The organism is uncultured Bifidobacterium sp., assembly GCF_959020155.1.
In the GTDB taxonomy this organism is placed as follows: Bacteria; Actinomycetota; Actinomycetes; order Actinomycetales; family Bifidobacteriaceae; genus Bifidobacterium.
On sequence record NZ_CAUERC010000003.1, the window covers coordinates 1 to 57671 of the forward strand.

A 57671-nucleotide genomic window follows, 5' to 3' on the forward strand; every position below is an offset into this window, starting at 1 on the left:
GCGGTGACCTTGTTGGCTTCGATGTTGATGTTCACGTCTTCCACGGCCAGGAAGTCGCCGTAGAAGATGTTCAGATGGTTGACATCAATACGTTGTCCCATTTGTTTTCCTTATTGTTCTTATGTTTTCGACTATTCGACCGCGTTCAGCGTTCCGACTTGACGGCGAAGATCTTCGCCACGAGACGGCCGATGAGGTTGAGGATCAGCACGATGAGAATCAGCACAAGGGCTGCGGCCCAGGCGCGTTCCATCGGGATGGTGGTGACGCAGGCCGCGGAAGCGTTGGCCGGGCAGTTCGCGTTGAGCTTGGAATACTCCTGGTAGACGTACACCGGAAGCGTGGTCATCTGGCCGGAGAAGAGGTTGACGTTCGTGGAGGCGATGTAGCCTGCGGTCATCAGCAACGGAGCGGTTTCACCGATCACGCGGGCGACGGCGAGAATCGCACCCGAAACGATGCCCGGCAGGGCGGTGCGCAGCACGATCTTCGTGATCGTGCGCTGCTTCGTGACGCCCAGGGCGTACGAGGCCTCGCGCAAATCGTGCGGCACGATCTTGAGCATTTCCTCGGACGACTTGACCACGGTCGGCAGCATCAGCAGGGAAAGTGCGACGGAGCCTTCGAAACCGTTGATGGTGCCGGGGCCGATCAGAATCGTGAACATCGAGAAGGCGAACAGGCCTGCGACGATGGACGGGATGCCGCTCATCACGTCGACCAGCAGGGTGATGACCTGTGCCAGCTTGCCACGGTTGGAATATTCCACCAGGTACACGGCGCACATCAGGCCGATCGGGATGGAGATGAGCATGGCGCCGAAGGTGATTTCCAGCGTGCCGATGATGGCGTGCAGGATGCCGCCGTAGCCGCCGGACGGGGTCGGGTTGCCGCCGACCACGCCGGTCATGTTGTAGCTCAGGAAGTTGAGGTTCAGCCTCTTGACGCCGTTGATGATGGTGGTGAGCAGCACCGAGAACAGCGGGATCAACGCCACGATGAACGCGCACGAGATGAGCGCCTTCATGGCGAAGTCCTTGCGCTTGCGCGCTGAGGTGAAGGAACGGGTCGGCTTGAACTTGTCGAAGTCGATGACGGGAGCGCCGTCCATCGGCGAAGCGTCGTTATTTGCGGCGGTCATCACACACTCGCTTTCTCGGTGAGCTTACGAGCGATGAAGTTCACCACGAAGGTAATCAGGAACAGGACCAGGCCGGTGCCGATCAGCACGGAAACACCCAAATCGTTGGCTTCCGGATACTGCGCGGCGATGTTCGCGGCGATGGTCTGGTTCTGCGAGGCCTGCAGCAGCTTGACGGAGTAGTTGAGGCCCGGGGACAGGATCATGAGCACGGCCATCGTCTCGCCGAGCGCACGACCGAGGCCGAGCATGGAGGCGGACACGACGCCGGACTTGCCGAACGGCAGGACCGCGAGCTTGACCATTTCCCACTTCGTGGCGCCGAGGGCCAGAGCCGCCTCTTCCTGAAGGCGAGGGGTCTGCAGGAAGATGTCGCGGGACATGGAGGTGATGATCGGCAGGATCATGACGGCCAGCACCACGGACACGGTGGCCACGGTACGGGAAGGATTGGCGGCGGGACCGGCGAAAATCGGAATCCAGCCAAGGTATTTGGCCACCCAATTCCAGAACGGATAGATGGCGGGCACCAGCACCAGACCGCCCCACAGACCGTAGATAACGGACGGGATGGCGGCGAGCAGATCGACCACATAGCTCAGGGCGGTGGCGAGCTTCTTCGGCGCATAGTGCGAGATGAACAGTGCGATGCCGACCGACACGAAGAAGGAAATCAACAGTGCCAGCGCGGAGATCAACACAGTACCGAACAGCAGCGGTCCGACATAGCCCCAGAAGCTGGAAGCCTTGCCGCCGGTGAAGTTGCTGATGGTCGCGCTGTTGGCCTGCTGATCGCCGCCGATCAACGGCCACGCGCGGAACAGCAGGAACAGCGCGACGGCGGCGAGCACGACGAGGATCAGGATGCCGCAGGCGTAGGCCACGCCCTTGAACACCTTATCCGCGTTCTTGCCGCTCACCGGCTGCTGTGCCGTTTTGCTTTGCGAACTCACGGGTTCTCCTTTTGGTTTGCTTGCGATTGCTTTCGATTTTTCTGGTTTTGCGTATCGTCCGTAGGTATCGTTTCAGGCCGCAGCCGTTTTTTACGCGGCTGCGGCCTGAAACCTACGGTCAGTCACCGATCACCGAAAGCGATCGCCCCACTGTGATGGGCTCACTTGGTTTTGATGGCGTCGATGGACTTGACGACCTTCTGACGCAGGGTGTTGGACATCGGAGCGGAGCCGGCTGCGGAAGCGGCGGTCTGCTGGCCTTCGTCGCTGGTCACGTAAGTGAGCCAGGACTTGACGAACTTGGCGGTGTTGGCGTCCTTGTATGCCGGGCAGGCGACGTCGTAGGAGACCAGCACGATCGGGTAGGCGCCCTTCTCGGTGGTGTTGTGGTCGAGCTTGACGACCACGCGGTTGTCACCCTTGGCGGAATCGTCGAGCGGGGAAGCGTCCACGACCTTGGCGGCGGCTTCAGCGGAGAACGGGACGTAATCGTCGCCGACCTTCACGGCCACGGTGCCCAGATCGCCGGCCTGGGAGGCATCGGCGTAACCGATGGTGCCGTCAGCCTGCTGCACGGTGGAGATCACGCCGGAAGTGCCCTTGGCGCCCTGGCCGACCTCGTTCGGCCAGTTCTCGCCGAGGTCGTAGCTCCATGCGTCGCCAGCGGCGTCCTTGACGTAGCTCAGGAAGTTCTTGGTGGTGCCGGACTTGTCGGAACGGTGCACCACGGTGATGTCGAGATCAGGCAGGTCGACCTTCGGGTTCTGCTGCTTGATGGCGTCATCGTTCCACTTGGTGATCTTGCCGTCGAAGATCTTGGCGATGGTCTCGGCGTCCATGTTCAGGGTCTTGCCCTTGCCGGACACGCCCTGCAGGTTGAAGACGACGGCGATCGGGGAAATGTAGACCGGGATGTCGAAGGCGGTGCCGGAAGCGCACACACTCTTGGACTGCTCGACCTCGTTATCGGCGAGGGAGGCGTCGGAGCCGGCCCATGCGGTTGCACCGGTCAGGAAGGTGGACACGCCAGCGCCGGAACCGGACGGGTTGTAAGCGACCTTGGCGTCCGGGTTGGTGCCCTGGAAGCCGGCGATCCAAGCTTCGACGGCGGCCTGCTGGGAAGAAGCGCCAGCGCCGGAGAAGTTGCCGGAAACGGTTTCGGTCTTGGTATCGGACTTGGCCGAAGAATCGGTGGAAGCGGTGGTGTTGTCACCGCAAGCCGCGACGGAAGCCAGCATCACAATGCCGGACACAGCGGCGATGGAGCGTACGAGAATGGAGTTACGCATTATTCTTTTCCCTCTGTCAACATTCAGATGGCGTATGTTTCTGATTTTTCGATTTTCTGTTGTCGCCATCGTTCTTCATGACAATCTCCAGCCTATTGGGCGTTTCACTCGCCCCAAACCAAAAACGGTGAACGGAAGATGAACAGTCTACGACACCTTCGCCGTTCGACGTTCCTTCCGTTCACCGTTCTTTGCAAGCACGATGCGAATGCGCGCTATACCAAGCCTTTCATCATCATTCGCTTGGCGTATCGATCTTGTATCCGAGGCCGCGCACGGTGGTCAGATACTTGGGATGGCCCGGGTCCTCCTCGATTTTGGCGCGCACGCGCTTGACATGCACGTCCAGCGTCTTGGTGTCGCCGACATAGTCGGAGCCCCAGATGCGGTCGATCAGCTGGTGGCGGGTCATCACGCGGCCCTTGTTCTGCATGAGGTATTCCAGCAGTTCGAATTCCTTCAGCGGGAAGAACACGTTCTCGCCGCGGACCGTCACCTCATGCTGGCCGATTCTCATGGAAATGTCACCGCATACGAGCGGAATATCGTCGTCGGCGGCTTCTCCGGATTCGGCGACCATCTGGTTGCGGCGCAGCACCGCGCGGATGCGTGCCAGCAGCTCACGGAAGGAATACGGTTTGGTGATGTAGTCGTCCGCGCCGATTTCAAGGCCGACGACCTTGTCGATTTCCGCGCTTTTCGCGGTCAGCATGATGATCGGCACACGGCTTTGCTCGCGGATCCGACGGCACAGCGCGGTGCCGTCAAGACCGGGCAGCATCAGATCGAGCAGCACCAGATCGATACCACCCTTGGTGAACAGTTCCAATCCTTCTTCACCGGTGGCCGCGGCGGACACGTCGTACCCTTCACGGGTGAGCTGGTAGACCAGCGGCTCACGGTACGACTCTTCGTCCTCGACGATCAGAATTCGCGTCATCAGTGGTTCTCCTCATTCTCTGTTGTGGTGGAGTGGCCGGACTGTTTCTTTTCACGGGTGTTATCATTCGCCGAATCCGCCGGATGGTCGGGTTCCGCAGCGCCCGAAGCCTGCGGCATCGTGATGGTGAAGGTGGATCCCTCCCCCTCACGCGACCATACGGAGATGGTGCCGCCGCAATCCTCGACGCAATGCTTGGTGATGGCCAATCCCAGGCCGGTGCCGCCGGTTTCACGGGAGCGCGCCGGATCGACGCGGTAGAATCGCTCGAAAATTCTGCTGAGCGACGCCGCGGGGATGCCGATGCCCTGGTCCACGACGCGAATCGCCACCTTGCCGGATTCGATGCCGATGCCGACGGCCACCGTGGTATGTTCCGGCGAATAGTTGATGGCGTTCTCCACCAGGTTCTTCACCGCAGTTTTGATGGTCTCATGGTCAGCGACCACGAACACGTCCAGGTTCTGTTCGGCTTCCTTGGCCAGTTCCTCGGCGTTCGCATGCACCAGCACCTGCCGGCCGTTCACGGACAGGACCAGGCTGATGCGCTTCGATTCGGCCTTGACCTGGTTTTCGGCGAGCGCCTCGCGTGCCACGGACAGCACGGACAGCCGTTTCGCGTTGAGCATCGCTGCCGCGCTTTGCGCTTTCTGCAGGTCGATCAGACGGTGGACCAGTTCCGTCAATCGTTCGGATTCCTTGGAGATTCGGCCGGAGAAGTATTTCACCGCGTCCGGATCGTCGGCCGCGTCGCCGATCGTTTCGGCGAGCAGAGAAATCGCGCCTGCCGGGGTTTTCAGTTCGTGCGAGACGTTGGTGACGAAATCGCGCCGCATGATTTCGAAACGGCGTTGCTCGCTCATGTCGGAAATGAAAATCGCAAATAGGTTGTCGGCGATCTGTCCGACGCGCACGTGCAGGTAGAGCGTGTCTTCGGGCAGCGGCTTGCCGGCTTCGACGCCTTTGCCGTTCGTGTTCACCACGCCCGTTCGCGTGCGGCCGTGCAGGGGGATGGTCAGTTCGCGTTCGCGCACCACGCTGTCTGTGGAGACCAGTTTCACGATGTCGCGGATTTCCGCGAGCGCCATCGCCTGGTCGTGGATGATGCCGAAGCGCCGCGCGGCCGGGGATGCGTATTGGACCGTGGCCAGCGAGTCTACGACCACCAAAGCTTCGGGCATGACGGCCACCAGCTGGCGTTCCGTGGACTGCACGGGAACGCGGGGGCCGAACAGGGACGTGTTCTTCGCAGCTCCGAACAGGCTCGGATCATTGGGGTCGACGCCGTCCTGCACATCCTGGAAGCCTCGTCTGCGGCCAAGCAGGAACGCCACGACGAACACGACCACGGCCACGACCACCAATGCCGCAACCACCGACGGCGTTGCCAGCATCTGCTCCAACGTCATGCGTTCACCTTCCGATAATCCTCAGTTCTTCCTTAAGACTAGCGGTTTCGGAGAGGCTTTCGCGTATGCGATTCTCTCACGCCACCGGAAGTTTTCCTGCCGTTCATCTTCCGAAACGCAGCATATCGGAATATGAGACGTCCCGTTTGCCGATATGACGATGCATGATGACGGGTCATGCGGCAAACGGGATGTGGAAACGGGATGTGGAAACGGCTTTTCGCAACGTTAGGCGTTTCGCAACGCCACATGAACGCTACATGCGTTTGGCGATGTTCACCGTCAGTTTCGCGGCGGTGTCCGCGTATTCGGAAATGTCGAACGTTTTGAAATCCTCGTAGTCGGTGTCCGCGTTGTCGCTCAGCGCGCGAATCACCAATGCGGGAACGTCGTTGCGGGCGGCGACATGCGCGACGGCGGCGCCTTCCATTTCCACCGCGTCCGCGCCGGTCTCACGGATCACCTGCTCGACCTTCTGCGGATCATCGACGAAATAGTTGCCGGTGGCGATGATGCCGACGATATGGTGAATGTTCAAGTCGTTCAGCGCCTGGTCGGCCAGTTCGAGCAGACGGTCGTCGCTATGGTATTCCTCGATGGGCCGGTCGGCGGTGCCGGGCTTGAACTGTCCCACCAATCGCATGTCGGTGTCGAGATAGCGCAGGGTGCCGCCGAGCACCACGTCGTTGATGTGCAGATTCGTGTTGAGATTGCCCGCGATGCCGGAGAAGATCACGGCGTCCGGCTGGTCAGCGTCGATCAGATGCTGCGTGGTGGCGGCGATGTTGACGGTGCCCATGCCGCCGACGGTCGCGGCGACGTTGACGGCGGTGCCCTTGTTGGTTTCGAGGGTGCCGCGCGTCACCTTGACGCCGGCTTCCTCGGTGACGGTGACGTTGCTCAGTGCCGTTGCGATATTGGCGACTTCCTCATCCATGGCGCCGATGATGGCGATTGCGGTCATTACACCCTCCCTGTCTTACGTGCTGTCTTGAGTGTTGTTTTACGCGATTGCGATTCGCGTTTCCCGAATTTTCTGCAATCGCGCGGATAGTGAATCGAATCGGTCACTTCCAGCGGCGCACGGCCACCGCATGGGCAAGCTCGCGTAGCAGCTGTTCCGTGGTGTTCCAGCTCAGACATTTGTCGGTGATGGACTTGCCGTAGACGAGCTGGTCGAGCGGCGCGGCCTTCTGGTTGCCACCTTCGATGAAGCTTTCCATCATGATGCCGGTGATGCCCTGCTCGCCTTTGGCGATACGGCCCGCGATGTCACGCACCACCTGCGCCTGACGATGCTCGTCCTTGCCGGAGTTGCCATGCGAGCAGTCGACGATCAGCCCATGTGCCGCAGCGGAATCGGCCGGCATCTCGGCGCGGATGGTGTCCATGGCCTTGGCCACCGAAGCGGCATCGTAATTCGGGCCGTGCGAGGAACCACGCAACACCACATGGCAGTCGGGATTGCCGAGCGTTTTGACCACGGCGGCGCGGCCGAGATGGTCGATGCCGAAGAACGTGTGCTGTTGTGCGGAAGCGAAGCAGGAATCGGCCGGAGCCTTGATGGAACCGTCCGTGGCGTTCTTGAAGCCGATCGGCATGGACAGGCCGGACGCCAACTGCCGGTGCACCTGGCTTTCCGTATTGCGCGCGCCGATCGCACCCCAGCTAATCGCGTCGGAAATATACTGCGGACTGGTCGGCTCCAAAAACTCCGTGGCCGCCGCCAAACCCTCGTCAAGCACGCCAAGCAGCGTGCGGCGAGCCAACAGCAAGCCCTTCCTGATATTGCAGCTGCCGTCGATATCCGGATCGTTGATCAGACCCTTCCAACCGACCGTGGTGCGCGGCTTCTCGAAATACACGCGCATGACGATCAGCAGCTCGCCATCCAACTCGCCTTTCAACGCGGACAGGCGACGCGCGTAATCAAGCGCGGCCTTCGGATCGTGAACGGAACACGGACCGACAACCACCAGCAGGCGATCGTCCTGACCGTACAGGCAGGCACGAATCTCATCACGCGAATAGGCGACGATCTCCTGCGCCTGCTCGCTCAACGGCAGGTCGCCCAGCACCTGCGCCGGCGTGGGCAACACTTCGAATTCCAGCACGCGGCGGTTCACGATGCGGCTGATGCCCACCTGGTCCTCCCAGCGCGGCACGTCGGTCTCCACCAGCGGATTCTTGCCCTCATCCATGGCCTGCCTAATGGCACGTAAATCCTCAGGCGTGTTCAGCTGCTGCTGCATGATCTCGCTCTCCTTGTCGCTTCCTTTCCCAAGGATAGCAACGATGGTGCAGAAACATCAGCCAAGCTTGCGACGCGCGTCGACCGCGTCGGCAAGCGTGTGCAGCAGCTGCTCGGTACGATCCCACGGCACGCATGCGTCGGTGATCGACTTGCCGTATTCCAGCTGGTCGAGCGGCGCGGGCTTCTGATTGCCCGCCTTGAGGAAGCTTTCCATCATGATGCCGAGAATGCCCTGTTCGCCGGCCGCGACGCGTGCGGCGATTTCTTCGACCACTTCGGCCTCGCGCACCTCGTTCTTGCCGCAGTTGCCGTGCGCGGCATCGATGATCAGACCATGCTCGCTTGGTCCGGAAGCCTTGGAAGCCTTGAGATCCGCCAACGCTTGGGCCACGGAAGCGGCATCGTAGTTCGGACCATGCGAGGAACCACGCAGCACCAGATGGCAGTCGGGATTGCCCTTGGTCTCCGCGGAAATCACACGACCATCCAGATTGATGGAGAGGAAATGATGCTCGAAAGCGGCCGCGAAACACGAATCGGCCGCCGGCTTGATGGAACCATCCGTAGCGTTCTTGAAACCGATCGGCATGGACATGCCGGACGCCAGCTCGCGGTGCACCTGGCTTTCCGTATTACGCGCGCCAATAGCGCCCCAGCTGATCAGATCGCAAATATACTGCGGGGTAATCGGATCAAGCCATTCCGTAGCGGCGGGCAAGCCGAGCCCCAGCACGTCGGTAAGCACCTTGCGAGCCATGAACATGCCCTTGCGAATATTGAACTGGCCGTCAAGATCAGGATCGTTGATCAGACCCTTCCAACCGATCGTGGTGCGCGGCTTCTCGAAATACACGCGCATGACGATGACCAGACGATCATCAAGCTCCTTCTTGACGGCGGCAAGCCTCTCCGCATACTCGTGCGCAGCCTTCGGATCATGAATCGAACACGGGCCGACGATGGCCAGCAGACGATCGTCACGGCCATGCAGCACGTCACGAATCTCCTGACGGGACTTCAACACCAGATCGCTCATCTCGTTCGTGAGCGGAAGTTCCTTCAGAAAATATCGGGGAGCGGGAATCGGGTCAAGCTGACGAATATTGACATCCACGGTCTCCGGAAACACGGCGCGCTCATCCAACAGCTGTGCATCCTTCGAACTATCCGGACCGCGAAGACCTGCCATCGCTTCTGTTCCTCCCCTGCATCGTTATGCTTGCGTAGCGCGATAGCGCCACCGTCGTTACCTTAACGGATGGGGACGGAATATGGGGATGGGCGACTGCATGGTGGAATGAGTGGGGGGTGACGTGGGACGAAGAAAGCGATATAGGAAAGACCCAACGCGGACGGAGAGTCCGGGTTGGGTCTTTTTTTGGGGGAAACGTGCGTCATGGGGCCTGCCGGGCTGAGGCGATGAGGCCTGCAGCCTCGAAAACGCCTGTCGGCGTTTTCCCTCGCGGCGGAAGCCCACCGGGCTTCCGCTATTCGCTCGGCGCGTATTGGCCAGCGCGCGCTCCGCGCGCTATTTGGCCAATGCGCCTTCGGCCCTGCAATTACGGACCACGCTCCGCGTGGACTCAATACTACCTTCGCCGTGCCTTCGGCCTGACGGCCTCAGCCGCGCCTACAAACAGTCCACAGGACTGTTTGCTTAACGGCGCGTCGGCTCAGGGAGCGCTGGCCTTAGGCCAGCGCTCCCATCGGATCCCACGCGGGGAGCATGGTGGCGGGTTCTTCTAGGGCCTTGAGGTATTCGGCGGGAAGGAGGGCCTTGGGGACGGCGACCTCGTAGACGTATTCGGTGAACCAGTCGTCGCTCATGGTGAAGTAGCCCTTGTCGGCGATCTTGTCTCCCCACGAGTTCTCCACACGCCAACGGCGGGTGGTGTGGCCATCCTCATCCACATCCACACCGACGAACGCCATCGCGTGATTCATCGCGGAATCGCCGAAACGGACACGCTGTTCCTTGTCCAGATCGAAATCGACGCCATACACGCGGCCATACTCGAACAGGTCGGTGGCCCACGCGCCATTCTCACGGTCCATCATCGGATGGCAGTCAGCGCCGAACCATACCGGAATGCCCTGTTCCTGAAGAATCTGACGCACGCAGTCCTTCATGAACTGGTTCGGCACGTTGAGGTACTCGGTCGGGTCTCCCCCGGCCACGTTGCCCAGATGCTCGATGCCGATCTTCTTGCCCTTGACGTGCTCCTGACGCGGATCGTCCACCAGGCAGACATAGCTTTCCAAATCGGCGGAACCCACATACTTCTTCCAGAACTCGACAGGCGTGATCTCGCCATCGCGGTGGAACTCGCCATCCTTGTCGGTCCACTCCCAATCGAAGCTCTTCGGCGGCTCGCCCAAGTGAATCGTCAGAATACGGTGACCGGCGGCGACCGCATCGGCGATGATCGCATCGATCGCGGACGGATCAGCGTACATATGCGCAACCGCGGTGTGCAGCATGCGGCGCAGCTGCACGTTCATCTCACCGGTGTTCTTGGAGGATTCGGTCTCCGGGAACAGATCCTTCGGCACCGCGCCATACTTCTTGTACACGTTCATGGCCATGGTCCACTGGCCGCCGTCGCCCATCACGTCGGACAGCAGATGCTGCATCAGACGCGAATCGGCAGGCTCGCCGGCCTCTACCAGAGCCGCCACGTCCTTCAGGAAGTAGTTGACGCGTTCGAGCTTGTCGTAGTACATGGCGTAGTTCTGGGAGAACTCGAACTCCTTAAGACCCATGTTCTGCTTGGCCACGAAACGGGCCACGTTCAGCGAGCTGAACAGCCAGCAACGGCCGGAACGGTCCTGATGGGTGACGGTGCCGTTGTCCACGACGGTGGAGAAACGACGCTGCATCAGACGGGCGCGATCGTAGTTGCGCGCCACCTTGTCGATGCCGGCCGCCGTGACGGCGTTCATGGCCATGCGATTGTGCTCGCTTGCTTCGAAATCGTCGACGAGCTTGTTCAGTTCATCACCGCTCAATGGCGTGATGTCGGTCATTATCCATTCCCTTTCTATGTTTCAGTTGTTCTGCGAAGCGTCTGCGGATTCGGCGTCGCCTTCCGGCTCGGTCTCGGCTGCGGAATCGTTCTCGACGGCATCCTGCGTGTCGGCGTCTGCCGGTGCGGCGGTCTCATCGTCGTGCTGCGCGTCGTCATCAGATTGCGCGTCGGAAGGCTCGCCTTCATCGACGACGTTGACCACGGACAGGTCGTTCATGCCGAAACCGGAGAACGCGTTGGAGAACATGGCACGCAGTTCGCTGACGCGCTGCGTGATCTGGGCCTCACGGCTCTGCAGGTCGGCGATGCGCTGCTGCACGCCGTCCAGTTCCTTCTTCGCGGCCTCACGACGCTCGTTGATCTGCTCGTCGGCGTCTTCGGTGGCCTGCTTGAGGATGCTTGCCGCATTCGCGTCCGCCTCGTCACGCTTGCTGGAAGCGTACGCCTCAGCCTCGTCACGGGTCTTCTGCGCGGAGGAAATCAACTCGCTGGCCTGCTTGTTGGCGGCCTCGCGACGCTCGTTCAGGTCGGTGAGCAGCTCATTGACCTTCTTCGTGGCCTCCTCCTGCTGAGCGGAGATGTCGGCGCGGATCTGCTCCACTTCGGCGTTGACCTGGCTGATGGTCTTGGTGCGGTGCACTTCCGCCTCATCAGTGATCTCCTGGGCCTTCGCCTTGGCGGTGTCGGTGATTTCGGCGGCACGGCGCTGCGCGTCGGTCATCATCTTGGACACCTGCTCGCGCACGTCCGCCAGCTTCTTGTTGGCTTCGGCAAGCGCGGATTCGATCTGGTCGTTGGTCTCGCTCTTCAGGCGGGAGATCTCCTCATTGGCGTTCTTGCGCTGTTCGGCGATCTTGCTGGTCGCCTCGGTGCGCATGTCGGAAATCTCACGTTCCTGCGTGGCGCGTTCGGCGGCAAGACGCTTGCCGTGTTCCTCACGGGAGTTGGTCAGTTCCAGATCGACGGTCTGACGCTGCGCCACCACGGCCTTCTGGGCCTCGCTGCGCATCTGGTCGACCTCATGCTGGGCATTGGCCCTCATGGCTTCGGATTCGTCCTTGGCGTCACCGAGCACCTTGGCCGCCTTGGCGTTGGCGTCGTCCATGATGCGCTTGGCGTCGATTTTGGCGTTGTTCAGCAGTGTTTCAGCCTGCAGCTGCACCGTGGCGCGGGCCGCGGAAGCGTCCTTCTTGGCTCGTTCAAGCAGCTCGGCGCTGGTCTGTTCCGCGCTGGCGAGCATCTGCTGGGCGTTGGCGCCCAGTGACGCGAAGGACTTCGGAGCGGCCTTCTTGTTCTTTTCCTCCTGCAGCTGCGCCTGCAGCTCAAGGATGGTCTGGTCGTCGGCCTTGACCTGCTCACGCAGACGGTTCACCGTCTCCTGAGCCGAAGCGAACGCCTCGTCGACTCGATCCTTGTCGTACCCCCTCAACACGATTGGGAACTGCTCAACCATGCCCTTTTCCTTTCACGAATTCCCTACACTTTGCGCATCTGCCAGCGCGCACTCGTTCAGTACTCTATCTCAGTCAGCAGGCGGCACGCAGAACGAAATGCATTATTCTCACAGAGAGCACAGAAATCGTTCGAAAAAGTCCGTCGGGGGTATGGCGGTATGTCCGCGACCACGTGTCGAAACCGCATGACTCACATGTCGCAGAAAATCGTGCCGTAGAAAGCGGAGCCGTCCTCAGCCAAGCAGAATGTCGCTTGACGAGGGTTGCAGGAAGTATCGTACCGATTCACGCAGCACGTCATCGACCGCAGCGGTCTGCTGTTCGATCGACAGTCCACGTTCGTGCGGCCGACCGTTGACGATCGGCAGGCTGACGAACCCCGACAGAATGCGACGTTCCTGGCCCGCCGACCAGTTGAGCAGATGGTAGAACAGCGAATTGCATACGAACGTACCGGCGTCGGAACTCAACGCGGCGGGAATCTCGTGTTTGGCGAAATCGTGCAGTATCGACCGCAACGGCAGGCGCGTCCAGTACGCGGCCGGACCTTCCGGGTCGATCGGGCGGCGGGGCGGAATCACGTTGTCGGCATCCGGCTTGGCCGCATCCATGAGATTTGTGGCGCATCGTTCCAGCAGAATGCCACGGGAGGTGCGCTTGAGCCCTGTGGCGATGACGATGTCCGGCTTGGCCTGTTCGATGGCTTCCAGCAGCGTGGGCCAGGCTTTGGCGAAGCTCACCGGAAGCGTGACGTTGGTGACGGTGACGGCGATGTCCTGCAGCAGTTCTTCGGAGATCGCCTGCGATTGCGCCGGATCGGCCCATTGCTTGGCTACCGCCGCCGGCACGAGCACGGCCGGATTGACGTCGATGCCTTCATAGGGCGTGAAACCGGAGATGACGATGTTGATCTGCTGCATGGTTTCCAGTGTACGTGGTGAATGTGTTGAACGTTAAGTCTGCCGACACGTCGACGGACTTAACGTTCGATGAAAATCAACGGCTGTGCATCTGGGAGAACGCTTCGGCGAACACGGCGTGCATGCGTGCCTTGGCTTCCTCCTTGGCGTGTTCGGGGTCGAGGCTACGGGCGATGCCTTCGGCGATCGGCATGTCGGATGGCGTGGTGATTTTGAGGTTCGTTTCGGAACCGTCCACGATGGCGACCGGCTCGTCGGGCAGGTAGTCCACCACCACGCGCGTGTCGTCGGTCGGGTGGAAGTCGGGGTCGGCGGCGGCCAGTTCGTAGGCTTTGACGATGGTGCCGAAACGGAACGCCTGCGGGGTCTGCGCGCGGAAGGTATTCGGACGTTCCGGCACGGATTTGACCACCTTGCGATCGCCCAGATCCTCTGTGAGCAGAATCGTGTCGGTGGAGGCGTAGGCCACGGTGGCGGCGTTGAACTGGTCCAAGCTGTCGATGCAGCCGTCGATGGACCGCTCCTCGACGAACGGACGCACGCCGTCATGGATGAGGATTTTCGCGCCGGAGGGAATGCCGGCCTGTTTGAGCAGGTCCAAGGCGGCGAGCGTGCTGTCCACGCGTTCGGCGCCGCCGGGAACGATGGCCCGCACTTTGGCGTAGCCGGCTTCGTCGATAAGCTCGTTCACCGTCTCTTCGACGCGTTCGTTGACCACCACGATGATGTCGCTGATGCGGTCGTTGTTTTCGAATGCCTCGATGCTCCAGCAGACGATTGGCTTGCCGCCCACCGACACCAGCTGCTTGGGGTTGTTCTCGTCGAATCGGGTGCCGAATCCCGCTGCCAGCACCACGGCCACGACCGGCATCTTCTGTTCCTGCATCTGCTCTCCCTTACTCATATGCTCCACCGTAAAGCCGCGGCCGCATGCCACCCCGTTCCGCGGCGGGTTCTGCACGCAATCCGCAACAGTGGCCACGCGAATCACTCGAATCGCACGAATCGCGTGGCTTGTATGGCTCGTATGGTGATTATTCGCGTACGATCAGCGCCAGCATGCGTCCTTCATGCTGTTTTTTGGCGAGCGACGCGCGGCGATGCGAGAACCACAACGGGTTTTCGAGCGTGCACAGGCTGCGGCGGATCTTGTTGAACCGTTCGGAAAGCTTCGGATCGCCTTCGCCATCGGCGGCGCAGATGCCGGCCAGTTCCTCGTCTTCGGACAGGTACTGCGTGGCCGCGTTGACGCGTGGACGGGATGAGACGATGTTGTCGGCCGGCACGCCCGCTTTGGCAAGCTCCTGCAGGGCGGCCGCGGCGATGTCGATGCCCGGCTGGCCAAATCGGCTCAACGTGAAGGTTCCCGGGAACTGCGCATCGAATTCGTCGGCGATGTCGCCACCGACCTCGTAGCAGTCGCCGCAGATGCAGGGGCCGAGCGTGGCGACGATACGTTCCGGCTGGGCGCCCTTGGACACCATCTTCTCGATGGTCGCGCCGATCACGCCTTTCTGCAGACCGCGACGGCCGCAGTGCGCTGCGCCGATCACGCCGGCTTCGGGGTCGGCCATAAGCACCGGCAGGCAGTCGGCGGCGAACATGCCGAGCGCCACGCTCTTCCGGGACGTCACTTGGCCGTCGGCTTCGATGACGGTCGGCTCACCGTCATTCCCCGTCGCGTTGTTTTCGCCGTCCGTCTCGTCTTCCGGCTTCTTCGTGCCGGACACGTCGAATCCGAACGGCTGGTTGATGACGAATGATTCATCCACGTCCACCGCGTCGCCGGAATGCACCTGGCTGATAAGGCTGATTTTCGCGCCGAGCACGTCGGCGAGCGCCTTGCGGTTGGCGAGCACGTGTTCCGGTTTGTCGCCGGATTTGCCGCCGAGGTTGAAGTGCGCGAAATCGCCTTCGCTGGTGCCGCCGAGTCGCGTGGTGTAGACGACTTTGATGCCGGGGGCCAGCATGATCGGAATGGTCACGGGAATCGGGTTGCCGTTTTTGTCAGTGGGGTCGATGGCGTTGGAATCGAGGATCGCGTCATCGTATTGTGTGCTGCTCATGTCTTGTTTTTCCTTGGTTTTGCGATTGGAAGGCCTGCTTGCGATTGCCGTCTTCTATTCGGCTTTCAGCGTCGGCTTTTTCGTGCGCGAACGGATGGCCGCGTTGACGGGCACCTCCTGCGGGCACGGCATGGAGAAGACGTGCGCGGGGTTGTTGATGGCTTCGACCCAGTGGCCGTCGGCGTCACGGAAACCGCCGGCAGGCACGGTGTAGGCGAAGGGGGCCGCGCCGGGCAGCACGAATTCGACTTCCTGGCCGGCTTCGATCTTGTTGCGGCTCATGATGGTCACGCGTCCTCCGTCTTCCGGACTCCATGACAGCACTTCGCCGACGACGAGCCATGCGCGGAAGTATGCGGAACGGTCGGTGCTTTGCCGCACTTTGTGTTCCGGATAGTAGAAGCCGGTGGAGTAGTCGCGGTGCGCCACTTTGTCGGGCTCGTCGAGCAGCCAATCCGGCAGGGTGACATGCGGTGCCGGTCGTACACCGGCGTGATGCCAGCCTTCCGGCAGTATTTCGGCGGCGGTGTTCGACTTGCGTCGGGTGCTGCGTGCGTGGTAGCTCAGATTGTCCGGCTCGCCAATCGCGATATTGCCGGACGAAACGTTGCCAGCCGAAACGTTGCCGGACGGCACGCCCCCAACGGGAATGGCGTCGATGTCGGGCTTGCCTGCGAACGCGCCATCGGCATTGGACATGATCGCATCCTCGGTGTCCGGCTTGCCGTATTCCGGGTCACCGGGACGGATCACGCGGTCGCGGAACGGCTTCAGCACATTGCCGTCGGCATCTTCGAAGCCGCGCTGGACCATGTATTCGTTGACGGCCGTCTTGTAGGCGTTCGTCATGGCGGCGATGTAGTAGGCGCTCTTGGAACGGCCTTCGATCTTGAGGCTCGTCGCGCCCGAATCGAGCAGATCGTCGATGTGGGCGAGCATGTTCATGTCCTGCGAATTGAACAGGTACGCGCCTTCCGCGGTCTGTTCGATCGGGAAGTACTGGCCGGGGCGTTTCTCTTCGACGATCGAATACTTCCAGCGGCACGGCTGCGCGCATTCGCCGTGGTTGCCGTCGCGGCCGGTCAGATAGTTGGAGAACAGGCAGCGTCCGGAGAAGGCCATGCACATCGCGCCATGCACGAAGCATTCGATGTCGAGGTCGTCGGGGATGCGGGCGCGGATGTCTCGCACGGCCTGCAGGTCCATTTCGCGGGCCAGCACCACGCGGCGTGCGCCCAGTTCGTAGAACGCGTTGGCGGCCTGGTAGTTGGTGACGCCGGCCTGCGTGCTCACATGCAGTTCGAGGTTCGGAGCCACCTGCTTGGCCATGAGCATCACGCCGATGTCGGAGACGATCAGCGCGTCCACACCGGTGTCCTTCAGCTTGCCGAGGTATTCGCGCATGGCTTCCACCTCGTTGTTGCGCGGCAGCACGTTGAAGGTGACGTACACGCGGGCTCCACGCTCGTGGGCGTAGCGTGCGCCTTCCTCGAAATCCTCGAGGCTCAGGTTTTTCGGCGCGCTGCGCATGCCGAACGCCTTGCCGCCGCAGTAGACGGCGTCCGCACCGTAATCGACCGCGGTTTTCAGTCCCCTCAAATTGCCTGCGGGGGCCAACACTTCTGGCTTGTTTCTTCTTTGCACGGATGTTCCTCTTACTCGTAAAAGACCATCAGATATTGTCGTAGATTCACGGGACAGGCAAAGCCCGTCCAGCCGTTACGCAAGCTCGGGCTACGCCAGCTCGCGTGCGACGGCGGCGAGTACGTCCACGGCGTCGGCGAACTCTTCCGGCGTGGTGTAGGAGTAGCTCAGGCGCAGGGAGTTGTCGGCGGCGAAATCGTAGATGTCGCCGGGGTTGAGCAGCACGCCACGTTCGGCGGCCAGCTGGAACAGGCGGTTCATGCGTATCGGCCGGTCGAAGGTCATCCAAATGTAGAAGCCGCCGGACGGCACGTTCCAGTGGGCGAGCCCGTCCATTTTCTCCTGCAGCGTAACGAGCGCGCGGTCGCGGCGGTGCCGCAGCTCCCGTTTCAGGCCGGCCACGTATTCGTCGTACATGCCGTTCGTGAGGAATCGCGCGAACGTCCACTGGCTCAGCACGCTCGCACCGTAGTCCATCTGCATTTTCACGTCGGCGAGCCGCTGCACGATCGGTTCGGCGGCGACCAGCCATCCGATGCGCAGTCCGGGAGCCAGCGATTTGGACGCGCTGCCGAGCGTGATGACCATGCCGGTCTCATCGAGGGCCTTCAGCGACGGCAGCGGGGCATCATCCTCGAAATACAGGTCGCGGTAGGCGCCGTCCTCGATGATCGGCAGTCGGCTGTCCACGGAAAGCTCGACCAGTTCATGCCGGCGTTTATCGCTCATGGTGACGCCTGTCGGATTGTGATTGGTCGGAATCGTGTACAGGATCGCATTGCCTTTGCGGTTGCGCGCGTTGAGCGGCGCCGGACGGCCGGCGTCAAGCTCCCCTTCCGCCAGCAGGCCGCGCAATGCCTGCACGTTGAGGCCGTCGTCGTCCATCGGCACGCCTTCCAGATGCATGCCGGCCGACTGGAACACCTGCAGCGACTTGATGTAGCTCGGCGATTCCGCGTATACGGTGGTGCCGGCCGGCAGCAGGCTCACCGAAATCATCTGCAGCGCCTGCAACGCGCCGGATGTGACCAGCACCTGGCTTGCCGTGCAGTCGACGCCGGTGGCGCGCATGTGCGCCGCGATGGCCTCGCGCAGTTCGGGCAGGCCTTCGGGCGGCGGGTAGCCGAGCGTTTCGATCTCGTCCGCCGCCTCGCCGAGCACCTGCCGCCACATGGCTTTCGGAAAGAGCCGCGGGTCGAGCTCGCCGGTGCCGATGCGCGTCATGTTCGGCGTGAACTCGTACCGGTTGATGGCTTGGATGGTGTCGTTGTTGGCTTTGAAGAAGCCGGAATCCACGTAATCGGCCCAGTCGGGCGCGCCCGGCAGCATCAGCGACCACGTGTTGCTGACGATTCGCGTGCCCGCTCCATGCTGCCCTTCGACGATGCCGTAGTCGGACAGCTCGTTGATGGCCGCGATGACGGTGGACCGGTTCACGCCGAACCATTCGGCGAGCGCGCGTTGCGACGGCAGACGCGAGCCAATCGGCCAGTTGCCGCTGTGCACCTGTTCGCACATGTACCCGACGATTTGTTCGGTGACGGGTTCGCCGGTGGTACGGTCCGGTTTCCAATCGATGTTCAGCGGCGCGATGCGTGCCATGACGCTCCTTCACATTGGTGGTGTCGGTATGGTTCGGCGTTTTCCGCGGTCGGCGCATCTGCTTTCTGACAGTGGACTGTCCTGCGATTGGCTGAGCCAAACCTCAGCTTTTGGCTGGTTGCCTATTGTAGCAACACCTATACAATATGACACTGGTTACGTTGTTTTTCGCAGAATAGAGGTTTTTCCTGCGATTACAAAATGAGCAATTTGGTTGGTTTTGGCTGGGTTGATTACAACCAACCAAATATGTTTGGATGGATAAGAGGCGAGTATGGGATTCTTTTTCCAAGGGCTGACGTTGGGATTGGCGTATGTCGCGCCGATTGGTATGCAGAATCTGTTCGTCATCGATTCGGCGCTGACCAAGCCGCGCCGCCGTGCGCTGCTGACCGCGCTGATCGTGCTGTTTTTCGACGCATCGCTGTCGCTGTCCTGCTTTTTCGGCATCGGCAGGCTGATGCAGGATTACGCATGGCTGAAGCTGGCCATTCTGGCGATCGGCGGCTTGGTGGTCATCCGTATCGGCGCGGGTCTGCTGTTTCCCGGCAAGGGTGGCGATGATGGCGCCGCGCAAACGCCGCAGTCGCGGACCTCGCAATCGCAGGGCTTTGCGCAACGCGTCACTTCGAAATTCGGCGGCGACAGCGAGCTGCTGCACACCATCGTCACCGCCGGCGTGGTGACGTGGTGCAATCCGCAGGCCATCATCGACGGCACGCTGATGCTCGGCGCGTTCAGCGCGACGCTTACCGTCGGTCAGTCCACGCCGTTCATCACCGGCGTGGAAACCGCGTCGGCACTGTGGTTCTTCGGCATCACCCTGCTGGTGTCGCTGTTCAGCCACAGGTTCAGCCCGCGAATCGTCACCGCGATGAACCGCGTGTGTGGCGCGGTGGTGGTGCTGTACGGCGTCAAACTGCTGATTGATTTCGCGATGGCCGTGCTGTAATCCCGCGATGGCCGTCCGGTTCCGCAAAAACGTATGCCCGTCCGTGTTTTGCTACCCGAGCTGAGTGGTTGGGTTAACAAAATGCGGACGGGCAGTGCTTTTTCAGCCGAGGAAGGCGAGCTCCTCGTCAGTGAGTTCGAGCTCGTCGGCCTTCAGGGAGTCGAGGATGGTTTCGGGACGGTGTGCGCCCGGAATCACGAACATGTGGTCGCCCTTGGCCAGCTCCCAAGCCAGCACCACGCGCTGGTAGCTCACGCCATGCTTGGCGGCCACTTCGCGGAACGGGTCGAACAGATGCTCGTCGTACGGGTGGCGGTAGCCGCCGAGCGGACTCCAGCACACGAAGGCGAGACCTTCCTTCGCGCAGTATTCCAACGTGTCCTGGGTTTCCAGATGGATCGGCGAATACTGGTTCTGCACGGCAACGAGCTTGTCGCCGAGAATCTCCTGTGCGATTTTGAGCTGTTCGATGCTCACGTTGGACACGCCCGCCCACTGGGCCACGCCCTGGTCGAGCAGCGCCTTGATACCTTCGCAGGACTCGTTGTACGGCACTTCCGGATCGTGGCGATGCAGGTAGAGCAGGTCGATCGAGTCGACGCCGAGCGCCTGCGCGGACTGCTTGCCGTATTCGATGAGGTGTTCCGGCTTGCCGTCACGCGGCCAGATCGGCTTGTCGCCATCCCACGCGCGGCGCAGACCGACCTTGGTGGCCACGGTGACTTCCTCACGCGGCCCCTTCCATGTGTCCAGCGCTTCGCGGACCAGCTTTTCGCCGGTCTGCTCCTCTTCGCCCGGCGTGTAGTAGGCCCATGCGGTGTCGATGTGGCGGCAGCCGGCGTCAAGCGAGGCGTGCAGGGTTTCGATGCCGACGTCGTGGCCGCGGTTGTTTTCGATGGTCAGCGGCATTTCGCCGTGGCCGATGGCGGTGGTGTGGAACGGTCCGAGATTACGGAACAACGTCATGTCTTCTCCTTCGAAAGTGGTGTCTTCCGGCAGGCGCGAGCCGGTTGGAGCCGGGTCGGAACCAAGTCGGACGGCATCTCGTTCAGGTTCTGCCAATGGAAAAGCCTACCAATCGCCATGGGCGAAAGGTAGGCTTTTCAAGCCGGACCGGGCGTGGGCAAACACAATGCCGACAATCGCAATGTCATAGGGCGTCACGTTGTCCGACGGCGGGCGGCATGTCGTGGATCAGCGGCCACCGCCGCCTCCACCGCCGCCGCCTCCGCCACCGCCGCCGAAGCCGCCGCCGGAGAAGGAACCGCCAGATCCACCGGATGACGATGGAGCCGCAGCGGAAATCGTGGAACTGACCGAATCGAAACCGGAACTCAGCTGCGAACCGATATCGCCAATGCCGCCCATGAACTGCGATCCGCCAAACGCACCGGTCGACATGCCTCCCATAGTGGACATACCATTCCACGCGTGGGAGCGATACGTCCAATAGCCGAGGGAATCGTACCCATACGCGTCAAGCCATTGCGGATCGTTGACTTCGGGGTACGCCTTGGCGAATTCCCTTGCCACCTTGTCGGAAATGCCGAAGGCGGCCGCATAGACCATATACCAGTTCCACATCACCAAATCGAGCGCACCACGGTCGGAGAAATTGGAGAAATCCTCCATATACCGTTTGAGTCCCAAGCATTCTCCGGCATAGGTCTGTCCGGATTCGGTGAGGCCTTCCTTGCGTCCGGTAGCTAAACAGAACGTGCCGACGCATGCGAACGCGCCGCCGAAGCACAACGCCACCGCGATATTGCTTCCAATATTGACCAGCATTCCAATCACGCCAAAGACCATGGCGAAGATGGTGGGCGCTATCCAACGTCCGCTGACATCCCTGACCGCGTTCAATTGCAGGAATTCAATATCGCAGGCATTGGTGAAATGGTTCATCTCCTGATAGCCGTTCTCCCAGCTGGAGCAAGCCTCCTTCATCTGGTTAAAGTCGAATACCGGCGAACCCACGCGTGCGGAAATACGAATCAGCAGTTGCAGGCAGGCTTCCTCGGAGCGACTCAGACCAAGGGTTTCCCGATGGGATAGCGCCTGAGGCAGAATCACCAACGTACTAGTACTTGACGCGGCAGAGGCACGGGATGGATCGGAGGAAATCATGCGCGCCATATCGGCCGCGTTCGCCCTGCTCAGGTCGATGCCACGATACATGTCGGCAGGTCCCGGATATACGGCGAGCGCTTTCTTGACCACCAATGCCAGCACCGTCGCCGTCATGGCACGCGAGGACTGTTCACCCTTGGAATCGTCCACCACATCGATCAGATGCGCGGCGCTGGCTGGGCTGACTTGCGGCGACTCACGCCAGTATTCGATGCCGCCGTGGTAGGTGGCTTCACGGTTCGAAGAGACCACGCCACGAATCGCCAGTACGCAGCACAGTCCGCCCAAAATCAGACATACCAGCCAACCTGCGACCGTAAGCTGGGCTTTGTGCCGCTGGCCGTCACGCCATTGCTGCTCCTTGTTTGCTTCCGTGGATTTCAATTCGTCCAGATAGTCGCCGGAACGCACACGTTCGACGCCACTTGCCCCGGCATTGTCGAATGCGGCGACGAGGTCGACGTACTGGTTCGTGCGCAGGTCACTGACGGTGAAATGCAACGTGCCGTCCGTGTCGCGAGACGTTTGAGATGTGGCCTCAGTGTGCAGCCATGCCCACGAATCGTCGGAACCTATGCCTTTGGGGAAGCGCACGGTGCCGGTGACTTTGCCAGCCGGCACCTGGTTGTCTTCGGGGAACATCTCCCACATGAGATTCGTCACGTCACTATGCTGCGTGCCCATGTTATGAAACGTCATGGTCACGTCGAATTTGAGACTGCTCTGTTTGACGGTGGCGGGAATGTTCCAGCCGATTTCGATTTGTTTGTCATTGTCCGAACCGTTGGGGTCAAGCCCGCCGGTGGCAGAGTCGAATGGTTCCGGATAGTTGGAGCCGATTGTGGTGTCGGCGATATACCAATGTCCGGCATATTCCGATTCCCATTCACTGTCGGATACATCGCTCGGCAACTGCGGCGCAATCTGCGTGTATTGCTCGCCGGTGGACGCGTTCGTCACGGAGATGTCGGTGATGTTCGTCAGATCCTGGTTGCGCAGTTTGAACGTCAGATACAGTTGCTTCCACGGTTTCGTGTCGCCGTCATCATTCTCGCGCTCCTTCAACTGGTAATCCAGATGTTCCGTGAAACGGATGTCGCCGTTGCTTTGCAGCTGCGCGTCAAAATCGACGGAACGGTAGCTTAGATCGGCTTCGTCGCCGGAGACGAAGAACAGCAGGAGCGCTACAACGAGCACCGCAACAAATGCGGCACCCGCCGCGAGCAGTCCTCCACGGACACGTTTCGCATCCATATACCATCACCCTTTCTTCCTGCGTATACCGTGTGCCACTCGTATATGCGTATCGCACATGTCAGCGTCCTCCGAACGAACCGCCGCCGGAACCACCGCCACCGCCGTCGAAACCGCCACCGGAGAAGGAACCGCCGGAACCACCGCCACCGAAACCCGAGCCACCGGAGGACGGTGCCGCCATGGAAATCGTGTTGCGCACGTCGGCGAAACTGGAGCTGAGCTGCGCGCCGAAATCGCCATAATTCGCACTGAACACCGACGCGGCGGCAACACTTGCACCCACCGCAGCGCCAGTGGACGCGCCCATAACGCTGCTGGAATGCAACGGCATGTACATGTACGACGAAGCGGCATGCTCATCCAGCCACTGAGGATCGGCCACTTCCGGATATGCTTTGGTCAGCTGCGCCATCACCTTGTCGGAAATGCCGAATGCGGTGGCATACACCATATATCGGCCCCACAATGTCATATCAAGCACGCCACGGTCACTGAAATCACTGAAATCAAGCAGATAGCGCTTCAGCCCAGCCACTTGGCCACCATATTTCTGACCATTGTCGGTCAATGCATGATATTTGCCATACACCAACGCGAATGCGCAGGCCAGCACGACAGGCACACAGATGCTCATCGTCACTGCGATCTCACCTCTCTCCGCGTACTGCACGCCCTTATAGAACGCGAAAACAAGACCAAGAATGCCGACCAGATTATTCAGGAATCCCCTCGATGAATCAACGGCGCGCAGATTGTCGAATTCCGTGGAGCAGGCGGTATCGAAATCCTGTAGCAACTTGTAGCCCTTTTTGTAGTGTTTGAACGCCTTGTTCATCTGTTTGAGATCGAATACCTGCGTATCCCTCAACCGTGAAGACGCTTTGAGCAGGATGTCAAGCGCCGCATGTTCGGATGAGCTCAGCAGCAGCGAACCGATGTCATTGCGCGCCACCGGCATGATGACGATGGTGCTGGTCTTCTTCATCTTGCGTGCGGTTGCGGCGTCGGAGCCGAGCCTGCCCGCCACTGATGCCGCGTTGGTCGTGGTCAGGTCGATGCCGTCATACAGTTTCGCCGGTCCGGGATAGATGGCGATTGCCCCTTTTGACGCGAGCGACATCACAGTGGAGGACATTTGCCGATTGACTAGTTTGTCGCCTTTTTTTATTTTGCCTGAACCGAGAATCGAAGATGACGCGCTCATGACATCATTCATCCGTGCCGCGGCGGCCGGACTCATGTAGGGCAAATCGCGGTAATATTCGACATCGCCTTTGTATTGCGACTTACGGAAGCTGGTGATACCGAGGTACAGCGATCCCATAATGAACGCCAGGCCGATCAGGGCCGAGACAGCCCAACCGGTCACTCGCTTGACCGCTTGATCATGCTGTTTATCGCGCCATTCCTCCTCTTTCTGAGTTTCGCTATCGATGAGCTCTTGCTTGTGGTTGCCGCTTATCTTGCGTTCCACACCTTGCGATTTCGAGACATCGAACATGGCCACGACGTCCAGATAGTCGCCTGCACGCACGTCATCGACCGAGAAGAGCAGCGACCCGTTCTTGCCGCGTTTCGCGGTGGACGTGTTCTTGGTATGCAACCATGCCCAAGAATTCTTCTTGGTGACGCCGTCTGGGAACGTGACCTTGCCGGTCACCTTGCCAATCGGAATCTGGTTTGTCGTGCCGAATGGCTCCCATTGGAAAGAGACGACGTCGTCATAGGCGGTGCTTACGCCATGCATGGTCATGGACACATCGAATTTGAGGCTGTCAGCGGACGCAGTTTCCGGAATGTTCCAGCCGATTTCCAAAGTCTTATCGGATGAGGAGTCAGCTTTCAAACCATCTGTTTCAGGATTGAACGGTTGGGGATCTCTGAGTACGCTGACATCCGCGATATACCACTGACCTGCGTGTTCAGCGTTCCAATCGGTGACATCATTGGGATTCACAAATCTACCTTGGATGTACGTTTCGTTGTTGGTGACATCCTTCACGCTGATATCACTGATATTCGTCAGATTATTGGCTTTTAGCGTGTACTGCTGGTACATCTGTTTCCAATCAAAGCCACGGTCATTCAGCTTCATATCAATATGCTGCGTGACTTTGAGGTCGCCATTCTTAAGCACCATAACATCGTAATCGAGCGTACGATAGCTCAAATCTGGTTCGACGTCGGACGTCAAATTCACATCCAGAAAAGTGACGCCCAACAGCAGCGCGGCCGCGACCACCGCAGACAGCATACCGATCAGCGCACGTCTGATATTCATAAGTTCTCTCTTGACCCTCTATGCAGGCAGTCCGCGAGAAGCCGACATACCGTATAGACAAAAAGGGAGTACCGGCGAAGTATCCACCCCGTCAGCGCTCCCCTTCTTTTGTATGGAAATGCTGTGTATGGAAACGCTCAGAACTTGACCTGCGGAGCCTGACGGTCCGCTTCGTCGACCTGGAAGTACGCCGCCTGCTCGAAGTGGAACAGTCCGGCGATGATGTTGGTCGGCACGACCTCGATCTTGGTGTTGTATTTCTGCACCACATCGTTATAGAACTGGCGGGCGTAGGCGATTTTCTCCTCGAGCGCCTTGAGCTGGGCCTGCAGGTCCAAGAAGTTCTGGTTGGCCTGCAGCTGCGGATACGCTTCGGCCACGGCCTGGAGGTTCATGATCGCGCGGCTCAGCTGGTTTTCGGCTTGGATGCGCTGTGCCACATCACCGGACTGCGCCGCCTGGAGTGCGCTGGCGCGGGCCTGGGTCACCTGTGTGAACACCTGCGATTCATGGGCAGCGTACCCCTTGACGGTCTCCACGAGATTCGGGATGAGGTCGGCGCGCTGCTTGAGCTGCACGTCGATCTGCGCCCAGCCGTTTTTGACGCGATTGCGCAATGTGACCAGACCGTTGTAGGCGGACACTCCCCACAGCACTATCAGGACGATGACAATGAGTGCAATAATGCCGAATATCATGTGAAAATCCTTGCTTCTTTGCTTGTTTATTTGTCTAATTTTCGCATGAGGGCTACACATTTCGTTGTATTGTCGGTTTTTCCATGCACCCGTAAATCGATTGATGCCAATATTCGCACAGCATGTCGAACGTACGAAAAACCCACCCCTTACGGAGTGGGTTTTTCGTTAGATTACCTATCGGCTTCGCTGCGAAGGATCCGTGAGAAAACGTCAATCTTCGAATGCTGAGCCGTCAAGCGAGAAGCCCAGTGGGCTTCTCGTAGGTGAAGTGAGCAGCTTCGCTGCGAAGGATCCGTGAGAAGACGTCAGTCTTCGAACGGATCAAAGTCGCGGCGCACGCGGCGACGCGGACGCTCGGAGCGCTCTTCGCGATCGGCACGGTACTCGTCGTAGTTCTCGTCGGCGGCGTAACGCGGGTTGCGGTCGTCACGACGGCTACCACGGCGACGGTCGGAACGGCGGTCATCGCGATCGTAGTCACGGTCATCGCGATCGGAACGACGGCGACGCGGACGATCATCATAATCACGATCATCGCGATCGGAACGGGACGAACGGCGGTCGTCACGATCGTAGTCGCGATCGTCACGGTCGGAACGACGGCGACGCGGACGATCATCATAATCACGATCGTCATCGCGGTCGGAACGACGGCGACGCGGACGATCGTCGTAATCGCGATCATCGCGATCGTCGGAACGACGGCGGTCGTCACGACGGCCACGGCCGCCACGGCGGTCATCGCGATCGCCACGGTCACGACGCGGAGCGGAGGATTCCTGATCCTCGAAGCCCGGGATGGCCAGCGAGATCTTGCCGCGATCGTCAACACCCTGCACGACCACCTCAACGGTGTCGCCTTCCTTGAGCACGTCTTCGACGGCGTCGATGCGCTCGCCGTTGGCGAGGTTGCGGATCTGGGAGATGTGCAGCAGACCGTCGGTGCCCGGGGTCAGGTTCACGAAGGCGCCGAAGGAGGTGGTCTTCACGACCTTGCCGTTGTAGGTCTCGCCGGCTTCCGGCACGTGCGGGTTGGCGATCTGGTCGATGATCTCCTTGGCCTTCTCGGCGGCCTCGCCGCCTTCGGAGGAGATGTACACGGTGCCGTCATCCTCGATGGCGATTTCGGCGCCGGTGTCTTCCTGGATCTGGTTGATCATCTTGCCCTTCGGTCCGATGACCTCGCCGATCTTGTCCACCGGAACGGTGGTGGTGATGATGCGCGGCGCGTACGGGCTCATCTCGGCCGGGCCGTCGATGCACTCGTTGATGACTTCGAGGATGGTGGTGCGGGCTTCCTTGGCCTGCTGCAGAGCGGACGCCAGGATGTCGGCCGGAATGCCGTCGAGCTTGGTGTCGAGCTGCAGGGCGGTGATGAATTCGGAGGTGCCGGCCACCTTGAAGTCCATGTCGCCGAAGGCGTCTTCGGCGCCGAGGATGTCGGTGAGCGTTTTGTAGATGTGCTGGCCGTCGACGTCGCCGGACACGAGGCCCATGGCGATGCCTGCGACCGGAGCCTTCAGCGGAACGCCAGCGGCGAGCAGGGACAGCGTGGAGGCGCAGACGGAACCCATGGAGGTGGAACCGTTGGAGCCGATTGCCTCGGAGACCTGACGGATGGCGTACGGGAACTCCTCACGGCTCGGCAGCACCGGCACGAGGGCCTTCTCGGCGAGGGCGCCATGGCCGATCTCGCGGCGCTTCGGGGAGCCGACGCGGCCGGTCTCACCGGTGGAGTACGGCGGCATTTCGTAGTTGTGCATGTAGCGCTTGGACTGCGGGCCGGACAGCGCGTCGATCTGCTGCTCCATCTTGAGCATGTTCAGGGTGGTGACGCCCAGGATCTGGGTTTCGCCACGCTGGAACAGCGCGGAACCATGCACGCGCGGCACGATGTCCACTTCGGCGGACAGGGTGCGGATGTCACGCAGGCCACGGCCGTCGATGCGGTAGTCCTGGGTCAGGATGCGGCGGCGCACGATCTGGCGCTGCAGCTCCTTGAACGCGTTGCCGATTTCCTTGTCCTTCTCGGCGTCTTCCATGTCGGTGAACTCGCCGGCGAGGGTGGCCTTGACGCCTTCCTTGATCTCGTGGATGCGGTCCTGGCGCGGCAGCTTTTCGGCGATGGACAGGGCTTCGTCGAGGTCGGCGTGGGCGATCTCGTCGATGCGGTTGTACAGATCCTCGGTGTACTCCGGGAAGAGCTGGAATTCCTTGGTTTCCTTCGCGGCGATCTTCTTGAGCTCGGCCTGGGCCTCGCAGATCACCTTGATGAACGGCTTGGCGGCTTCGAGACCACCGGCGACGACTTCCTCGTCCGGCTTGGTCTGGCCTTCGTCGTAGATGAGGTGCCATGCGTTCTTGCCGGCACCGGCTTCGATCATGGCGATGGCGACGTCGCCGTTCTCGACAACGCGGCCGGCGACCACGATTTCGAACACGGCGCGTTCGCGCTCGCTCCAGCGCGGGAAGGCGACCCACTGGCCGTCGATCAGGGCCAGACGCACGCCGGAGACCGGGCCTTCGAACGGCAGGCCGGAGATCATGGTGGAGGCGGAGGCGGCGTTCAGTGCGACAACGTCGTATGCGTCATCCGGGTTGACGGCGAGCACGGTTTCGACGACCTGCACTTCGTTGCGCAGGGTGTGCGGGAACAGCGGACGCAGCGGACGGTCGATGATGCGGCAGGCCAGGATGGCTTCGGAGCTCGGACGGCCTTCGCGGCGGAAGAACGAGCCCGGGATCTTGCCGGCTGCGTACATCTTCTCTTCCACGTCCACTGTCAGCGGGAAGAAGTCGTAGTTCTCCTTCGGGCTGGAACCGGCGGTGGTCGTGGACAGAATCATCGAATCATCGTCAAGATAGGCGGCGACGGCACCATCCGCCTGCTGGGCGAGACGACCGGTCTCGAAGCGCAGCGTGCGCTTGCCGAATGAACCATTATCGATTACGGCTTCAACAGCCTTGATTTCGGGACCCTCCATAGGGTTCCTCCTTTGTTTTCTTTTCTTGTGTACCTACTATCGGCAGTCCTCTTCAGCGGACTCCAACCGATTCCTACATGCGTGACGCGGCGTTACCTCCGCCGCTTCCTCATCTCTAGATTCTAGACCTCGTGCGCCCCAAACCTCGGGCCTTCAAACTGTCTGTTCCTTGAACTCGGCTGTCATGCAAAAAACGCCCGGGCGCCATGTGACGCTCGGGCGGAAGAATGTTATCGGCGCAGACCCAGACGCTCGATCAGGGAGCGGTAACGGTTGATGTCAACGCGCTTGAGGTAATCAAGCATACGACGACGGTCGCCGACCATCAGCAGCAGACCACGACGGGAGTGGTGATCGTGCTTGTGCTCCTTGAGGTGCTCGGTCAGATCAGCGATGCGCTTGGTCAGCAGAGCAACCTGGACCTCCGGGGAGCCGGTGTCACCCTCGTGGGTAGCGTAAGTCTTGATGATTTCCTGCTTTTCCTCAGCCGTAAGTGCCACGGCATCCTCCTTATATTGCTGCGCGGTGCTGCCGGCCCAATACCGACGCGCTCTCTATCCGCGGGCGAAACACGCCAAGGGAACATCTTACACGACGTCCGGACCAAAATCGCCGGCCGATATTTCCGGTCCCCCGCCGACGGCCGTTCTTCACGTCACGCCATGGACGCGAGCAGGCCTCCGAACAACACCACGGCAAGCGCGACGAGCTCGATTGCGAAGAACAATAGGAACGAGGCCCAGCTGCGCGTGAGGACGTTGAGCTTCGATTCCTTCTTGATGCACACCAGCAGGCCCACCCAGAGCACCGCGTAGACCGCGACACCGAAACCGGCGGCGATGATGCCGAGATTCGCGGCGTTCGCCAGTCCGGCTGCCTCACCGTACATCACGTAGGTGGCGTTCCAGAAGTTGAAGCTCAGCAGGCACATACCGGCGACGAATTGCTCCGCGGCAAGGCCGATCACGAAAATGGTCCCCCACAGCCATTTCTTCGCGTCCGCGACCATCAGTCCGAGTCCGGTGAGCGCCACGATGGTCACCGTCCATGAAATCAGCGCCACGCCTTTGGGATCGAGGAAATTCAGGTTCGCCACCATCCATGAGGCGTCCCGCACCGCGATGTCGCGTCCCCACCAGTACGGCGCGATCATGGCCAGCAGCACCAATGCCATGAACAGAATCCAGCGGACCGGATGCGATTTGCGGCGTTCGATGTCGGCCAAGGACAGATCCGACGGTTCGATGGACGCCGTCGGGTGCTTGGAGACGTCGACGGTCTCGACCACGCCATCCACGACTTCCGTTGCCTTGTTGCGTTCCTTCTGACCCATGTTCCGCTCCGTATATATTGCGATATCTTGCGATTGCGCCGCCGCACGCCGCGGCCCGTTCCAGCATACCCGGGCAATCGTATGCCCGGGCATACGGATATACGAAAGGCGTGCCTTGAGGCACGCCTTCTTCTTCTCTGATGCTGTTGTGGAGCGGATGACGGGAATCGAACCCGCGTAATCAGTTTGGAAGACTGAGGCTCTACCATTGAGCTACATCCGCGTGTTGCCGCTACGTCCGAAGCCGACACGAAACGACTCGAGCTATTATACACATCCCACCAACTTTTGCAAGCGGGAATGGCATTTCAGATTTCGAGCATGACCACGGCGGAGGCGATCGGCCCGTCATGGCTTATGGAGATGGAGATATCGTACGACTGGCGCACCGGATCCAACGGCAGGCCCAACGACTGCCGCACCTTGCGTTGCACTTCGGAGGACAGTATGACGCGCGGCACGCCGTGGGAATCGTCGAGAATTTCGATGCGCACCCATGGGAAGTTGTCGAGCGTGTACGGATATGCGACTTCGGCGCCGTCTTTCGCATGCCGCGAAATGGCCGCGCACCACGCTTTCAGGAACGCCTCCTTGCCTGCCCAGCGGGCGGCGAGGTGCACCGCCTCGTCATCATGCTTGAGTTGCGACCGTTGCGCCGTCTGCCATATCTCGCGCATGGAGAACAGATTGCGCATACGCGTCCCCGGCTCATTCAGCTGCTTGGTGAACGCAGGCACGTCAACGACGTCATGCCCTAGACCCAGCATTCCTCCGCCTTCCTAGGAATTATTAATCGGGGTTACCCCGGGAATGCCCCGACCATGTCATATGGAAAAGGGCGATACATCTGTGCAGAAGTATCGCCCTTTTCTTATCAGGCCGTCATCATTTGCCCATATTTAGGACAGATTTCGACGTAGCCGTCTCACGCTTCGAAATAGCCGGTGGACGCGAGGCGCGCGTTCGGATCGAGCAGCATGGCCTTCTCCACTTCGTGCGCGTCGTAGCCGCGGCCGTCCTCGTGGAAGCGGCGGTTGTCGATCGGCTCGTAGAGCGCGGCGCGCCCCATCATGCCCTCTTCAAGGCGACGCTGGCCGGCGGCGAGACGTGCGTTGGCACGGTCGCGCCATTCGTTCAGCGCGTCCTCGCCGACGGTGTTCGCCACGGAAGCCTCGAAGGCGCCCGGGTTGACGATCGCGGCGAAGCCGGAGACGTGGCCGAAGCCGAGCGACGTGGCCAGGCCGGCCTTGACGGAACCGACCTTCAGCGGCTCGCGCAGCCAGACCATGTGGTCGTCGCGCTTGAGCTTCGGGTCGACGCAGTCGAGGGCCGCGTTCGCCGGAACGACGCCGGACTTGAACAGCTGGGTCAGGCCGTTGACCTGGAAGATGCAGGCACCGCCCTTGGCATGGCCGGTGAGCGACTTCTGGGAGATCACGAACAGCGGGTTGCCGTCGGTGCGGCCGATGGCGTGGGCCAGCGTGTTGTGCAGCTCGGATTCGTTCGGGTCGTTGGCGTTGGTGGACGTGTCGTGCTTGGAGACCACGGCGATGTCGTCCGGCGTGACGCCGAGCTTGGCGAGGTCGTGCACGAGCTTGGAGTCCTTGCCGCCCATGCCAGCTGCGAGCGCGCCCAGTCCCGGAGCCGGGATGGAGGTGTGCGCGCCGTCGGCGTAGGAGTGGACGAATCCGACCACGCCGGCGACCGGCAGGCCGAGCTTCAGCGCGATGTCACCGCGCGTCAGCAGGATGGTGCCGCCGCCCTGCGATTCGACGAAGCCGCCGCGACGACGGTCGTTGGCACGGGAGAAGAAGCGCGCGTCGATGCCCTTGGCGTACATCTCCTCGGAGTTGGCGGTGGCGTTCATGTTGCCGAAGCCGATCACGGATTCCACGCCGATGTCGTCGATCGCGCCGGTGACCACGAAGTCGGCCTTGCCGAGGGCGATCTTGTCGGCGCCTTCCTCAAGGGAGACGGCGGCGGTGGCGCAGGCGGAGACCGGCTGGATCATGTTGCCGTAGCCGCCGATGTAGGACTGCATCACGTGGGCCGCGACGACGTTCGGCAGGGCTTCCTGCAGGATGTCGGTCGGAATCTCGTGGTTGAGGAACCGGTCGAGGTACAGCTTCCTCATGGAGGCCATGCCGCCGAAGCCGGTGCCCTGCGTGGAGGCCACCATGGACGGGTGCACGGCTTCGAGGATCTCGGCCGGGGTGAAGCCCGCGGACAGGTAGGCGTCGACCGTGGTGACGATGTTCCACAGGGCGATCTTGTCCACGTCGCCGACCATGGAGGCCGGAATGCCCCACTTGACCGGGTCGAAGCCCTTCGGGAACTGGCCGCCGACGGTGCGGGTCATGGCCGCGCGGCGAGGCACGCGGATCATGGAGCCGGCGTGGCGGGTGACGTTCCACTCGCCGGATTCGGCATCGGCCGCGTAGCTGGTGTGGGCTTCGTCGAGCTTGACGTATTCCTCGGCGATCTCACGGGTCGGAACGGAGAAGGTCACATCGTGGTCGAGGAACACCTCGGCCTCCTCCTCGTCGGCACCGTCCTTGTAATCGTTGCCCATGCCCTCTTCGAACGGACGCACGCCGGAGCGGGCCACGACCTCGTCGTGGTAGCGTTCGGCGATGTCCTCTTCGGGCACCAGGTTGCCGTCGGTGTCGTACCAGCCCGGCTTCGGACTGTCGTTCCAGGTCAGCAGGCCCATGTTCCAAGCCAGTTCGAGCACCGCGCCGGCGGACAGGTCGACCTTGCCGTCGGAGTGGATGCCGAGTTCGGCTTCGAAACGGGTGCGGCCGGAGCCCCACGGGCCCAGCTCGCCGATGGAGACGATGACGATCTCGTCTTCCGGACGGGCGGTGACGTGCTGCCAATCCTTCAGATCGACCTTCGCCTGACGCGGGGCGCGCGGGCTCGGCAGCGCCTTGATCAGCGTTGCCGCAGCGGCACAATCGCCCTGCTTGTCCTCATCGCCGGCTTCGGCGGCAGCGGCCTTGGCCGCGTCCTCCATGGCTTCGGCGCGCAGTGCCTTGATGTCGATCGGCTCGCTGCCGAGGCCGCCGGTCAGGTCCACGTCGAGCGGGGCCTTGACGGCCTGCTCGCGGGATTCCTTGGTGGACAGCTCGAGCAGCTTGACCGCGATTTCGGCGGTGGAGTAGGTCTTCAGGCCGTGACGTTCCACGACTTCGACCAGCGGATCGTTGCCGCCCATCAGGCCGGTGCCACGCACCCAGCCGATCTTCGGGTGGGCGAAGGTGACGCGGCTGGACCACACCTTTTCGGCGCGGGCGCGGTTGACGATCGCGTCGAAGGCGCTCTTGACCTCGCCGTACGCGCCGTCGCCGCCGAAGACGCCACGGTTCGGGGAGCCCGGCAGGATCACATGCAGCTTGTGCTGCACGTCGGTGTCGGCGCCGATCTTCGCGAAGCCGGTGATCGCGCGTTCCACACCCCACAGCATGAGGCGCGCCTGCGATTCGAACAGTTCGCCGGAATCGGCCAACGTGCCGTGCACCGGCGGAGCGGCGAACGGGAAGAACAGGCTTGGCTCGTAGGCGGGCTTCAGGATCGTGGTGGTCGCGCCGGAGGTCTTCTTCTGCACGTTGCCGACCCACTTCACAAGCGCGTCCACGTCACGGTAGCTGGACAGGTTCGCCGGAACGAGCCACAGCTTGGCGTCACCGGTGGCGTGCTCGCGGTAGGCCTGCTTGGCCCATGCCTTCACGCTCTGCCTGAAGCTATGCGAGGTGGCCACGACGGTCGCGCCGCCGGCCAGCAGGCCGTTGACGACCTGTGCGGCGATGGAGTTCGGGGCAACGCCGGTCACGACGGCGATATCGCCTGCGAAACGGCTTGCTTCGGCGGATTCGTCCGTCTGCTCGAGCGCCTCGCCGGCCACGCGCTTGAACGCGGCGGCAAGCTCGGCGTCAGCGGTCTTGCCCGCGTACCATGCGGCTTCGTCGGCGACGGCCTTGCCCAGGCCGATGAAGCTGCCGTCCAGTGCGGAGGCGTCGTTGTCGTAGTAGGCGCGGGACAGGTCCTCACGTGCGGATGCCCAACGGTCGTCGAACAGGATGGCCTTGCGCTCGTCGAAGCGCGGCTCGACCTGCTTCGGCCAGTCGGAGCCGAGCTCGGCTTCGACGGCGGCCACCACGGCGGCGTTCTCGTCGGCAGAGTCGTCGGCCACCGGAGCGGTGACGCCCAGCTGGTTCAGCACGAACTTGGCGGTGGAGGCGAGCACGCCGTCGGCACCGGTCACCTTGGCCGCGAACGCGTCCAGGGCTGCGGAATCGACCACGGCACCGCCGGCTGCGCCACCTGCGCTCGGCATGGCGACGGCCACGCCCTTGTCGGAGGCGACCTTCTGCACGGCCGCGTCGATCAGCGCGTTGGCGGCGGCCGCGTTGGAAGCGGCTTCGGTGCTCAGCGAGGCGAGGTCGCCACCGCGGGAGCTGGCGCCTTCGCGGGTTTCCAGCACAAGGGCTGCGACCACGTGGGAGGCCCAGCCTTCGCCGAGCTGCCAGGTGTCGGTCACGCGCTTGGTGATCTGGCCGAGCTTCACGCCGGCGGCGCCGAACAGGCCGCGCACACGGTCGCGGACGATGTCGGACAGCACCGGACCGAACGCCTTGTAGTTCGGAGCGACCTTGTTGACCAGCGCGCTCAGCGCCTTGACGGTCGCTTCGGCGGCGCCGTCCACGGAAGCCACGCCCAGCTCGGAGCTGATGTCCATGAGCAGCTGGTTACGGCGAGAGGAGACGCCGTTGGTCAGGGTGTCGGTGGTGTCGGATTCGCCGATCTGGTCCGGACGCACCTTCGCCGAATATGCCAGCAGCATGGCGATCGCGTCGGAAGCGTTGAACGGAATATCCGCGACGGCGGCGCCGGACGGAGCGCCGGCAGGTGCGGCCGGTGCGGCGACTGCGGCAGGCGCTGCGGCGGCAGCGGACGGAGCCGAAGCTGCTGCCGGAGCGGCTGCGGCGGAATCGTCAGCATCGTTGTCGGCAACGAGGGAATCGGAATCGGTCATGTAGACGCGGCCTTCGTCGCGGCCGACGTTGTAGACGGTCACGTCACGGCCGGCGAACTGCGGCAGGCGCAGCGTCTTGGCACCGAGGTTGGCGAGCGTCGGAGCGTTGCCGAGACCCACCTCGACGTACTCCTCCACGCCGAGGCCGCCCTGTTCGGCGGAACCGAACAGCAGCGCCTGGGTTTCGATCCAACGCACCGGGGAGGCGAACTGCCAGCTCAGCAGTTCGGTGAGCAGCAGACGGCCGAGCTTCTGGTCGTCCTCGGCGTAGGAATCCCACACCTTCGGATCGTCCAACGCGGCCTTGATGCGCTCGGACGGCACGACCTCGAGGATCTTCGCGGCGAATTCCTTGGTCATCTCGAACGGCACGGCCACCAGGTTCGGAATGTAACGGCCCACCAGACGGCCACGGTAGTCGATGTGCTTCGGCAGCAGCGCGTCAAGCTTGTCGCGGAACTCCGGCACGCCCTTGCGCAGCAGCGTGGAGTGGAACGGCACGTCGATGCCCGGCACCAGCATGAACGCCGGCTTGCCGCCGTATTCGGCGACGCGGCGGGCGGAATCGGCCTTCAGCGCCTTCAGACCGGCGATGGTGCCGGCCACGGCGTACTGCTGTCCGGCAAGGTTGTAGTTGACGATCTGCAGGAACTCGCCGGAAGCCTTCGAAACGGATTCGACGTATTCGCGCACGCCGTCGTCGCCCACACCGAACTGGTTCGGACGCAGCGCGCCCATACGGTAGTTGGAACGGCCCTTCTCGTCACGCGGAATGAGGTGGTGCATGGTGGAGCCACGGTGGAACACCAGCTCCAGCACGGTTTCCAGCGGAATCACGCCTGCGAAGGAGCTCAGCGCGTTGTACTCGCCCAGCGAGTGGCCGGCGAAGTAGGCGGGCCAGATGTCCGCGCCGGCTTCGCGCAGACGAGCGGTCTGGGCGAACGCCACGGTGGCGAGCGCCACCTGCGTGAACTGGGTCAGGTTGAGCAGGCCTTCCGGATGACGGTAGGTCACGCCGTTGGCGGTCAGTTCCTTCGGATTATCACGCACGACGGCGAGGATGGAGAAGCCGAGCTTCTCGCGGGTCACCTTGTCGGCGCGCTCCCACACCTCGCGTGCGGCCGGGGACTTGGCACGCTCGTCGAGCACCATGCCCTGCTTCTGGATGCCCTGGCCCGGGTAGACGAAAGCGGACTTCGGCGCACGCACGATGGCGGTGCCACGGGACACGATATTGCCGTCGATGCGGCTGGTCACTTCCAGCACCATGCCGGCGTGGGCCACACGGCCGACGCGTTCGATGGAGATCTCCACCTCGTCGTCGAGCTGCACCATGCCGTACATGTTGTACGTCCAGCCTGCGATCTCGTAATGCGCGCCCTTCTCGTCGAGCGCCTGCACCGCATACTGGGCGGTGGCGGACAGCCACATGCCGTGCACGAGCGGCGCGGCGAGACCGGAGACGGCGGCACCGCGATGGGAGGTGTGAATCGGGTTGAAATCGCCGGAAGTACGGGCGAAAGCGGTCATCTCGTGCGGAGCGACGACCTTCACACGACGCAGCAGACGGCGCGGAGTGCTTTCGATTTCGGCTTCGATTCCACCATAGTCGGGCGCTTCCGGCGGCAGCGCGTCGGAGTACGCGCGGCCGCGGATGGCGAAACGCTCGGTTTCGTTGGCAAGCAGCGTACCGTCCTGAGCGGTGTGCGTGACGTGGATGGTCACCACACGGCCGGAAGCGGATTCGAAGTAGTCGTCGGCCCAGCTGGTGAGCTCGATGCGCTCGCCGGTGTGCTTCAGCAGCTCGTCCTCGCTCACCTCGAGTTCGATGAGGTGGTCGAGATGCACGGCGTTGAGCAGGCCTTCGATGACCGGGAAGCCGTTGACGTACACGGAGCCGAGGGCCGCGTAGATGGCGGGCCAAGCCGGTCCGACGAGCGCGTCCGGGGCGATGCGGGACGGCACGAGGTCGCTCGGCAGCGCGCCGCCGGTGGCGGCCTCATGGTCGAAACCGAGGTTGGCGGACAGCGTGTAGCCGGTGTGCGCCTGGCCGAACGGGAAGGCGGTCTTGTCGGGCACTTCCTCGATCTGCGGCATGGCGGTGAGCTTGTCGCCGGTGATGGCGGTGTTGCCGATGCCCGCGGTGTCGGCGAGCATGCGGTAGACGTGCTCCGGCAGACGGTCGCGGTCCACGACCGGGAACAGGCCGGATTCGTTGCCGTCGACGTTCAGCGGAATGACGATGTCGCGTACGGCGTGCTTGGAGGCGCCGCCGTCCGGATCGTTGTCCCAGAAGGTGTCGAGATGGATGTCGAGGTCGTACTTTTCGACGCTGCCTTCAACGGCCACCTTGCGGATCTCGTAGTTGGCGTCGCCGTTGGCGGTGCCGTACGCCGGGTTGGCCATGAGGTGGCCGACCCAGGAGATGTTCGGGGATTTGCGGATGAATTCCTCGGCGGAGACGGCCGCGCCCAACTGGGCGAAGGCGGTCTTGTCGGCGCTCGCCGATTCGGCGGACACGCGCTTGACCATGGCGGCTTCGAAGCGGCCGAGGATGTCGGCCACCGGCTCGTCCACGGTGGTGATGCCGGCCACGGAGATCGGGCCGGGGATGATGCGCACGGAATCGGCGGAATAGCGGGAGTCCTCGGACTGCCACAGCTGGTCCTGGCCCCACCAACGCAGCAGGTCGTTGTCGATGACCGGCACGAACGGCATCGGCTTCGGATACTCGCGTACGAGCACCGGGAACCATGCCTCGTCCATCGGGGTGACGGTCAGTTTGCCGGCCTGCGGGTAGGTTTCGGCAAGCTTGGCGATCGCGACGTTCGGATCGGCTTCGACGTCGGCGCGGGAAGCGAACAGCGATGCGAATTCGCCGCTTTCCTGCGTGGTGACGCGGGCTTCGATGCGCTGCAGCAGGTGCAGGAAGCGATCGGCGTAGGTTTCGTCCACCCACGGGAAGGAGAGGTCGGCGAAACGCTGGGCCCACTGGAGGTAGGTCATGGTCTTCAGATCGCCGAAATACGGCTTGGCGGTGGCGTTCAGCGCCGCGATGATCTCGTCGCGACGGCTTTCCAGCTCCTCCGGGTGCTTCATGACGCGCACCAGCAGGCGGCCGCAGCGGGCGGAGGAGTTCTCCAGCTCGTAGATGTCGGCGTGCAGGTGGCTCAGACCGGAGGTGACGCCGCCCTTGGCCTGGCCGGACGGCACCCACTGCTCGCCCAGTGGGGCGAACGGATCGTTGCCGTCGCCCTTGACCGGAATGCCCGGGGTGTTGACGAGCATCTGCTTGACTTCGGGGCTGGTGTGGGCTTCCTTGGCGGTCATGGCGGCGGTGCCGACGAGCACGCCGTCCACAGGCATGAGCGGACGGCCGTATTCGGTGGCCCATTCGCCGGTGATGTAGTCGGCGCCGCGTTCCGGCGTGCCGATGCCGCCGCCGACCACGAGCACGAGGTTGGACTGCTCGCGCACTTCGGCGTAGGTGCTCAGCAGTAGATCGTCAAGCGATTCCCAGGAGTGGTGGCCGCCTGCGGAGCCGCCTTCGACCTCGATGAGCACCTTGGTTGGCGCGACGGCCTTGGCGATGCGCACCACCTGGCGGATCTGGTCGACGGTGCCCGGCTTGAAGCTCACGTACGGGAAGCCGTCAGCGTTGAGGTTGTGGATGAGTTCCACGGCCTCGTCGAATTCCGGAATGCCTGCGGAGACGACGACGCCGTCGATCGGGGTGCCGCTGGCGCGCTTCTTCGGCACGATGCGCTGGGAGCCGAACTGCAGGTTCCACAGGTAGCGGTCCATGAACATGGCGTTGAATTCGACGGTGCGGCCTTCCTCGAGTTCCTCCTCGAGCTTGGCCACGTGACGGTCGAACACGCTGGCGGTGACCTGGCCGCCGCCTGCGAGCTCGGCCCAGTAGCCGGCGTTGGCGGCAGCCGCCACGATCTCCGGCTCCACGGTGGTCGGGGTCATGCCGGCCAGCAGCACCGGAGCCTTGCCGGTAAGTTCGGTGAACGCGGTGCGCACCTTGTCTCCGGCGGACGTGTGGATGATGCTCGGCGCGAAACGCGTCCAGTTCTGGGTGCGTTCCGGCAGGGTCTCAAGCGTGGAGAGCGCGCCGCGATCGGCCACGGTGGAGGCCTCCACCACGCCGACGCCGGTACCCTGGGCCACGGTGGAGAACAGTTTGCCGACGGTGTTGCCCGGACCAAAGTCCAGCACCCACAGGGCGCTCGGATCGGTGGACTTCATCAGGGCGCGCACGCGGGCGGCCCAATCCACATGGTTGAGCAGCACTTCGGCGGCGAGCTCACGGGCATGGTCGGCGTTGATGCCGCAGGCCTCGGCCCATGCGACGGCCTGGGAGACGGCATCGGCCATCAGCGGGCTGTGGAACGGCAGGGTCACGTCGAGATATTCGAGCGTCGGGTCGAACACGCGGCCGCCACGCACCTTCTCTTCGCGCAGCTTGGCCTGACGCTTGTGTTCCTTGGCGACCTCCACGCCGAATGCGGCCAGGTCCTCCGGATAGCCGGACAACACGTAATGCGTGGCGGAATTGGTGACGGCCACGGCGATCGGGCCACGTGCGCCGTCGACGCGTTCGATCAGCGCGTCCACCTGGGCGCGGGTGATGTCCTTGACGGACAGCATCGGGGTCGCCTCGCCGTGGCGTGCGGCGAGACCGAGCTGGCGTGCCTGACGGGTGCCGGCGACGCCGATCAGCGTTGCGATCGCAAGAATCTCGTCGATCTTGGCTGCGGCTGCGTCGATGGAACCGGCTTCGCAGATCGCCTGCACCATATGCACGGCAAGCACGCCCTGGGAGTGGCCGAGCACCGCGACCGGCTTGGCCTGGGCCGGATTGTAGCCGAGTGCGGCGGCGTCGAGCAGCGCGCCCAGCTGGGTCAGCGCGATGCCGGGAACGCTGGCGGAAGCCGCGGCTGCGGCGCCCAGACGTGCCGGGTTCGGTTCGAAGCCGAACAGGTCGACCGGGCGTCCGGTGGTGGCGAGCAGCTCGGCGGACACCGGATACAGCAGCGCCTGCGCGGCGGCCGCATGGGTGTGCAGGGCCTCGTCGAGCGCCGGATTCGCGCTCTGGTCGGCGAGCGCCACCGGCCACGGGGTGGATTGGCCGGCGAAGGCGAGCGCGTGGGGCTCGCTGTTCAGTCGATCAAGAAAAAAGGTGTTCATAATCTTCCTTACTTGTTCCAAAATTTCTTGCGATTGTTGTGGTTGCTTACGTTGGTTGCGTCGCGTTGCGTCCGTCACAGCGGCTGGTTGCCGTGGTGTTTGCTGGTTCGGCGCACGCGTTTCTTGCTGGCGAGCAGGCGGAGCGATTCGATGATGGTCTCGCGTGTCTGTTCGGGGTCGATCATGGCGTCGATCTCGCCCATTTCCAGCGAAAGGTTCGCGTTGACGGTGGTGCGTTCGTAGTCGGCGATGTACTTGGCGCGCAGCGCTTCGACGTCCTTGCCGTTGTCTTTGGCTTTCTGCAGGTCCTTGCGGTGGATGATGTTGACCGCGCCGGCCGCGCCGAGCACCGCGATCTGGCTGGATGGCCAGGCGAAGTTCATGTCCGCGCCAATGGATTTGGAACCCATCACGATGTATGCGCCGCCGAAGGCCTTGCGCAGGATGATGGTGACGAGCGGCACCTGCGCGTTGGCGTAGGCGTAGATGACCTTCGCGCCACGGCGGATGATGCCCGCATGTTCCTGTTCGGCGCCCGGCTTGTAGCCCGGGGTGTCCACCAAGGTGACGACCGGCAGGTTGAACGCGTCGCACAAGCGCACGAATCGCGCCACTTTTTCGGATGAGTCGACGTCGAGAATGCCGGCGTTGACGTTCGGCTGGTTGGCCACGATGCCGACGGGATGGCCGTCGACGCAGGCGAAGCCGACCACCGCTGAAGCGGCGAACAGTTCGTGCACCTGCACGAATTCACCGTAGTCCACGATGCAGCGGATCACGTCGAGCACGTCATACGGCTGGCGGTCGTTGTCCGGCACGATGGTGGCGAGGCGTTTGGCCACGTCACGGTCGGCGCGGGTCGCCGCGTACGCGTAGACCGGCGGCTGTTGGTCGGAGTTGGACGGCAGATAGGCGAGCACGGTACGCGCGTAGTCGATCGCGTCGGCCTCGTCCTCGCCGAGATAGTGGGCCACGCCGGACGTGGCGTTGTGCACGTAGCCGCCGCCCAGATCGTCCATGCTGATCACTTCGCCGGTGGCCGCTTTGACCACGTCGGGACCGGTGACGAACATGTTGGAATTCTCGCGGGTCATGATGATCAGGTCGGTCAGGGCCGGGCAGTAGACGGCACCGCCGGCGCAGGGGCCGAGGATCAGCGATAGCTGCGGCACGAAACCGCTGGCGTCGCAGGTTTTGCGGAACAGGTGGCCGTATTCGGTCAACGCGGCCACACCCTCCTGGATGCGCGCGCCACCGGAGTCGATGAGCGCGATGATCGGCACCTTGAGGTCGAGCGCCTTGTCCATCAGATGGCAGATCTTGCGGCCTTCGGCCACGCCAAGCGTGCCGCCTTTGACGGAGAAGTCCTGCGCGTAGACGGCCACTTTGCGGCCGAACACCTCGCCGAAGCCGGTGATGACGGCGGAGCCCGCGCGGCCACCGTTGATGTCGCCGCCGCGGAAACGGCCGATTTCCTCGAAGGAACCGGTATCAAGCAGCAGGTCGAGACGTTCGCGCGCGGTCAGCTTGCCTTTGACGTGCTGGCGACCGCGGGCGTGGTCTTCGGCTTCGGCGGCGAGCTGCGCGGCACGCAGCACGGACGTACGGATCGGCTGCGATTCGCGGGCTTCGGCAGCCGCTTCGTCACCCAGTCGCTCCTGCTGTTCCATGACGACCTTCACGGCCTCTTTGACGGCCGGGCTTGCGATGATGTCGGTCATTTCGCGCCGCCTTCCGTCTTGGTTTCCGTATTACCGTCCGTTGCCGGCTTGCCGTCAGCCGCCTTGGAAGCGCCGTTGACGTCGATGGTCATCAACGTCTCGCCCGCTTCGATGCCTGCGGCCGGGCCGACGAAGATCTTGGTGACGGTGCCCTTGACCGGCGCGTACACGTAGTTCTCCATCTTCATGGATTCGAGCACGACGAGCAGGTCGCCCTTGGCCACGTCCTGGCCTTCGGCGACGTTGATGCGTGTGACGACCGCCTGCATCGGGCTGGCGATCACACCGGACTGGCCGTCGTTGCCCTGCTGCTTCTTTTCGACGTGGTGCAGGCCCTGTCCGCGCAGCGGCTGGATGGCGCGCTTGGCGTCACGCGCCTTGGCGCCGCCGGTCAGATTGGCCACGATGTCGTTCGGCACGGTCAGCGACACACGATGGTTGTTGACTTCGATGACGAAGGTTTCGCTGGATTCCTTCTGCTCGGCTTCCTTCGCACCCGAAGCGCCGGCCATGGATGCCGGCTGGCCGCCCTTGGTGGAGGATGCTTCCTTGTTCAGGTACTTGCGTTCCAGCCATTTCGTGCTCACGTCGTAGGCCACGCCATGCTCGGCGGTGAACTCGTCGTCGTTGAAGATCTGCTCGAACAGGCTTGCCGGGGTCGGCACGCCTTCCACCTTGAGCTCTTCCAACGCGCGGCGCACACGTGCCACGGCTGCCGCACGGTCGGAGGCGGTGACCACGAGCTTGCCCATCATCGAATCGAACTTCGGGGAGACGGTGTCGCCTTCCACCACGCCGGAATCGACGCGGATGCCAGGGCCGGACGGCCATGCGAGCTTGGTCAGCGTGCCGGAGCTCGGCGCCAGATTCTTCGCCGGATCCTCGCAGGTCAGCCGGAGCTCGAAGCTGTGTCCGCGCAGCGGGTGGTCGACGGTCAGCTCGCCGCCGTTGGCGATGGTGAGCTGTTCTCGCACCAGATCAAGGCCGCAGACCTCTTCGCTGACGGTGTGCTCCACCTGCAGACGGGGATTGACCTCCAGGAAATACACCTTGCCCTGTTCGGTCACCATGAATTCGCAAGTGCCCAGACCGATGTAGTCGACCGCTTCGAAAAGCCGGCGTGAGTAAGTCTCCAGCTGTTCGAGCACGCCGTCGGAAAGGAACGGCGCCGGCGCTTCCTCCACCAGCTTCTGGTTACGGCGCTGCACGGAGCAGTCGCGGGTGGAATACACGGTGAAATTGCCGTGCGAATCGCGTCCGCACTGCGTTTCGACGTGACGGCCCTTGTCGATGAACCGTTCGACGAAATACTCGTCCAAATCGCCGCCCTGCAGCGCATCGTGGTTCATGTAGAAGCCACGCAGCTCATCGTCGTTGTGCACGAGAGTGATGCCGCGGCCGCCACCGCCGTCGGTGCGCTTGAGCATCAGCGGATAGCCGTGCGTGTGCGCGAAGTCGAGCAGCAGTCGCATGTCGGAAATCGACTGGGAAATGCCGGGAACCGGCGGCACCTTCGCGAAAGTGGCCACGCGGCGGGCCGTGATCTTGTCGCCCAGGTCGACGAGCGCCTTCGGATTCGGGCCGACCCACGTGGCGCCGGCGTCGAGGACCTTCTGCGCGAAGCTTGCGACTTCGGAAAGGAAGCCATAGCCGGGGTGCACCGCGTCGGCACCGCTGCGCTGCAGGATGTCGATGAGCAGATCCTCGTTGAGATACGTGTCCTTGTAGGTGTCGCCAGACAGCAGATACGCATCATCGGCCATCTGCACGTACTGTGCGTGACGGTCCTGTTCGGCGTAGACCGCGACCGTGGGAATCCCCATCTCACGTGCGGTGCGCACGACTCGAAGCGCGATTTCGCCGCGATTCGCCACCAGTAGTTTGTTGACATTCTTAGGCATAATGTCAAGTTTGGCGGTCGAGGCGTGATTCGACGAACTCGTTTCCCACAAAAGATTCGCAATCTTTTTGTAAGGCTCCACAAACGTTACCGAAACCTAGCAACCCTACGATGGGGAGCATTGATTGACGAAAGACTCATTTTCGTCAGTTTTTGTAGCATCCTGTAGCATCCGCAAAAAAGGGAGGATTTCACCATGCGCAACGCAATCCTGACCATCTCATCCGCGGCCAAAACGGCCACCAGCGGCAAATTCGGCGCCGTTTTGAAGTCCACGCTGTTCGCCGTGCTGCTCGCCGCCGCCTCCATGGCGGGCGCCGTGCCGATTCCGGGCACTCCGGTTCCGATCACCCTGCAGACCTTCGTGGTCATGCTGGCCGCGCTGATGCTGCCGTGGAAGCAGGCGGGCGCCGCGGTGCTCATGTATCTGGCCGCGGGCGCGGCTGGTCTGCCGGTGTTCGCCGGCGGCGCGTCCACCATGGCTTTGGTCGGCCCGAGCGCCGGCTTCCTCATCGGTTTCCTGCCGGCCGCCGTCGTCACCTCGCTGCTCAAGGGCAAGGCGCGTGTCGATTCCCCGAAGCATGCTGCGTTGACCGCCGCACGGTATCTGTTCGCCTGCGTGGCCGGCTGCATCGTGCTTGACTATCTGCTCGGCTTCATCGTGCAGTCCGCCATTACGGGCGTGGCGATGCCGGTGGTGGCCATCGCTTCGATGGGCTTCATTGTGGGCGATTGCATCAAGGCGGTTGTGGCTTCGTTGGTCGCGAGCGGACTGGCAAAGCTGCAGTGACTTTTATCGGCAGCGACTTTTCTGCGGTAGTTTTCTACGACTTTTTGCTGGGAATTTTCTGCTGAGGGTTTTCCGCTGAGAATTTCCGCTGTGATTTCCGGGTTTCTTCGTGATTTCCGGGTTTTGATACAGTCTTCCGTTTTCGCTGTGATTTTCGTTTTCGCTGTGTCCGGTGGGGCCGGCGGATACCAACGTGCGACACGCTCCGGGCCGCTCAGGCCGAGTTTTTTACGGTCTTACGTTGGTCTCCGCCGGCCCCACCTCGTTTTGGGGGAATGTTGCGTTTGCGGGTGGCGCGGTTTTTGGATATTGCGATTTTGGGAAATGCCGTTTTTCTCGAATATTGCGTTTTTTGAAACGTGCGATTTTCGAAAAAGCGCTTTACGACTTTATGAGGGATGAGGGTTAGAGAATTATTGGGGTAGGACGCCTACGTCGGCGGTGTGCACGGTGTGCAGGTTGCCGTTGTCGTCTCTGATGGTGAGGGAGGCGTCGGGGTTGAGTTCCAGCGCGGTGCCGCGCAGGGTGGTGCCGTCCACGAAATGCGCCTCGCATGGCTTGTCGAGCGTCCAGCAGACCGGACGCATCTCCTCCATCGCACGCGTGGCCTCGCGATGCGGGTCGGCTTCGAAATCGGCGAGCCTTGATCGCAAACCGTCCACCAGATGGGCCGCGATCATGTCGCGCAATGTCATGGAATCGGGCAGGCCATGCGCGACCAGCTGCAGCGACGTGGCCTTGTCGGTTGGCAGATGGTCTTCGGGGACGGTCAGGTTCAGGCCGATGCCGAAGACGATGCCGACGCGTTCCGTTGCGGCAGCCACATCAGTGGTACCAGTCGCACCGTCCGCGATGGGAGTTGCGGCAAGCGGAACCATTTCGGCGAGCACGCCGCCCAGTTTCTTGCCGTCGACGAAAATGTCGTTCGGCCATTTGAGCACGATGTCCTTGCCGAGCGGGCTGCCGCAATCGCGGATGGCCGCGATAATCGCGTTGCGCGCCTCGCAGCCGGCGATCATCTGCAGCCAGCCGTTGACGGACGTGTCCCGCACAATCGCCGTAGGCACGCTGACCACCAGGGAGACGATGAACGACTCCCCCACCGCGCTGGTCCATTGATGGTCGAGACGGCCACGGCCGGCGGTCTGCTCGTCGGCGCAGATCGCCACGATTTCACGGCCGGTCCAATCGCGTCCATCGCAGCCATCGAGGCCATCTCGTCTGGCCGAGCCGAACAGCGCGCCTTTGCGCACCAATTCGGCGGCGTACGTGTTGGTGGAGCCCACTGAGTCCAGCGCGATCACCTGGTCGGCCGCGACGCAGGTGCGTGGCATGGTCAATGCGGAATCCAATATGGTCGTCATGATTCCTTCTCCTGTCCGTCGAGCTGTCGTCCATCAAGCTGTCGTCCATCGAGATATCGTTCGTCGGCGTCCTGCTTGTCGGACTGCTGTCTGTCGATTCGGTGCCCGCCGATACGCCGTTTGCCCGCCGTCGACGTGCCAACGTACGACGCCTCGCGTGCGGCAAGCCGCGCGGCACGCGACTCGCGCCAGAACTCCAGGCACAGGAATCCGAACACGAATGCGATCGGAAGCATATGCCGTTCGAAATTGTTGGCCGGTGCGGTGATCATCACACCCATAAGCAGCAGCAACGGCAGATGCCATGACAGCGACCGCCATCGACGCAGCACCACTTCGGCGGCGCCGATCAGCAGTGTCAGCGTGACATACAGGTTGCCGTGCGTCACCCAGCCAAGCACGGGAATCTGTCCCCATTTCTTGGCGAAGCCGGCCACCTGGTTGCGCCACTGGTGGTTGTACAGGTGAATCCATTCGTTGTCGGACTGCACGTAATCGTTGTTCACGTAGTAGTCCATCGACACGTATGGCAGGTCGGTCACGTTGAAGTATCCGAAGCATTCGGCGAAGAGCGCGTCGAGCGCGATCTGAGGATTCGCCTTGACGATCTGCCACCATGCGTCATTGAAATCCTTCATGTCGTCCTTGGTGACGGTACGCCACTTGTAGCTGACCTTCTTGGACTGGATACCCGACGATTTCACCGGGTCGGCGTCCTGCTGGAAGTACGATTCGGCCATCTGGTCGAGGTTGAAGACGGGAGCGAGTTTCTTGGCCGCGTCCTCGGGAATGCCCTGCGGATTGTATTTCGCCACGCGGGCGATCTGCTGCAGCTGGATGCCACGGCTTTCGATCGGATCGCCGCCGATGACGGCACCGCTGTTCACCAGATAGACGAGGCCTCCATGGATGAGCACGGTCGGCAGCATCAATGCGACCACGTACGTCTTCCAACGTTTACGGTCGTTGATGATGGCCAGCAGCGCGGCGAACAGAATGATGTACCACGCGTATTTGGCGCTGATCAGCATGACGCAGCTCGACATGAACAGTGCCGCCAAGGAACGTTTGCGCAGTTTCATGGGCTTGCCGTTGATGGTGGGCAGCGCCTTGATATGCGTCATATGCAGCTCATACCACACGCCGAACCACCAGACGAACGCGAACGCGAACAACGGCGATTTGGTCAGTGAGATCGTGGCGAACACCGCCAACGGGCACACCATGAAGAACAGCAGAATCACGAAGCGTGTCTTCGCGCCGGCGCGCAGTCTGGACGGACGCGCCACCACACCCGCCTCGGGATGGGTGAAATCGCGCATGTTCCAGCAGTCGTGCCGTTCGGGATGGGAGAAGTCGAACGTGCCGACGCCCAGCCTACGCCACGGCAGATTGAAGAAACGATTGGCGGTGGCTGCACAACAAAACGCGGCGAACAGCCATTGCAGCGCGGCCAGCGCCACGATGCCGGCGTCATTGGAATCGGTGAAATACCGGGAGACCGCGGCGAACGCACCGTAGAAAACGGTCAGCACGATGTTGTGCTGGTCGGTCAGATACGTGGGATTGGCCGGCCACATGTAGTGCGCGGTCGGGTAGATGTCCATCGGCACGAATGAGAAGAAGCCGATGTACGGCTGTTTCAGTCCGGTCCACTGGTTCAACGCCCAACTGAATTCGCGGATCTGGGAGCGGATGTCGGCGCCGTACGCGGCGAGCAGGGTGGTCGGAATCCACAGCCAGCCGATGACGAACAGCAGCATGAGCTTCCACCAGCAGTCGGTGCAACGTGTCAGCTTGCGGCCGATCCAGACGATCACCGCATGGATGGCGCGTCCCGGACGGCTATGCGCGGCGTCGCTCAGATGATGCAGCATGATGCCCAATACCGTCGTCGGCGTGCCGGACACCTCCTGGCACAGCTTGACGTACCGACGTGAGAAATACGTCGGCAGCACGCGCTCGCCACGGCCGTAACGGACCAGCGACCACAATATAGCAAACGAAACAACGAAGGCGATCGCCATGTACAGCACGTTGGCCCAGCCGAAGTCGGCGAGTCCGGTGCCAAACCAGTACAGCGGGCCGATGCCGCAGCACCACGCCACCCACAGGCATGCGAGCACGCCCAACGTCCAGCTGAGGAACGTGTCGGCTTTTCCGGCTTTCTTGTTTTCGCTCATAGTCGGCATATTACCGCCACTGCGCGAATGGGGACCGGAACGGTCGGCGAACGTGCGGCAATTCGCAGATACGACGATTAGAATGGACGGTTATGAACTCCGAGCAGGCAGACATCCTCGACCTTTTGTCAGGCCATACCGACGATACGACCATCGAGCGGTTGGCTTTCGAATGCCTGTTGACGAACATGACCGACGATCGTGTGGTCTCCTTGATGAACATTCTCGGATGGCAAGGCGATTTCAACTGTTTTGCGATCGGCGGGGTGCCTTCGGCCAGTCTTGCCTCGACATCCCTCGCCATCCGCAAGGCGGTGCGCGATTTGGGTGGCGAGCATGTGGTCATCGGCACGTACGGCACTTTCCTGCTGGCTTTGGCTTGCCAGATGGGTGCGGTCACGCCGGAGGTGACCTGTACCGCGGTCATGCCGGCGTTCAGCGAGGACGAGCCACTGTATTTGAGCCCGGTCCGTTCCGGCGTGGCGGGGGCTTCGCATGCGTTGCGTGAGACGATGTTCTCGCTGCAGGCAGCTCCGGCGCTGTCCACTCCTTCCCGTCCGCTGCGTGCCGACGAGCTGTTGCCGGAGCGTGCGCTGCTGGGTGATGATTACGCGCGTGAGGAACTGTATCGGAACGTATATCAGGTGCTGCGCGGCGAGAATCCCGATGATCCCACTTATCTGACGGTGTCCACGTTCCTGAAGTATGGCAGTTCGTTGGAGAACACGGCGAAGGAGCTGAATGTGCATCCGAACACCGTGCGCTACCGCTTGAAGCGTGCCGCCGAAACAACCGGCTGGGATGCCACCGATCCGCGTGACGCGTATGTGCTGACGACCGCGCTGGCGATTGGCCGTATGCGCGACCGCTGAGCCGCTGCCCGGGTGGTGTGGCGTCTGGGTACGCCCGTTGCACCTGTCATCCGGTCATAAAGTCATGAATCTTTCCGAACATATGAAAAGACCCGCATGCTGCGATTGCAGATACGGGTCTTTTGGTGAAGCTTAGCTTCTGTGCACTCAGGCAACGACCGCCGGATCAACCGGGACGCCCGGGTTCATCGTGGAGGTGATGGTCGCCTTGGTGACGTAGCGGCCCTTCACGGTGGACGGCTTCAGACGCTTGACTTCGTCGGCCACAGCCTTGAAGTTCTCGTCCAGAGCCTGCTCGGTGAAGGACATCTTGCCGATGAGGAAGCTCAGGTTGCCGTTCTTGTCGACACGGAAGTCAACCTTGCCACCCTTGATGTCCTTGATGGCCTTGGTGACGTCCATGGTCACGGTGCCGGTCTTCGGGTTCGGCATGAGGCCACGCGGACCGAGCACGCGGCCGAGGCGGCCGACCTTGCCCATCATGTCCGGGGTGGCGACGACGGAATCGAAGTCAAGGAAACCGTCGGCGACCTTCTGCACGAGGTCGTCGTCACCGACGATGTCGGCGCCAGCCTCGAGAGCTTCGGTGGCCTTCGGGCCACGGGCGAAGACGAGGACCTTGGCGGTCTTACCGGTGCCGTTCGGCAGGTTCACGGAACCGCGGACCAGCTGGTCGGCCTTGCGCGGATCCACGTTCAGGCGCAGCACGGCCTCAACGGTCTGGTCGAACTTGTACTCCGGCATGCTCTTGAGGAGAGCGATGGCTTCGTTGGCGGTGTAAAGGTTGTTGCTATCGACCTTTTCGGCCGCTTCGCGATACTTCTTGGAACGCTTTACCATTAGTCCTTCTCCTCTCAGTCGGTAACCGTGATACCCATCGAGCGGGCGGTGCCCTCGATGATCTTCATGCCGGCTTCGACGTCGCGTGCGGACAGATCAGCCATCTTGATTTCAGCGATCTCACGGACCTGAGCCTTGGTGACGGAGCCGACCTTGTGGGTCAGCGGGTTCTCGGTACCCTTCTGGATGCCAGCGGCCTTCTTCAGCAGAGCTGCTGCCGGCGGGGTCTTCAGGATGAAGGTGAAGGAACGATCTTCGTAAACGGTGATCTCGACAGGGATGACCTGACCCATCTTGTCCTGCGTCTGGGCATTGTATGCCTTGCAGAAGTCCATGATGTTCACGCCATGGGAACCCAGAGCCGGGCCCAGCGGCGGAGCCGGGTTGGCCTTGCCGGCCTGAATCTGGAGCTTGAGAAGCGCCGAGACTTTCTTCTTAGGAGCCATTGTATGGTTCTTCTTTCTGTGAAGCGGTGGTTAACGGCACCGGAGTAGGTCTCCCGCGTCCGGTTCCTTCCGCAACGTATATTGCTGTGCTGTGCTAGCAGGTGCCGCCGCCTTGTTCAGGCACACGAGACCCTCCAGACACAACTTTTCTATTATGCGATTCCGCCACGACATTGCGCGCACGGCAATACATACAAAGAAACCCCGCCGAAGCGGGGTTCAAAAGAATCACGATTTCAGGTTCCTGAATGGGTGTGACGCGTGCGGTAGCAAGGCGCCCAAGCGCAGGCGTACCAAGGTGCGTCAAGCTTGGAGCAACGCAGCTAACGCTCCGTCATGCACGTTCAGGCTAATTTTTCAACCTGGTTGAAGCCTAGCTCCACCGGCGTGTCACGGCCGAAGATGGACACGAGCACGGTGAGCTTCTGCGTGGACGGATCCACTTCGGAGACAACCGCGGCCATGGTGGTGAACGGTCCATCGGTGACGGTGACCTGATCGCCAGGAGCGTAGGAGACCTCAAGCTTGCGCTTCTTGGCTGCGGCCGGCTTGTCTCCGGCGGCCTTGAGAGCTTCGGAAGCGATCATCGGAGCCATCATGGAGACGACTTCCTTGCGGGTCAGCGGTGCCGGATCCTTGGTCGGGCCGACAAAGCCGGTGACGCCTTCGGTCTCGCGGACGATACGACGGGCGTTCTCATCCGGCAGCATGCGGATCAGCACATAGCCGGGGACACGCACGCGGGTGATGACCTTCTTGCCTTTTTCAGTGTGCTTTTCGACTTCCTCCATCGGCACTTCGACCTGGAAGATCTTGTCTTCCATACCGAAGCTGGCCACGCGGGATTCGACGTTGGTCTTCACGCGCTTCTCATAGCCAGAATAGGTGTGCAGCACATACCACTTGCCTTCAAGCGTGCGCAGGCTCTTGGAGAATTCCTCGACGGCCTTGGCACCGGCATCCTGCTCAGTGTCTTCATCCTCAGTGGTTTCCGCGGTCTGCTCTTCCGGAGCGTCCTGCTCGGACTGGGCCTGCTCATCGGTCGCCTGATCGGCGGCGACGGCCTGGACGGCCTCGCCTTCGGCCGGCAGCGCCTCAACAGCGGCAGCAGCCTCGGTATCAGCCTTGGAAGCCTCGTCGAGGTTGTCGGAAAACACTTCGTCAGTCATGCACTTTCACCTTCAAGTTGTTTATCAGCCGAATATCCACAGGGTCAGCTTGCCCAGACCGTAGTCCATGCCGGTGACCAGTGCCATCAGCAGCAGCACGAAGATAAACACGGCGAGGGACCAGAAGAACAGTTCCTTGCTGGTCGGAGTGACGACCTTGCGGAGTTCGTCGATAATCTGTTTGATGAACAAGCCAATGCGCATGAAGATGTTCGGCTTAATGGCCTTCTCGCTGTTCTTCGCCTTCGCCATAATAATCCTCCGCTGGGCTTGTTGTAAGAAGCTTGGCAGGGAAGGCGGGACTCGAACCCACAACCTACGGTTTTGGAGACCGTTGCGCTACCAATTGCGCCACTTCCCTAGGTGAACTCTGCCGTCTCCACTTGCCGGCGAGGATTCTATGCAAAACCACGCAAGAAGCAGACGGCAAAACCGCCAAGTCGAAATAATAGCGGGTTTTCGCGACTTCGTCCAACCCGATTCACGACGAATCGCAAGAAACCGCTATTTTCCAACGAAAAAAAGATTCGCGCCCGGCATGTCACCGAAGCGCGAATCGCTAAAAATATCGTTTATCAACTGAACTTTTCGTCAGTTGAGCGCGGGGCCGGTCGGCTCAGTCCTCGACCCAACGCTTCATGCGACGCATGCCTTCGACCAGATCGTCGTCGGCAAGCGCGTAGGAGAAGCGCAGGTAGCCGGGAGCGCCGAACGCCTCGCCCGGGACGGCGGCGACATGGCCTTCGTCAAGCAACGCGGCGGCCAGTTCGGACGTTTTGGCGAACGTGGTCTTGTTGGTGCCGAGCGGCTTGTTCAGCAGCGCGGTCACGTCGGCGAACGCGTAGAACGCGCCGGTCGGGGTCGGGCAGTTCACGCCTTCGATGTCGTTCAACGCGGCGACGATGGTCTGGCGGCGCTTGTCGAATGCGGCGCGCATCTCGTAGACGGCGTCCAGGGAGCCGGAGACGGCTTCGATGGCGGCACGCTGGGAGATGTTGTTCACGTTGGAGGTCATGTGGCCCTGCAGTTTGGATGCGGCCTTGGCCACGTCCACGGGGGCGATCATCCAGCCGACGCGCCAGCCCGGCATGGCGTAGGTTTTGGCCACGCCGTTGAGCACGAGCAGCTGGGAGCGTACTTCGGGCACCGCGGCGCCGATGTACGTGGTTTTGGCGCCGTCATAGTTCAGGTGTTCGTAGATTTCGTCGGAGATGACCCACACGTGGTGTTCGATGGCCCACTGCGCGATGGCCTTGACGGTTTCCGGCTTCCACACCGCGCCCGTCGGGTTGTTCGGCGTGTTCACGATGATGGCCTTCGTGTGTTCGGTGCGCGCGGCCTCGATGTCCTCGATGCTCGGCTCGAAGTTGCGGTCGGCGCCGGCGAACACGGTCACGGGCACGCCGCCGGCGAGCTTCACGGCTTCCGGATAGCTGGTCCAGTACGGGGTGGGGATGATGACCTCGTCGCCCTCGTTGAGCAGAATCTGGAACGATTCGTAGACGGCCTGCTTGCCGCCGTTGGTCACGATGACCTGGCTTGGGTCGACTTCGTAGCCGGAGTCGCGCAACGTCTTGTCCGCGATGGCCTGGCGCAGTTCCGGTAGGCCGGCGGTCGGCGTGTAACGGTAGTTTTTCGGGTCCTGCACGGCCGCGGCCGCGGCCGCGACGATCGGTGCGGGGGTTGGGAAGTTCGGTTCTCCCGCGCCGAACCCGATGACGTCGATTCCGGCGGCCTTCATTGCCTTCGCCTTGGAATCGACGGCCAGGGTAGCGCTCGGAGCCACGTGATTGATACGGTCGGATAGAGTCTGCCAGTCAGCCATAGTCATGCCTGTAATGCTAGACCTGCCACGCGAAAAACGACAGCCCCACGACACACGTCTATTTCGCCGCGAACGCTTCGCTTGAAGCGAAATCGATGGCCTAACCACACCTTTTGCACTGGTTCAGACCAGTACGAGATTGTCGCGGTGCACCAGCGGATGCGCGTATTCCTCGCCGAGGAAACGCTTGAGCTGGGCCGTATTGCGTCCTAGCATCTGCGGGATCTCCTCGGAGTCGAAGCCGACCAGGCCCTTGGCCAAATGGTTGCCCTGCTCGTCGTCAACCCAGACGGCGTCGCCGGCGGCGAAATCGCCCTTCACTTCCACCACGCCGGCCGCAAGCAGGCTGGCCGCTCCCCCGCGCACCGCCTTGGCCGCGCCGGAATCGGCCACCAGCGTGCCCTGCGGGTGGGAGGCGAAGCCGATCCACAGCCTACGTGACGAACCGCGGTCGTTGATCGGCGCGAACGCGGTGCCGACCGGATCGCCCATCATCGCGGGACCTGCGTTCGACGCGCATGTCAACACCGCGGGAATGCCGGACACCGCGGCGACGCGCGCGGCCTCCATTTTGGTGACCATGCCGCCGGTGCCGACGTTCGAGCCGGTTCCGCCGACCTGAACCTTCGCCAGCGCGTCCTCGACGTTCGGCACATAGGAGATGCGCTTCGAGCCGGGCTCGCTTGGCGGCGCGGTGTACAGCGCGTCCACGTCGGTGAGCAGGACGAGCGCGTCGGCGACGACGATGTTGGCGATGAGCGCGGACAGACGGTCGTTGTCGCCGAACCGGATCTCGTTGGACGCGAGGGAATCGTTTTCGTTGATGATCGGCACCGCGCCCAAGTCGAGCAGGCGGTCGAGCGTACGGCGCACGTTGCGGTACTGCTGTGGGGCGATCGTGTCGGAAACGGTGATGAGGATCTGTCCGACACGCAGCCCGTACCGTGCGAAAGCGGCCTCGTACTGGGCCATCAGCAGGCCTTGGCCGACGGCGGCGCACGCCTGCTGGTCGGCCACGTCGGTCGGACGCTTGTCGAAACCGAGCGTGCCGAAACCGGCCGCGATCGCGCCGGAGGAGACCAGCACCACGCGGCCGCCCATCAATCGCACGCGGGCGATGGCCGCCACAAGCGCGTTCAACCGTTGCGGATCCAAGTGGCCGCTCGGCTCGGTCAGCGAGCTGGAGCCCACCTTCACCACGATGGTCTGCGCTTCGGCGATGGCCCTGCGCACTTGCGCTTGCGATGGCGTGTTCATAGTTCCTCCCGGTACCGTTACCGGCTATTGAAAAAGCCCGCCGACATGCCATCGGCACATCAGCGGGCTTCGTTGGATGGTTCTATTGTTCCACATCCTCGTCGTCGGCGGTCTCGCCACGTCCAAAAAGACTGGTTTCGTCGTGACGGTCGTCGTCCACGGAAGGATCGGCCCAGTGTCCTGCCTTGCGTTCGGCCATCATGGCTTCGCGCACGGCCTGACGGGCGTCCATCATCTCGTGATACTGGCGACGGCGTTCCGTGTTGGAACGACGCTGCGCACGACCATCCGATTCCTGCAGTCGCAGGTCGACGCCGCGTGCGCCCAACTGGGTGCCGTCGAGCATTTCCGCGCCGGCCGCGATGGTCGGATCCCAATCGAATTCCACGGCACGGTCGCCACGGCCGATGCGCACTTCGTCGCCTGGCTTGGCGCCCTTGTGTCGCAGCTCGTCTTCGACGCCCAGCTTGGCCAGACGGTCGGCAAGGTAGCCGACGGCCTCGTCATTATCGAAGTTGGTCTGCATGACCCAACGTTCCGGCTTGGTGCCGAGCACCTCGTACCAGACTTCGCCGTTGCCGTTCTCCTTGCGTTCCACGGTGAAGTCGAGCGCGTTGCCGCCTTCGTCGTTACGGCGACGGCGATTGCGCGGCTCCTCGAGCGGCTTGATGACCACGCGGGCCTCTTCCTCGGCCTGCTCGCGTTTGGCGACTTCCGCACGCATGTTGGTCACGAGGTCGGCCAGCGCCCAGTTGAGTTCCTTCAGGCCCTCGTGGGAGGCGGTGGAGATAATGCAGACCTTGAGGCCGAGCTTTTCGAATTCGGGCTTGACGAATTCGGCGAGTTCCTTGGCTTCCGGCACATCCACCTTGTTGAGGATGATGATGCGCGGACGTTCGGGGATCGGAATCGCGCCGAGCGGCAGTTCGAGCTTGCCGGCGTATTCGGCGAGCTCGTGTTCGAGCGCCTGGTAGTCGCTCATCGGGTCGCGGCCGGGTTCGAGGGTGGCGCAATCGATGACGTGGGCGATGATTTCGGTGCGTTCGATGTGGCGCAGGAATTCGAGGCCGAGGCCCTTGCCCTGGGATGCGCCCGGAATCAGGCCCGGTACGTCGGCGATGGTGTAGCGCATGTCGCCGGCCACCACTACGCCGAGGTTCGGCACGAGCGTGGTGAACGGATAATCGGCGATCTTCGGTTTGGCGGAGCTCATCGCCGCGATCAGGCTCGACTTGCCTGCGGACGGAAAGCCCACCAGCGCCACGTCGGCGATGGACTTGAGTTCGAGGATGACGTCGCGTTCCTCGCCCGGCTCGCCCAGCAGTGCGAAGCCCGGCGCACGACGGGTGCGATTGGCCAGCGCCGCATTGCCGAGACCACCGTTGCCGCCCGCGGCCACGACGAACTTGTCTCCCGCGTGACGCAGGTCGGCAAGCTGCTCGCCCGGATGCTTCGGCTTGCCCTGCGGTCCCTTGGCTTCGAACACGACCGTACCCACCGGGACGGGCAGAATCAGGTCGGCGCCCTTCGAACCGTCCTTCGTGTCGCCCAGGCCCATGGTGCCGCTTTCCGCCTCGCGATGGGGCATGAAACGGTAGTCGAGCAGACTGTTGGCGTTCGAATCGGCCATGAAGATCACGGAACCGCCGTCGCCGCCATTGCCGCCGTTCGGACCGGCCAACGGCTTGTATTTCTCCCTACGGATGCCGGCGGAACCATTGCCGCCGTCGCCGCCCTTGACATGGACGGTCACTCGATCCACAAAATCACTCATGTATCTACCTTACATAGCAGAAAGACCGCGTCCATAACGGGCGCGGTCTTTCATCAAAAAGCGTTATTTGCGCGTGTCTCAGGCGGCAATCACGTCGACGACCTTGCGGTCACGACGCACGCCGAACTTCACACTGCCGTCCTTGAGGGCGAACAGGGTGTGGTCCTTGCCCATGCCGACGTTCTCGCCCGGGTGGAACTTGGTGCCACGCTGACGAACGATGATGTTGCCGGCCACGACGGCTTCGCCGCCGAACTTCTTCACACCGAGGTATTGCGCGTTTGAATCGCGACCGTTGCGCGAGCTGGACGCGCCCTTCTTATGTGCCATGTCTGTTCCTTTCGGTCCTTGACTCTAACCCTGCGCCAATCAGGCGATAGCCGTGATCTTGACAGCGGTCAGCTGCTGGCGATGGCCCTTGCGACGAGCAACGCCGGTCTTGTTCTTGTACTTCATGATGCTGATCTTCGGGCCCTTGGCCTCATCGTTGACAACCTCAGCCTTGACACTGATGTTGGCGAGATCCTTGGCGTTGACGGTGACCTTGTCACCATCCACAACGAGAGCGACCGGGAATTCCACGGTGTCGCCCTTCTTGGCGTCGAGACGGTTGACGAGGATGACGTCACCGACCTCGACCTTTTCCTGATGGCCGCCGGCCTTCACAATCGCGTACATATCCGTTCCTTTATTAACTTGGAAAGCTTACTGCCCGGCACGTTCGAGCCTCGCGGCCAGACACCAGCAATCTAATCTACACATACCCGCGTACAACCGCAAGTCTGCTCCCGGCGTGTCAGGTTGACATACCGGGATTTTCCTTTATTCTTCTTGTTCTTCCTCGCCCAGGTCCGCATTGTTGGCGGCCACGGCTGCCGCCGCGATCTGCGCGAGTTTGGCCTTCACGTCCGGCGAGGAGCCCTTCGGCACCTGCACGTCCGTGCCATGGCCATGCTTGTT

General features: G+C 62.1%; 41 protein-coding genes, 2 tRNA genes and 1 pseudogene (1 of these 44 running past the window's edge). 3 read left to right on the forward strand and 41 right to left on the reverse strand.

Annotated elements, in window-relative coordinates:
* From Q5H31_RS01330 to Q5H31_RS01405, 16 genes and pseudogenes are all read right to left on the reverse strand, one after another.
* Nucleotides 1-101: pseudogene (locus Q5H31_RS01330) on the reverse strand (phosphate ABC transporter ATP-binding protein); the annotation flags it as partial.
* 44 nt (nucleotides 102-145) lie between these two features.
* Complete coding sequence (gene pstA / locus Q5H31_RS01335; protein WP_035010134.1) at nucleotides 146-1141, reverse strand: phosphate ABC transporter permease PstA; 996 nt, start codon at nucleotides 1139-1141, stop codon at nucleotides 146-148.
* Nucleotides 1141-2094, reverse strand: a complete 954-nt coding sequence (gene pstC, locus Q5H31_RS01340; protein WP_302457400.1) for a phosphate ABC transporter permease subunit PstC — start codon at nucleotides 2092-2094, stop codon at nucleotides 1141-1143. Before pstC ends, pstA begins: the two co-directional genes overlap by 1 nt.
* A gap of 161 nt (nucleotides 2095-2255) precedes the next feature.
* The gene (locus Q5H31_RS01345) at nucleotides 2256-3383 is read right to left on the reverse strand and encodes a phosphate ABC transporter substrate-binding protein PstS (protein WP_302457401.1); all 1128 of its coding nucleotides are present in this window, start codon (nucleotides 3381-3383) and stop codon (nucleotides 2256-2258) included.
* A gap of 235 nt (nucleotides 3384-3618) precedes the next feature.
* Nucleotides 3619-4323 (reverse strand): response regulator transcription factor, encoded by a 705-nt coding sequence (locus Q5H31_RS01350; protein WP_003807850.1) that lies wholly within the window; start codon nucleotides 4321-4323, stop codon nucleotides 3619-3621.
* Complete coding sequence (locus tag Q5H31_RS01355; RefSeq protein WP_302457402.1) at nucleotides 4323-5732, reverse strand: cell wall metabolism sensor histidine kinase WalK; 1410 nt, start codon at nucleotides 5730-5732, stop codon at nucleotides 4323-4325. Before Q5H31_RS01355 ends, Q5H31_RS01350 begins: the two co-directional genes overlap by 1 nt.
* Nucleotides 5733-5988: 256 nt before the next feature.
* On the reverse strand, nucleotides 5989-6696 hold the full coding sequence (gene mtnN, locus Q5H31_RS01360) for a 5'-methylthioadenosine/S-adenosylhomocysteine nucleosidase (RefSeq protein WP_003807845.1): 708 nt from the start codon (nucleotides 6694-6696) through the stop codon (nucleotides 5989-5991).
* A gap of 103 nt (nucleotides 6697-6799) precedes the next feature.
* The gene (locus tag Q5H31_RS01365) at nucleotides 6800-7984 is read right to left on the reverse strand and encodes a 3-deoxy-7-phosphoheptulonate synthase (protein ID WP_055309331.1); all 1185 of its coding nucleotides are present in this window, start codon (nucleotides 7982-7984) and stop codon (nucleotides 6800-6802) included.
* A 57-nt stretch (nucleotides 7985-8041) separates the two neighbouring features.
* Nucleotides 8042-9175: a 3-deoxy-7-phosphoheptulonate synthase gene (locus Q5H31_RS01370; RefSeq protein WP_003807841.1), complete on the reverse strand. Its 1134-nt coding sequence runs from the start codon at nucleotides 9173-9175 to the stop codon at nucleotides 8042-8044.
* A 500-nt stretch (nucleotides 9176-9675) separates the two neighbouring features.
* On the reverse strand, nucleotides 9676-11013 hold the full coding sequence (locus Q5H31_RS01375) for a C1 family peptidase (protein WP_085461763.1): 1338 nt from the start codon (nucleotides 11011-11013) through the stop codon (nucleotides 9676-9678).
* 21 nt (nucleotides 11014-11034) lie between these two features.
* Nucleotides 11035-12468 (reverse strand): DivIVA domain-containing protein, encoded by a 1434-nt coding sequence (locus tag Q5H31_RS01380; RefSeq protein ID WP_302457403.1) that lies wholly within the window; start codon nucleotides 12466-12468, stop codon nucleotides 11035-11037.
* 234 nt (nucleotides 12469-12702) lie between these two features.
* Nucleotides 12703-13389, reverse strand: a complete 687-nt coding sequence (locus Q5H31_RS01385; RefSeq protein WP_021913420.1) for a pyroglutamyl-peptidase I — start codon at nucleotides 13387-13389, stop codon at nucleotides 12703-12705.
* 76 nt (nucleotides 13390-13465) lie between these two features.
* Entirely contained in the window at nucleotides 13466-14293 is an 828-nt protein-coding gene (locus Q5H31_RS01390; RefSeq protein ID WP_003807832.1) for an IspD/TarI family cytidylyltransferase, read from the reverse strand.
* Between the two features lie 130 nt (nucleotides 14294-14423).
* On the reverse strand, nucleotides 14424-15455 hold the full coding sequence (locus Q5H31_RS01395) for a polyphenol oxidase family protein (protein ID WP_085382366.1): 1032 nt from the start codon (nucleotides 15453-15455) through the stop codon (nucleotides 14424-14426).
* A gap of 54 nt (nucleotides 15456-15509) precedes the next feature.
* Nucleotides 15510-17099, reverse strand: a complete 1590-nt coding sequence (locus Q5H31_RS01400) for a U32 family peptidase (RefSeq protein ID WP_046998966.1) — start codon at nucleotides 17097-17099, stop codon at nucleotides 15510-15512.
* Between the two features lie 90 nt (nucleotides 17100-17189).
* Nucleotides 17190-18701 carry a PLP-dependent aminotransferase family protein gene (locus Q5H31_RS01405; RefSeq protein ID WP_042989891.1) on the reverse strand — a complete coding sequence of 504 codons (1512 nt, stop codon included), beginning with the start codon at nucleotides 18699-18701 and terminating at the stop codon, nucleotides 17190-17192.
* 274 nt (nucleotides 18702-18975) lie between these two features.
* Here Q5H31_RS01405 and Q5H31_RS01410 point away from each other — a divergent pair, with 274 nt between their 5' ends.
* Entirely contained in the window at nucleotides 18976-19653 is a 678-nt protein-coding gene (locus tag Q5H31_RS01410) for a LysE/ArgO family amino acid transporter (protein ID WP_039774748.1), read from the forward strand.
* A 102-nt stretch (nucleotides 19654-19755) separates the two neighbouring features.
* Here Q5H31_RS01410 and Q5H31_RS01415 read toward each other — a convergent pair whose 3' ends face one another.
* The 12 genes from Q5H31_RS01415 to Q5H31_RS01470 all read right to left on the reverse strand — a co-directional run bounded on the left by Q5H31_RS01415 (nucleotide 19756) and on the right by Q5H31_RS01470 (nucleotide 44192).
* Nucleotides 19756-20619, reverse strand: a complete 864-nt coding sequence (locus Q5H31_RS01415; RefSeq protein ID WP_003807821.1) for an aldo/keto reductase — start codon at nucleotides 20617-20619, stop codon at nucleotides 19756-19758.
* A gap of 228 nt (nucleotides 20620-20847) precedes the next feature.
* Nucleotides 20848-23037 (reverse strand): DUF2207 domain-containing protein, encoded by a 2190-nt coding sequence (locus Q5H31_RS01420; protein ID WP_302457404.1) that lies wholly within the window; start codon nucleotides 23035-23037, stop codon nucleotides 20848-20850.
* 61 nt (nucleotides 23038-23098) lie between these two features.
* The gene (locus Q5H31_RS01425) at nucleotides 23099-25321 is read right to left on the reverse strand and encodes a DUF2207 domain-containing protein (protein WP_039774745.1); all 2223 of its coding nucleotides are present in this window, start codon (nucleotides 25319-25321) and stop codon (nucleotides 23099-23101) included.
* A gap of 137 nt (nucleotides 25322-25458) precedes the next feature.
* Nucleotides 25459-26019: a LemA family protein gene (locus Q5H31_RS01430; protein WP_021913114.1), complete on the reverse strand. Its 561-nt coding sequence runs from the start codon at nucleotides 26017-26019 to the stop codon at nucleotides 25459-25461.
* Between the two features lie 308 nt (nucleotides 26020-26327).
* Nucleotides 26328-29006, reverse strand: a complete 2679-nt coding sequence (locus Q5H31_RS01435) for a polyribonucleotide nucleotidyltransferase (protein WP_003807809.1) — start codon at nucleotides 29004-29006, stop codon at nucleotides 26328-26330.
* A 230-nt stretch (nucleotides 29007-29236) separates the two neighbouring features.
* The gene (rpsO, locus tag Q5H31_RS01440) at nucleotides 29237-29506 is read right to left on the reverse strand and encodes a 30S ribosomal protein S15 (RefSeq protein WP_003807806.1); all 270 of its coding nucleotides are present in this window, start codon (nucleotides 29504-29506) and stop codon (nucleotides 29237-29239) included.
* A 155-nt stretch (nucleotides 29507-29661) separates the two neighbouring features.
* Complete coding sequence (locus Q5H31_RS01445) at nucleotides 29662-30339, reverse strand: hypothetical protein (RefSeq protein ID WP_033499328.1); 678 nt, start codon at nucleotides 30337-30339, stop codon at nucleotides 29662-29664.
* Nucleotides 30340-30488: 149 nt separating this feature from the next.
* Nucleotides 30489-30562: transfer RNA gene (locus Q5H31_RS01450), tRNA-Gly, on the reverse strand.
* 85 nt (nucleotides 30563-30647) lie between these two features.
* Entirely contained in the window at nucleotides 30648-31106 is a 459-nt protein-coding gene (locus Q5H31_RS01455) for a holo-ACP synthase (protein WP_042989878.1), read from the reverse strand.
* Nucleotides 31107-31264: 158 nt separating this feature from the next.
* The gene (locus Q5H31_RS01460; protein WP_302457405.1) at nucleotides 31265-40570 is read right to left on the reverse strand and encodes a type I polyketide synthase; all 9306 of its coding nucleotides are present in this window, start codon (nucleotides 40568-40570) and stop codon (nucleotides 31265-31267) included.
* Between the two features lie 74 nt (nucleotides 40571-40644).
* Nucleotides 40645-42291, reverse strand: coding sequence for an acyl-CoA carboxylase subunit beta (locus tag Q5H31_RS01465; RefSeq protein WP_055054643.1), 1647 nt, complete (start codon nucleotides 42289-42291; stop codon nucleotides 40645-40647).
* Nucleotides 42288-44192 carry a biotin carboxylase N-terminal domain-containing protein gene (locus Q5H31_RS01470; RefSeq protein ID WP_039776118.1) on the reverse strand — a complete coding sequence of 635 codons (1905 nt, stop codon included), beginning with the start codon at nucleotides 44190-44192 and terminating at the stop codon, nucleotides 42288-42290. The genes Q5H31_RS01465 and Q5H31_RS01470 overlap by 4 nt, the downstream gene beginning before the upstream one ends.
* Nucleotides 44193-44387: 195 nt before the next feature.
* On the opposite strand from Q5H31_RS01470, the gene Q5H31_RS01475 reads away from it, so the two are divergent.
* Entirely contained in the window at nucleotides 44388-44981 is a 594-nt protein-coding gene (locus tag Q5H31_RS01475) for a biotin transporter BioY (RefSeq protein ID WP_003807783.1), read from the forward strand.
* Between the two features lie 413 nt (nucleotides 44982-45394).
* Here Q5H31_RS01475 and Q5H31_RS01480 read toward each other — a convergent pair whose 3' ends face one another.
* The gene (locus tag Q5H31_RS01480; protein WP_038444017.1) at nucleotides 45395-46345 is read right to left on the reverse strand and encodes a biotin--[acetyl-CoA-carboxylase] ligase; all 951 of its coding nucleotides are present in this window, start codon (nucleotides 46343-46345) and stop codon (nucleotides 45395-45397) included.
* The gene (locus tag Q5H31_RS01485; RefSeq protein WP_237936156.1) at nucleotides 46342-48537 is read right to left on the reverse strand and encodes a DUF6020 family protein; all 2196 of its coding nucleotides are present in this window, start codon (nucleotides 48535-48537) and stop codon (nucleotides 46342-46344) included. The genes Q5H31_RS01480 and Q5H31_RS01485 overlap by 4 nt, the downstream gene beginning before the upstream one ends.
* An 83-nt stretch (nucleotides 48538-48620) precedes the next feature.
* Here Q5H31_RS01485 and Q5H31_RS01490 point away from each other — a divergent pair, with 83 nt between their 5' ends.
* Nucleotides 48621-49400, forward strand: a complete 780-nt coding sequence (locus Q5H31_RS01490; protein ID WP_003807777.1) for a CdaR family transcriptional regulator — start codon at nucleotides 48621-48623, stop codon at nucleotides 49398-49400.
* 147 nt (nucleotides 49401-49547) lie between these two features.
* On the opposite strand, the gene rplA is transcribed toward Q5H31_RS01490, so the two are convergent.
* From rplA to Q5H31_RS01545, 11 genes are all read right to left on the reverse strand, one after another.
* Nucleotides 49548-50240 carry a 50S ribosomal protein L1 gene (rplA, locus tag Q5H31_RS01495; protein ID WP_302457406.1) on the reverse strand — a complete coding sequence of 231 codons (693 nt, stop codon included), beginning with the start codon at nucleotides 50238-50240 and terminating at the stop codon, nucleotides 49548-49550.
* 14 nt (nucleotides 50241-50254) lie between these two features.
* Nucleotides 50255-50686, reverse strand: a complete 432-nt coding sequence (gene rplK, locus Q5H31_RS01500; RefSeq protein WP_302423735.1) for a 50S ribosomal protein L11 — start codon at nucleotides 50684-50686, stop codon at nucleotides 50255-50257.
* Nucleotides 50687-51030: 344 nt separating this feature from the next.
* Nucleotides 51031-51855, reverse strand: coding sequence for a transcription termination/antitermination protein NusG (gene nusG / locus Q5H31_RS01505; protein ID WP_011742767.1), 825 nt, complete (start codon nucleotides 51853-51855; stop codon nucleotides 51031-51033).
* A 24-nt stretch (nucleotides 51856-51879) separates the two neighbouring features.
* Nucleotides 51880-52107 carry a preprotein translocase subunit SecE gene (gene secE / locus Q5H31_RS01510; protein ID WP_003807764.1) on the reverse strand — a complete coding sequence of 76 codons (228 nt, stop codon included), beginning with the start codon at nucleotides 52105-52107 and terminating at the stop codon, nucleotides 51880-51882.
* A gap of 33 nt (nucleotides 52108-52140) precedes the next feature.
* Nucleotides 52141-52216, reverse strand: a tRNA-Trp gene (locus Q5H31_RS01515).
* A gap of 255 nt (nucleotides 52217-52471) precedes the next feature.
* Entirely contained in the window at nucleotides 52472-53686 is a 1215-nt protein-coding gene (locus tag Q5H31_RS01520) for a pyridoxal phosphate-dependent aminotransferase (RefSeq protein WP_195394185.1), read from the reverse strand.
* 117 nt (nucleotides 53687-53803) lie between these two features.
* A complete protein-coding gene (gene proB / locus Q5H31_RS01525; RefSeq protein ID WP_003807760.1) occupies nucleotides 53804-54937 on the reverse strand; it encodes a glutamate 5-kinase in 1134 nt (377 codons plus the stop codon).
* An 82-nt stretch (nucleotides 54938-55019) separates the two neighbouring features.
* Nucleotides 55020-56711, reverse strand: a complete 1692-nt coding sequence (gene obgE, locus Q5H31_RS01530) for a GTPase ObgE (RefSeq protein WP_055054647.1) — start codon at nucleotides 56709-56711, stop codon at nucleotides 55020-55022.
* 78 nt (nucleotides 56712-56789) lie between these two features.
* The gene (gene rpmA / locus Q5H31_RS01535; protein ID WP_003807757.1) at nucleotides 56790-57041 is read right to left on the reverse strand and encodes a 50S ribosomal protein L27; all 252 of its coding nucleotides are present in this window, start codon (nucleotides 57039-57041) and stop codon (nucleotides 56790-56792) included.
* A 39-nt stretch (nucleotides 57042-57080) separates the two neighbouring features.
* On the reverse strand, nucleotides 57081-57389 hold the full coding sequence (gene rplU / locus Q5H31_RS01540; RefSeq protein ID WP_302457407.1) for a 50S ribosomal protein L21: 309 nt from the start codon (nucleotides 57387-57389) through the stop codon (nucleotides 57081-57083).
* Nucleotides 57390-57533: 144 nt separating this feature from the next.
* Nucleotides 57534-57671 carry the final stretch of an Rne/Rng family ribonuclease gene (locus tag Q5H31_RS01545; RefSeq protein ID WP_302457408.1) on the reverse strand. The gene runs 2661 nt beyond the window's last position, so only the last 138 of its 2799 coding nucleotides appear in the window; the start codon falls outside the window, past its right edge; it ends in the stop codon at nucleotides 57534-57536.

Coding starts and splice junctions, on each gene's coding strand:
- Q5H31_RS01350 (WP_003807850.1), bottom strand. CDS start 4,323: ATGACGCGAATTCTGATCGTCGAGGACGAAGAGTCGTACCGTGAGCCG.
- Q5H31_RS01415 (WP_003807821.1), bottom strand. CDS start 20,619: ATGACGTTGTTCCGTAATCTCGGACCGTTCCACACCACCGCCATCGGC.
- Q5H31_RS01485 (WP_237936156.1), bottom strand. CDS start 48,537: ATGCCGACTATGAGCGAAAACAAGAAAGCCGGAAAAGCCGACACGTTC.
- Q5H31_RS01465 (WP_055054643.1), bottom strand. CDS start 42,291: ATGACCGACATCATCGCAAGCCCGGCCGTCAAAGAGGCCGTGAAGGTC.
- rplA (WP_302457406.1), bottom strand. CDS start 50,240: ATGGTAAAGCGTTCCAAGAAGTATCGCGAAGCGGCCGAAAAGGTCGAT.
- pstA (WP_035010134.1), bottom strand. CDS start 1,141: ATGACCGCCGCAAATAACGACGCTTCGCCGATGGACGGCGCTCCCGTC.
- rplU (WP_302457407.1), bottom strand. CDS start 57,389: ATGTACGCGATTGTGAAGGCCGGCGGCCATCAGGAAAAGGTCGAGGTC.
- Q5H31_RS01345 (WP_302457401.1), bottom strand. CDS start 3,383: ATGCGTAACTCCATTCTCGTACGCTCCATCGCCGCTGTGTCCGGCATT.
- Q5H31_RS01490 (WP_003807777.1), top strand. CDS start 48,621: ATGAACTCCGAGCAGGCAGACATCCTCGACCTTTTGTCAGGCCATACC.
- Q5H31_RS01405 (WP_042989891.1), bottom strand. CDS start 18,701: ATGGCACGCATCGCGCCGCTGAACATCGATTGGAAACCGGACCGTACC.
- Q5H31_RS01445 (WP_033499328.1), bottom strand. CDS start 30,339: ATGGGTCAGAAGGAACGCAACAAGGCAACGGAAGTCGTGGATGGCGTG.
- Q5H31_RS01425 (WP_039774745.1), bottom strand. CDS start 25,321: ATGAATATCAGACGTGCGCTGATCGGTATGCTGTCTGCGGTGGTCGCG.
- obgE (WP_055054647.1), bottom strand. CDS start 56,711: ATGAGTGATTTTGTGGATCGAGTGACCGTCCATGTCAAGGGCGGCGAC.
- Q5H31_RS01470 (WP_039776118.1), bottom strand. CDS start 44,192: ATGCCTAAGAATGTCAACAAACTACTGGTGGCGAATCGCGGCGAAATC.
- secE (WP_003807764.1), bottom strand. CDS start 52,107: ATGGCGAAGGCGAAGAACAGCGAGAAGGCCATTAAGCCGAACATCTTC.
- rpmA (WP_003807757.1), bottom strand. CDS start 57,041: ATGGCACATAAGAAGGGCGCGTCCAGCTCGCGCAACGGTCGCGATTCA.
- Q5H31_RS01380 (WP_302457403.1), bottom strand. CDS start 12,468: ATGGTTGAGCAGTTCCCAATCGTGTTGAGGGGGTACGACAAGGATCGA.
- Q5H31_RS01420 (WP_302457404.1), bottom strand. CDS start 23,037: ATGGATGCGAAACGTGTCCGTGGAGGACTGCTCGCGGCGGGTGCCGCA.
- Q5H31_RS01370 (WP_003807841.1), bottom strand. CDS start 9,175: ATGGCAGGTCTTCGCGGTCCGGATAGTTCGAAGGATGCACAGCTGTTG.
- Q5H31_RS01390 (WP_003807832.1), bottom strand. CDS start 14,293: ATGAGTAAGGGAGAGCAGATGCAGGAACAGAAGATGCCGGTCGTGGCC.
- Q5H31_RS01475 (WP_003807783.1), top strand. CDS start 44,388: ATGCGCAACGCAATCCTGACCATCTCATCCGCGGCCAAAACGGCCACC.
- Q5H31_RS01385 (WP_021913420.1), bottom strand. CDS start 13,389: ATGCAGCAGATCAACATCGTCATCTCCGGTTTCACGCCCTATGAAGGC.
- Q5H31_RS01430 (WP_021913114.1), bottom strand. CDS start 26,019: ATGATATTCGGCATTATTGCACTCATTGTCATCGTCCTGATAGTGCTG.
- proB (WP_003807760.1), bottom strand. CDS start 54,937: ATGAACACGCCATCGCAAGCGCAAGTGCGCAGGGCCATCGCCGAAGCG.
- Q5H31_RS01365 (WP_055309331.1), bottom strand. CDS start 7,984: ATGCAGCAGCAGCTGAACACGCCTGAGGATTTACGTGCCATTAGGCAG.
- nusG (WP_011742767.1), bottom strand. CDS start 51,855: ATGACTGACGAAGTGTTTTCCGACAACCTCGACGAGGCTTCCAAGGCT.
- Q5H31_RS01395 (WP_085382366.1), bottom strand. CDS start 15,455: ATGAGCAGCACACAATACGATGACGCGATCCTCGATTCCAACGCCATC.
- Q5H31_RS01520 (WP_195394185.1), bottom strand. CDS start 53,686: ATGACTATGGCTGACTGGCAGACTCTATCCGACCGTATCAATCACGTG.
- rplK (WP_302423735.1), bottom strand. CDS start 50,686: ATGGCTCCTAAGAAGAAAGTCTCGGCGCTTCTCAAGCTCCAGATTCAG.
- Q5H31_RS01355 (WP_302457402.1), bottom strand. CDS start 5,732: ATGACGTTGGAGCAGATGCTGGCAACGCCGTCGGTGGTTGCGGCATTG.
- Q5H31_RS01455 (WP_042989878.1), bottom strand. CDS start 31,106: ATGCTGGGTCTAGGGCATGACGTCGTTGACGTGCCTGCGTTCACCAAG.
- Q5H31_RS01480 (WP_038444017.1), bottom strand. CDS start 46,345: ATGACGACCATATTGGATTCCGCATTGACCATGCCACGCACCTGCGTC.
- Q5H31_RS01375 (WP_085461763.1), bottom strand. CDS start 11,013: ATGACCGACATCACGCCATTGAGCGGTGATGAACTGAACAAGCTCGTC.
- Q5H31_RS01435 (WP_003807809.1), bottom strand. CDS start 29,006: ATGGAGGGTCCCGAAATCAAGGCTGTTGAAGCCGTAATCGATAATGGT.
- Q5H31_RS01410 (WP_039774748.1), top strand. CDS start 18,976: ATGGGATTCTTTTTCCAAGGGCTGACGTTGGGATTGGCGTATGTCGCG.
- Q5H31_RS01460 (WP_302457405.1), bottom strand. CDS start 40,570: ATGAACACCTTTTTTCTTGATCGACTGAACAGCGAGCCCCACGCGCTC.
- mtnN (WP_003807845.1), bottom strand. CDS start 6,696: ATGACCGCAATCGCCATCATCGGCGCCATGGATGAGGAAGTCGCCAAT.